At 69.1% G+C, this 47423-nt stretch carries 29 protein-coding genes, 1 tRNA gene and 4 pseudogenes; 16 read left to right on the top strand and 18 right to left on the bottom strand.

What is annotated here, in order from left to right:
- Window positions 1–332 precede the first annotated feature (332 nt).
- Window positions 333–1094, top strand: coding sequence for a ScbR family autoregulator-binding transcription factor (locus ACFVYN_RS23545; RefSeq protein ID WP_390001529.1), 762 nt, complete (start codon window positions 333–335; stop codon window positions 1092–1094).
- 287 nt (window positions 1095–1381) lie between these two features.
- Here ACFVYN_RS23545 and ACFVYN_RS23540 read toward each other — a convergent pair whose 3' ends face one another.
- Together ACFVYN_RS23540 and ACFVYN_RS23535 are read right to left on the bottom strand one after the other, a co-directional pair.
- Window positions 1382–2095 (bottom strand): response regulator transcription factor, encoded by a 714-nt coding sequence (locus ACFVYN_RS23540; protein WP_390001527.1) that lies wholly within the window; start codon window positions 2093–2095, stop codon window positions 1382–1384.
- A 63-nt stretch (window positions 2096–2158) separates the two neighbouring features.
- Window positions 2159–2851: an antibiotic biosynthesis monooxygenase family protein gene (locus tag ACFVYN_RS23535; protein WP_390001525.1), complete on the bottom strand. Its 693-nt coding sequence runs from the start codon at window positions 2849–2851 to the stop codon at window positions 2159–2161.
- 231 nt (window positions 2852–3082) lie between these two features.
- On the opposite strand from ACFVYN_RS23535, the gene ACFVYN_RS23530 reads away from it, so the two are divergent.
- Genes ACFVYN_RS23530 through ACFVYN_RS23520 form a run of 3 tightly spaced genes read left to right on the top strand, consistent with a single transcriptional unit; the run spans window position 3083 to window position 5398 of the window.
- Window positions 3083–3526, top strand: a complete 444-nt coding sequence (locus ACFVYN_RS23530) for a nuclear transport factor 2 family protein (RefSeq protein WP_390001523.1) — start codon at window positions 3083–3085, stop codon at window positions 3524–3526.
- Complete coding sequence (locus ACFVYN_RS23525) at window positions 3523–4833, top strand: cation:proton antiporter (protein WP_390001521.1); 1311 nt, start codon at window positions 3523–3525, stop codon at window positions 4831–4833. The genes ACFVYN_RS23530 and ACFVYN_RS23525 overlap by 4 nt, the downstream gene beginning before the upstream one ends.
- A 13-nt stretch (window positions 4834–4846) precedes the next feature.
- Window positions 4847–5398, top strand: a complete 552-nt coding sequence (locus ACFVYN_RS23520) for a flavin reductase family protein (protein ID WP_390001519.1) — start codon at window positions 4847–4849, stop codon at window positions 5396–5398.
- A gap of 19 nt (window positions 5399–5417) precedes the next feature.
- Here the strand turns inward: ACFVYN_RS23520 and ACFVYN_RS23515 are convergent, their stop codons facing one another.
- The gene (locus ACFVYN_RS23515; RefSeq protein WP_390001517.1) at window positions 5418–5840 is read right to left on the bottom strand and encodes a winged helix-turn-helix transcriptional regulator; all 423 of its coding nucleotides are present in this window, start codon (window positions 5838–5840) and stop codon (window positions 5418–5420) included.
- Between the two features lie 189 nt (window positions 5841–6029).
- Here ACFVYN_RS23515 and ACFVYN_RS23510 point away from each other — a divergent pair, with 189 nt between their 5' ends.
- The 5 genes from ACFVYN_RS23510 to ACFVYN_RS23490 all read left to right on the top strand — a co-directional run bounded on the left by ACFVYN_RS23510 (window position 6030) and on the right by ACFVYN_RS23490 (window position 13148).
- Window positions 6030–7523 (top strand): MFS transporter, encoded by a 1494-nt coding sequence (locus tag ACFVYN_RS23510; RefSeq protein WP_390001515.1) that lies wholly within the window; start codon window positions 6030–6032, stop codon window positions 7521–7523.
- A gap of 16 nt (window positions 7524–7539) precedes the next feature.
- Window positions 7540–7935, top strand: a complete 396-nt coding sequence (locus ACFVYN_RS23505) for a pyridoxamine 5'-phosphate oxidase family protein (protein ID WP_390001513.1) — start codon at window positions 7540–7542, stop codon at window positions 7933–7935.
- Between the two features lie 189 nt (window positions 7936–8124).
- Complete coding sequence (locus tag ACFVYN_RS23500) at window positions 8125–9597, top strand: FAD-dependent monooxygenase (RefSeq protein ID WP_390001512.1); 1473 nt, start codon at window positions 8125–8127, stop codon at window positions 9595–9597.
- 173 nt (window positions 9598–9770) lie between these two features.
- Complete coding sequence (locus ACFVYN_RS23495; RefSeq protein WP_390001510.1) at window positions 9771–11498, top strand: NAD(P)/FAD-dependent oxidoreductase; 1728 nt, start codon at window positions 9771–9773, stop codon at window positions 11496–11498.
- Window positions 11499–11627: 129 nt separating this feature from the next.
- A complete protein-coding gene (locus tag ACFVYN_RS23490; RefSeq protein ID WP_390001509.1) occupies window positions 11628–13148 on the top strand; it encodes an FAD-binding oxidoreductase in 1521 nt (506 codons plus the stop codon).
- 178 nt (window positions 13149–13326) lie between these two features.
- Here ACFVYN_RS23490 and ACFVYN_RS23485 read toward each other — a convergent pair whose 3' ends face one another.
- Complete coding sequence (locus ACFVYN_RS23485; protein WP_390001507.1) at window positions 13327–13935, bottom strand: TIGR03086 family metal-binding protein; 609 nt, start codon at window positions 13933–13935, stop codon at window positions 13327–13329.
- Window positions 13936–14000: 65 nt separating this feature from the next.
- Here ACFVYN_RS23485 and ACFVYN_RS23480 point away from each other — a divergent pair, with 65 nt between their 5' ends.
- The 3 genes from ACFVYN_RS23480 to ACFVYN_RS23470 all read left to right on the top strand — a co-directional run bounded on the left by ACFVYN_RS23480 (window position 14001) and on the right by ACFVYN_RS23470 (window position 16559).
- The gene (locus ACFVYN_RS23480; RefSeq protein ID WP_390001505.1) at window positions 14001–14966 is read left to right on the top strand and encodes a helix-turn-helix transcriptional regulator; all 966 of its coding nucleotides are present in this window, start codon (window positions 14001–14003) and stop codon (window positions 14964–14966) included.
- A 101-nt stretch (window positions 14967–15067) separates the two neighbouring features.
- Entirely contained in the window at window positions 15068–15913 is an 846-nt protein-coding gene (locus ACFVYN_RS23475) for an SDR family oxidoreductase (protein ID WP_390001504.1), read from the top strand.
- Window positions 15914–16271: 358 nt separating this feature from the next.
- Window positions 16272–16559 (top strand): hypothetical protein, encoded by a 288-nt coding sequence (locus tag ACFVYN_RS23470; protein ID WP_390001502.1) that lies wholly within the window; start codon window positions 16272–16274, stop codon window positions 16557–16559.
- A gap of 110 nt (window positions 16560–16669) precedes the next feature.
- Here ACFVYN_RS23470 and ACFVYN_RS23465 read toward each other — a convergent pair.
- Window positions 16670–16828: pseudogene (locus ACFVYN_RS23465) on the bottom strand (type II toxin-antitoxin system PemK/MazF family toxin); the annotation flags it as partial.
- 885 nt (window positions 16829–17713) lie between these two features.
- On the opposite strand from ACFVYN_RS23465, the gene ACFVYN_RS23460 reads away from it, so the two are divergent.
- Window positions 17714–18265 carry a Uma2 family endonuclease gene (locus tag ACFVYN_RS23460; protein WP_390001500.1) on the top strand — a complete coding sequence of 184 codons (552 nt, stop codon included), beginning with the start codon at window positions 17714–17716 and terminating at the stop codon, window positions 18263–18265.
- A 445-nt stretch (window positions 18266–18710) separates the two neighbouring features.
- Here ACFVYN_RS23460 and ACFVYN_RS23455 read toward each other — a convergent pair.
- The 6 genes and pseudogenes from ACFVYN_RS23455 to ACFVYN_RS23430 form a co-directional block, all read right to left on the bottom strand.
- A pseudogene (locus ACFVYN_RS23455) lies at window positions 18711–19256 on the bottom strand (hypothetical protein); the annotation flags it as partial.
- A 55-nt stretch (window positions 19257–19311) separates the two neighbouring features.
- The gene (locus ACFVYN_RS23450) at window positions 19312–19554 is read right to left on the bottom strand and encodes a hypothetical protein (RefSeq protein ID WP_390001498.1); all 243 of its coding nucleotides are present in this window, start codon (window positions 19552–19554) and stop codon (window positions 19312–19314) included.
- The gene (locus ACFVYN_RS23445) at window positions 19551–20060 is read right to left on the bottom strand and encodes a hypothetical protein (protein WP_390001496.1); all 510 of its coding nucleotides are present in this window, start codon (window positions 20058–20060) and stop codon (window positions 19551–19553) included. The genes ACFVYN_RS23450 and ACFVYN_RS23445 overlap by 4 nt, the downstream gene beginning before the upstream one ends.
- Before the next feature lie 34 nt (window positions 20061–20094).
- Window positions 20095–20340 carry a hypothetical protein gene (locus ACFVYN_RS23440; RefSeq protein ID WP_390001494.1) on the bottom strand — a complete coding sequence of 82 codons (246 nt, stop codon included), beginning with the start codon at window positions 20338–20340 and terminating at the stop codon, window positions 20095–20097.
- A gap of 68 nt (window positions 20341–20408) precedes the next feature.
- Window positions 20409–26798: an RHS repeat-associated core domain-containing protein gene (locus tag ACFVYN_RS23435; protein ID WP_390001492.1), complete on the bottom strand. Its 6390-nt coding sequence runs from the start codon at window positions 26796–26798 to the stop codon at window positions 20409–20411.
- 102 nt (window positions 26799–26900) lie between these two features.
- Entirely contained in the window at window positions 26901–29777 is a 2877-nt protein-coding gene (locus ACFVYN_RS23430; RefSeq protein ID WP_390001490.1) for a LamG-like jellyroll fold domain-containing protein, read from the bottom strand.
- 157 nt (window positions 29778–29934) lie between these two features.
- Here ACFVYN_RS23430 and ACFVYN_RS23425 point away from each other — a divergent pair, with 157 nt between their 5' ends.
- Together ACFVYN_RS23425 and ACFVYN_RS23420 are read left to right on the top strand one after the other, a co-directional pair.
- Window positions 29935–30135, top strand: a complete 201-nt coding sequence (locus tag ACFVYN_RS23425; RefSeq protein ID WP_390001488.1) for a hypothetical protein — start codon at window positions 29935–29937, stop codon at window positions 30133–30135.
- Between the two features lie 851 nt (window positions 30136–30986).
- Window positions 30987–31276: pseudogene (locus ACFVYN_RS23420) on the top strand (transposase); the annotation flags it as partial.
- Window positions 31277–31395: 119 nt separating this feature from the next.
- Here ACFVYN_RS23420 and ACFVYN_RS23415 read toward each other — a convergent pair.
- Genes ACFVYN_RS23415 through ACFVYN_RS23405 form a run of 3 tightly spaced genes read right to left on the bottom strand, consistent with a single transcriptional unit; the run spans window position 31396 to window position 39369 of the window.
- Complete coding sequence (locus tag ACFVYN_RS23415; RefSeq protein ID WP_390001486.1) at window positions 31396–31851, bottom strand: hypothetical protein; 456 nt, start codon at window positions 31849–31851, stop codon at window positions 31396–31398.
- A 34-nt stretch (window positions 31852–31885) separates the two neighbouring features.
- Window positions 31886–32335, bottom strand: a complete 450-nt coding sequence (locus ACFVYN_RS23410) for a hypothetical protein (RefSeq protein ID WP_390001484.1) — start codon at window positions 32333–32335, stop codon at window positions 31886–31888.
- A gap of 56 nt (window positions 32336–32391) precedes the next feature.
- Window positions 32392–39369, bottom strand: coding sequence for a ricin-type beta-trefoil lectin domain protein (locus tag ACFVYN_RS23405; RefSeq protein ID WP_390001539.1), 6978 nt, complete (start codon window positions 39367–39369; stop codon window positions 32392–32394).
- 351 nt (window positions 39370–39720) lie between these two features.
- On the opposite strand from ACFVYN_RS23405, the gene ACFVYN_RS23400 reads away from it, so the two are divergent.
- Window positions 39721–43212 (top strand): DNRLRE domain-containing protein, encoded by a 3492-nt coding sequence (locus tag ACFVYN_RS23400; protein ID WP_390001483.1) that lies wholly within the window; start codon window positions 39721–39723, stop codon window positions 43210–43212.
- 741 nt (window positions 43213–43953) lie between these two features.
- Here ACFVYN_RS23400 and ACFVYN_RS23395 read toward each other — a convergent pair.
- The 4 genes and pseudogenes from ACFVYN_RS23395 to ACFVYN_RS23380 all read right to left on the bottom strand — a co-directional run.
- Window positions 43954–44030, bottom strand: a tRNA-Thr gene (locus ACFVYN_RS23395).
- Between the two features lie 118 nt (window positions 44031–44148).
- On the bottom strand, window positions 44149–45732 hold the full coding sequence (locus ACFVYN_RS23390; protein WP_390001481.1) for an alpha/beta hydrolase: 1584 nt from the start codon (window positions 45730–45732) through the stop codon (window positions 44149–44151).
- Window positions 45733–45878: 146 nt separating this feature from the next.
- The gene (locus tag ACFVYN_RS23385) at window positions 45879–47084 is read right to left on the bottom strand and encodes a DNA polymerase III subunit delta' (protein ID WP_390001479.1); all 1206 of its coding nucleotides are present in this window, start codon (window positions 47082–47084) and stop codon (window positions 45879–45881) included.
- 93 nt (window positions 47085–47177) lie between these two features.
- Window positions 47178–47423, bottom strand: a pseudogene (locus tag ACFVYN_RS23380) (dTMP kinase); the annotation flags it as partial.

The following is a 47423-nucleotide window of genomic DNA, read 5'->3' as shown; positions in this document are numbered from 1 at the left end:
CGCGGCCGTCCGTCGTCAGAACCGGGGCGCCGGTATGGTTCGTGGACGGTACGGTGGGGTGATCGGAAGGTATCGCTGCGGAATCCCCCGCAAACAGACCCGTCAGTCGGGCAGGGTGGGCCGCGGTGGTGCAGTCGGATCTACCCTGGGCCGGGTCCAGAACGGGACTGGCCTCTACAAACCGGTTCACTACGGATATCGCGCCATCAGACATGGATTGCCCCCTGAGTCGCTGCATGCGGGGATCGCTTCCCGCTCGACAAAAGACTGGCAGTCCGGTTCTCTTTGCGCGGGCACCTGACGAAGCTCTGACATAGAAACAGGCACTTGGCATGACACGTCAAGCACGGGCAACCCAGACCCGCACGTCGATCCTGCTGGCGGCGGCCGAGGTGTTCGACGCACGGGGCTACAGCACCGCCACGATCACGGAGATCATCGCGCGGGCCGGCGTCACCAAGGGGGCGCTCTACTTCCACTTCTCCTCCAAGGAGGATCTGGCCCTCGGGGTGATAGCGGCGCAGCTGGAGCTGGGGCCGTTGCCTCCGCAGCGGACGGGGCTCCAGGAAATCGTCGACCAGGGGCTGCTGTTCGCCCACCAGTTGCAGCACGACCCGCTGACCCGGGCCAGCGTCGGTCTCGCCATGGACCAGTGGAGCGAGAGCGCCGAGGGCGGCAACCCGTTCCACGGCAGACCGTTCCAGTCCTGGGTGGACCGGCTGACCCAGGTGCTCGTCGAGGCGCGTGATCGCGGGGAGTTGCTGCCGCACGTCGATCCGGCCGAGACGGCGGAGTTGCTCTCCGGGTCCTTCACCGGCATCCAGTGGACGTCTCAGATCCTGTGCCGACGCCAGGACCTGATGCGCCGGGTGATCTCGATGTTCCGCCACCTGCTGCCGAGCATCGCGATGCCGCAGATCCTCCCGACGCTGGAGCTGACCCCCGACCGGGCCGCGTCCCTCCTTGCGTCACGTGCCGCGGCACTGGAGGCGGAAGACGCACCGACCGACGAGGAGGGCGACGGCACGTCGTTGTCCGACGCCGCGTCGGACACCCGCACGGCGGGGAGGGCCGACGCCGCGACCGTCCGGTAAGAGGGAGAGGGGGTGCTGCCCAGGAGGGGAAGGGCAGCACACCCCCTGACCGACCCGCGCACACGGCACCGGGTGACCTGGCGTAGGGGTCGCGTGTACGCCACGGCACCTGAGAACCGGCACCCCGTCCTCCACCGACCGGGCTCACACCGACACGGCACGGGGCCGGCCGAACGTCCCGGGCGCACAGGTACCGAGCGCGGGGCCGAGGGTGGGGGTCGGGTACGGGTGCGGGCCGCATCGGCTTGGCGCCCGCCCGTCCTTCAGCCCGTCAGCCCGTCAGCCCGTCAACCCGTCAGCCCGTCAACAGGTTCCGCGTCCGCGCCCCCCGGTGGGGACATGGCACGGTACGTGTCCTCCAGGCGGTAGCCGACGCCTCGGACCGTGGTGATCCAGCCCTCGCCCAGCTTGCCGCGCAGGGCGCTGACGTGTGTGTCCACCGTGCGGGTGGAGATGGCCCAGTCGTCCGCCCAGACCGCCGCGATCAGGTCCCGGCGTGAGATCACCGTCTCGGGTGCCGAGGCCAGCAGCAGCAGGATGTCGAACTCCTTGCGGGTCAGCTCCAGGGACTGCTCGCCGAGCCACGCCTGACGCGTGCCGGGGTCCAGCCGCAGCGCCCCGCAGGACACACCGACCGGACCACCACCCGTGGCGACGCGCCGCGCCACCGCGTTCATCCGGGCGATCAGCTCCCGGAACCCGTACGGCTTGACCAGACAGTCGTCCGCACCCGACCGCAGACTGAGCACCCGGTCCAGCTCGGTGTCCCGGCTGGTGAAGGTGATCAGCGGTGTGTTGCCCCGGGCCCGGATCTCGGCGCACACCTGAAGACCGTCGAGGTCCGGCAACTCCAGGTCGAGCAGGACGACTTCGGCCTGCTCCCAGGTCTGGAGGCCCGCCCGCCCGGTACGGACCCGCCGGACCTGATGGCCGTTGCGCACCAGCCGGCAGACCAGCGGTTCGGCGGTCCCGTCATCCGGATCGATCACAAGTACGCGCATGTGCACTCCACACCGGACCGTGCCCCGCCGGCTTCACGCACCCGGGGCGAGCGGCCCGGGTCGTCACTCGCCCGCCAGCCGGGTGTGCACCACGCGGTAGGTGTTGGAGTCCCGCCAGATGGCCAGCGCGTCCACCCGGGCGTCGATCTTCTGCCGCTCCGCCGACCGCTCACCGCTCGGCTGCTCGAGGAACGCGTCGTAGGCCTCCTTGCTGTCCCACTGCGAGTAGACGACGACCCACTTGCCCTCGATGCCGCGCCCGCGCAGCCCGCGCAGCACCGTGTGGCTGCGGTATCCCGGGACCTTCTGGAGCCAGTCCTGGGACGCGCCGAGGGTCTCGACCAGGTCGTCCTGGTGCTTCTCGGTGACGCCGTACAGGTCGATGACCGTGTAGTCGTCGCGCTCCGGCCCGATCTCGGTCTCCCCGGCACCCGGCTTCTGCTGGGTGAAGACGACCTCGTTCTGCAGCAGCCGGATCGCCGTGGTGATCTCACCGAACAGCGGCAGTGTGCGGTGCTTGAACTCCTCGCCGGCGTAGCGGGCCTCCAGGTCCTCGGTGGAGCGCCACTGGATGAAGTTGGCGGTGCCGAACTTGGTCTGCCCGCTGTGCACGGTGCTGGACTTCCAGCCCTCGTAGGCCGCGGAGTCGACGATCTCGCGCATCGCGGCGAGCAGGCTGTCCTGCCTCTCGGCGGAGTCGGTGGAGAACAGGTTGAGGACGGTCAGGTTCTTACCGTCGGCTGCGATCTTCGGCATTCTCTCTTCTCTTCCGGTAGGTCGGTTGATGAAAGAAGCAGAACTCAAAATTGCTTGGTCGGCGCTTCCCGATCAGCATGACAAGTCCTCAAGTCGAGTTGAAGGCCGTAGTGTTCAGGACTGCGCGCGGATTGTCAGATCCTTGCTGCCGGCGTCAGATCTTCGGCAGCTACGTCAGGTCTTCGACAAGTGCCCTTGGGTACTCATAGGCCCGCGCGCGATGCTCGGGCAATGAATTCCGCGACGACAGCAGCCGAGATCAGCACTCTGCTGGACCGATATCTCATAGGTCTCGACGAAGAGAAACTCGACGACGCGTGGGCGCTCACGCTGTTCAGCGACGACGCCCGCGTCGAGTTCCCGATGGCCCGGCACGAGGGCATCGAGGGACTCGCCGACTGGCACCGGCAGGCACTGGAGTCCTTCGCGCGCACCCAGCACCTCAACTCCCCGGCGGTCGTGGAGCTCAGCGGTGACGAGCGAGCGCTGCTGCGCGCCAACCTGGTCTCCACCCATGTGCACCACCCGGACACGCCCGGCGACCCGCTGTTCGTCGCCGGCACCCTCGTGCACGGAGAGGCCCGGCACACCGAGCGGGGCTGGCGTCTGACGGAGCTGTCGTTCCGGCTGGTGTGGTCGACGGGCAGCCCGCCCCGGCCGGGCGGCGCCGGATGACCGCGCTGGCGGCGGGGATCAACGAGCGGCAGATCGCGACCATGCTGCTCGACATCGGTGTGGTCCTTCTGGCCGGTACCGCGCTCGGGGCCCTCGCTCTCAAGCTGGGCCAGCCCAAGGTGATCGGCGAGATCGCCGCCGGCATCGTCCTCGGGCCGAGCCTGCTCGGCCTGTTCCCCGGCGATCTGACGGAACGTCTGTTCCCGTTCGACGTACGCCCGTTGCTGTCGGCGGTGTCCCAGGTCGGCCTGGTCCTGTTCATGTTCGTGGTCGGCTGGGAGTTCGAACGGCGGCTCATCCGGCCGTACGCGCGTCTGGCGGCGAGCGTCTCGCTGTCGTCCATCGTGCTGGCCTTCGCACTGGGCGTCGGCGCGGCGGTCGTCCTGTATCCGCACCACGACACGGTGGCCGGGCACCACATCTCCTTCAGCGCGTTCGCCACCTTCATGGGCACCGCGATGTCCGTGACGGCGTTCCCCGTGCTGGCGCGGATCCTGGCCGACAACCGGCTGATGGACACCCGGATCGGCGCCCTGTCGCTGGCCAGCGCCGCGATCGACGACGTCCTGGCCTGGTGTCTGCTGGCCTATGTGTCGGCGCTGGTCACCTCGGACGGCGACTACGCGGGCCTCGCCCGGATCGGGGCGCTCAGCGTCGGCTATGTGGCGCTGATGTTCCTGGTGGTACGGCCGCTCGTGGCCCGGCTGGTGTGGCGGTGGGCCGCCATGGAGCGCTGGAGCGGGTTGCTCGCGGTGCTGTGCGCCGGGGTGTTCGCCTCGTCGTATCTGACCTCGTGGATCGGCATCCACCAGATCTTCGGCGCGTTCCTGTTCGGCTTCGTCATGCCTCGCGAGCCGCGGCGGGTGCTCGCGGCACGCCTGCGCCGGCCGCTGGACGACGTCAGCGTCGTACTGCTGCCGGTGTTCTTCATCGTCACCGGTCTCGGCGTGGACCTCGGCGCCCTGACCGCGACCGACTACCTGGCGCTGTTCCTGGTCATCGGCGTGGCCTGCGCGGGCAAGCTGCTGGGGGCGATCGTCCCGGCCCGGCTGTCCGGTCTGTCCTGGCGCGAGGCCAAGGACCTGGGCGTCCTGATGAACACCCGTGGCCTGACCGAACTCATCATCCTCAACGCCGCCGTGAGCCTCGGAGTGCTCGACGGACGGATGTTCACCATGCTGGTGATCATGGCCCTCGTGACGACGGCGATGGCGGCCCCGCTGCTGTCCCGGCGCGAGCACCTCACGGCCGGCGAGACCCAGAAGGTTCGTACGACCGCCGCGGACGCGACCGCTCCGCACACCTGACGAGGGGGCTCATGTGATACCCGTCCAGTCGTTGTCCCAGCACGGCCGACCGCTGCCGCAACCGCCGGTCGACGCCCGTGCGTTGCGCACGGTGTGCGGCAACTTCGCCACCGGCGTCACCGTCATCACCACCGGCGGCCCCGAGGACGGTGCCGCCACCACGGTGAACTCCTTCACGTCCGTCTCGCTGGATCCGCCGCTGGTGCTGTTCTGTCTGCACCGGCAGTCCCGGCTGCGCCCGGTCCTGCAGAAGGCCCGTGGCTTCGTGGTGAACTTCCTGACGCGCGATCAGGAGGGGCTGGCCTGGAGGTTCGCGGGCCGCGAGTCGGCGCGGCTGGCGGAGGTCCCGCACCACCGCTCCGCGCGCGGACTGCCCGTCCTCACCGAGGCCCTGGCCTTCCTGGAGTGCCGCGTCGCCGAGGAGTACGACGGCGGCGACCACGCCATCCTGGTCGGCGAGGTCACCGCCCTGGGCGCCTCCGGTGCGCAGGCCGACCCGCTGGTCTTCTACCAGGGCGCCATGCGTGTCCTCGACCGCGACGTCCCGGCGCCCGCCCGTGGGTAGGGGCGGCGCCGGCCGTACGTCAGCGCAGGACCGCCGTCTGATCGCCGGCCTCGTCGAACTCCCGCCTGGCCCGCTCGACCTTGCGGAGGTTCTCCGTGGACCAGTCGGCGAGGTGGGCGAAGATCGGCGCCAGGCTGCGGCCGAGCTCACTGATCTCGTACTCGACCCGGGGCGGCACCTCGGGATGGTACGTGCGCACCACCAGGCCGTCGCGCTCCATCTGGCGCAGCCGCTGGGTGAGCACCTTCGGCGTGATGGTGCCGATGGTGCGCTGAAGTGCGACGAAACGCTGCCGGCCGAACTCGTGCAGCGTCCACAGGATCGGCGTCGTCCAGCGGCTGAAGACGATGTCGACCACCGGGGAGACCGGGCACGCCAGCTCCGAGTCGGTCTGCCCGCCAGGTGTGGTGGTGGTGCTCATGGCGCCGGTGCTGCCGCCCATTCGGATCCTCCTGGGGAGTCACTTTCCTCTAGGTACCTACTTTACCGAGGATGCTAGCTTTCCGGAAGTCGGTGAGCGGCCCCCCGCTCCCGGTCCCGCGCCGTGTCCTTCCGTCCGGCTGTCCCGTCCCTGCACAAGCCGTACTCCCCGTCCCTACGGAACCCTTCCGTCACATCCCTTAGGAGCGACATGTCGACCCAAGAGTCGATGCGCCTTTCCCGCAACGCCGCCGAATCGCAGCCGCCGCGCCGCCCGGGACTCATCCTGGCGTTCCTGTGCCTGGCCGGCTTCATGACCTTCCTCGATGTGTCGATCGTCAACGTGGCACTGCCGACCATCGAGGACGAACTGCACATCTCCCAGACCTCGTTGCAGTACATCGTCACCACGTACGGCATGCTCCTCGGCGGTTTCCTGCTGCTGACCGGCCGGCTCGCCGACGCCTTCGGCCGCCGCCGGATGCTCCAGACCGGCCTGATCCTGTTCGCCCTCTCCTCCCTGCTCGCCGGGCTCGGGCAGAGCGCGGCCATGCTGATCGTGGCGCGCGGCGCCCAGGGCCTGGGGGCCGCGTTCATCGCGACCGCCGCGCTGTCCCTGCTCGCCAACAACTTCGAGGAGGGCGCCGAGCGCAACAAGGCCCTCGGTGCCTGGGGCGCGCTCAGCGGTATCGCCGCCGTCGCCGGTGTCACCCTGGGCGGTCTGCTCACCGACGGGCCCGGCTGGCGCTGGATCTTCTTCATCAACGTGCCGATCGGCCTGGTCTGCGCCCTGATCGCCCCGAAGGTCATCGCCGAGAGCCGTGCGGCCGAGCGCAGCAGCTCCTTCGACGTCGCCGGCGCCGTGACGCTGACCGCCGGTCTCGTGCTGCTGATCTTCAGCCTCGGTCAGGCCGTCGACGACTCCGCCGTCCCGATGGGCCGTCTCTACGGCGGTTTCGCCCTCTCCGCGGTCCTGCTCATCACGTTCGTGCTGATCGAGAGCCGCGCCAAGGCTCCGCTGATCCCGCTCGGCGTGTTCAAGCGCAAGTCGCTGCGGGCCTCCAACGTCGTCGCCCTGCTGCTGCTCGGCACCTGCGTCACGCTGTTCTTCTTCGCCAGCCTCTTCATGCAGCAGGTCCTCGACTGGTCGGCTCTGAGGACCGGTCTGGCCTACGTCCCGCTCGCCGTGATCGTCGCGGTCGGTGCGGGCATCGCCTCCCAGCTGGTGACCAAGGTCGCCCCCAAGCCGGTGCTGATGGTCGGCCTGACGCTGACCAGCGTGGGCATGTTCCTGCTCTGGCGGGCCCCCTCCGACGCCTCCTACGTCGTGGACCTGCTGCCCGCCTTCCTGATCTCCGGCCTCGGTCTCGGCCTGTCGTTCGTGCCGGTGCAGGTCGCCGCGTTCACCGGCACCGAGGAGGACGAGTCCGGTCTGTCCGCCGGTCTGATCAACACCGCACAGGAGGTCGGCGGCGCCCTGGGCCTGGCCGTGGCCGCCACCTACGCCTTCCGTCGGGTCGATGCGCTGACGAAGTGGGCGGACGGGGTGCCCGCACGGGTGACCGAGGCGCGCACCGAGGTCTTCCACGACGCCTTCCTGGCGGGGGCCTGCTTCGCCGCGGCCGGCCTGCTGCTCACGCTGATCCTGCTGCCCTTCACCAGGGCATCGGACCAGCCTGCCGCCGCCGCTCCCACCCAGGCCTGAGACCGGAAGGCCCGCCATGCCGACGTCACCGCAACTGTCCGCCGCGGCCGAGGACTTCCTCGCCGAGAACCAGCTGTGCGCCTTCACCACCCTCCGCCCCGACGGCTCGCCTCATGTGACGCCCGTGCGTTTCACCTGGGACGGCGAGGTGGGTCTGGCGCGGGTCATGACCGCGGTGACCCGGCGCAAGGCGAGGAACGTGCTGGCCGCACCCGGCGGCCGGGTCTCCCTCTGCCAGACGGCGGGGCCCCGCTGGCTCACCCTGGAGGGCACGGCAACCGTCCAGGACGACCCGTTACGCGTCCAGGAGGGGATCCGGCGGTACGCGAAGCGGTACTGGTCGCCGCCGCCGGAGCCGCCGGGCCTGGTCGTGATCGAGATCCGGGTCGACAAGGTGATGGGCCTGATGTGATTCCGGGCCGCTGATCCCCGTCCGAACCGAGCAGAGGGTGCCGGAAGTCTTCCGGCACCCTCGCTTGTTTCCACCGCCTGACCCGGCTGCAGAATCTCTGACGCAACTTGTCAGAGACCTGTACTTGCGGCCGTTCAGCTTCCCGCACTCCCCCGGAATACTGGTGATAAATCCACTGGGAGAGGAAACATGGACCGTTTTCATGCTGACGTGATTGTCGCCGGGGCCGGCCCGTCCGGACTGATGCTCGCCGGCGAACTCCGCCTGGCCGGGCTGTCGGTGGTCGTACTCGACCGCCTGACGGAGCCCATGCAGCAGTCCCGGGCACTCGGATTTTCCGCCCGCACGATCGAGGAGTTCGGCCAGCGCGCGCTTCTCGACAAATTCGGTGAACTGGAGACGATACCCTTCGGGCATTTCGGTGGACTGCCCATCGATTACCGCATCATCGAGGGCGGCAATTTCGGTGTCCGGGGTGTTCCGCAGTCGCGGACCGAGGCCATTCTCCACGCGTGGGCGACCGGTCTCGGCGCCGAGGTCCGCCGCGGGCACGAGGTCGTCGGCATGGTCCAGGACGACGCGGGGGTCACGGTGGAGGTCTCCTCCGCCACCGGCGTCGAGACACTGCGCGCCCCCTACCTGGTCGGCTGTGACGGCGCCCGGTCCACCGTGCGCCGGCTGGCCGGCATCGACTTCCCCGGCACCAGCGCCACCATCGAGATGCTGATGACCGACGTCGCCACCAACGAGCTGCGCATCCGTCCGACCGGCGAGGTCGGCGAGTCCGGCATGGTCGTGGTGCTCCCGCTCGGCCCGCAGGCCACCCGCGTCGTCGTCTTCGAACGCGGCGCCGGTGTCCGCCCCACCCAGGAGCCGCCCACCTTCCCCGAGGTCGCCGCCGCCTTCCAGCGCGTCACCGGCGAGGACATCACCGGCTACAAGCCGCTGTGGACCAGCTACTTCACCGATGCCAGCCGCCAGGCCGCCGAGTACCGCAAGGGCCGGGTCCTGCTCGCGGGCGATGCCGCCCACATCCATCTGCCCATCGGCGCCCAGGGCATCAGCGCCGGCGTCGGCGACGTGGTCAACCTCGGCTGGAAGCTGGCCGCCGAGCTCAAGGGGTACGCGCCGGAGGGGCTGCTGGACACCTATCACTCCGAGCGGCACCCCGTCGGCGCCCGCATCGTCGCCAACACCCTCGTGCAGCGCTCCCTGTACCTCGGCGGCCCCGAGATGCAGCCGCTGCGTGAACTCTTCGGCGAGCTGGCGGGCATCGAGGAGGTCCGCCGGCACCTGGTGGGCCTGGTCACCGGCCTGGACATCACCTACGACATGGGCGAGGGCGGCCACCCGCTGCTCGGCCGCCGGCTGCCCGACCAGGAGTTGCTGGTCGGGGACGAGAAGACGAGCACGTACGAACTCCTCAGCCGGGCCCGTCCGTTGCTGCTGAACCTGCGCGGCGGCCAGGCCCTCACCGCGGCTGCCGCCGGCTGGTCCGACCGCGTCGACGTCGTCGCCGCCTCCCGGCCCGACCCCGACGCCCCGGCCGCCGACCTGCTGGTCCGCCCCGACGGCTACATCGCCTGGATCGGCACGGACGGCTCCGCGGGCGGGCTGACCGAGGCCCTTGAGCGCTGGTTCGGCGCCCCCGCGGACAGCTGAGCGCTCGCAGGACGCGGACAGTGCCGCGACCGGCCGTCGATCGTCCGCGGGTTCACCGTGGCCGGCCGCGCCTGCGCGGCGGAGCCGCATATCGAAACAGCCCCGCGCCCCTTCGGGGCGCCTCGGCGCCGACGTGACGCGCCGACCGTTCGTCTCAGAAGAGGAGTTCCGAGTTGACCGGCAAGGCCGAGACAGAGATGCCCACCAAGGCCGACACACAGAAGAGGGCGCCGGAGGCCGGCGACTGGACCGAGTGCGACGTCATCATCCTGGGTGCCGGGATCGGCGGCTCGATCACCGGCGCGATCCTGGCCCGGCAGGGCGCGAAGGTGGTGCTCGTCGACGCCGGCCAGCACCCGCGGTTCGCGGTCGGTGAGTCGCAGAACCCGCAGCTCGTGGAATGGCTGCACATCCTCGCCGTGCGCTACGACGTCCCCGAGATCAAGCACCTGCTCGACATCAAGGCGGTCACCAAGCACATCGGCGCCCACCACGGCAGGAAGCAGAGCTTCGGTTTCGTACGGCACGTCCCGGACCGGGAGCCGGACCCGCGCGAGGCGACGATGTTCGTCATCCCGAAGATGCTGACCGAGGCGTCGCACATGTTCCGCCAGGACACCGACACCTACTACTTCAACGTCGCCGCCAAGTACGGCTGCACCCTGCGCCAGAACTGGCGCGCCACCGACCTCGACTTCGACGACGACGGCGTCACCGTCACGGGCCAGAACGGCGAGGTCTTCCGCGCCAAGTACCTCATCGACGCCAGCGGTTTCCGCTCGCCGCTCGCCCAGAAGTTCGACCTGCGGGAGAAGCCCTCGCGGATCAAGCACCACGCGCGCTCGATGTTCACGCACTACGTCGGCATCAAGCCGTACGACGACGTGTGCAACTACCCCGAGGCGCTGCGGCCGCCGGCCGAGTCGCCGTTCCACGGCGGCACCCTGCACCACCTGATCGAGCGCGGCTGGTTCTGGATCATCCCGTTCGACAACTACAAGGACTCCCGCAACCCCGTCTGCAGCGTCGGCCTCACCTTCGACGAACGGCTGTATCCGCAGCCCAAGGACCTGACCCCGGACGAGGAGTTCAACAAGTACCTCGACATGTACCCGGCCGTGAAGCGCCAGTTCGAGGGTGCGCGGCGGGTGCGCGAGTGGGTGTCGACGCCGGACCGTATCCAGTACTCGTCCAAGCAGACGGTCGGCGACCGCTGGTGCCTGATGTCACACGCGGCCGGCTTCGTCGACCCGCTGTACTCGCGCGGCCTGTCCAACACCTTCGAGGTCGTGGACGCGCTGTGCTACCGCGTCCTGGACGCACTGCGCGACGACGACTTCTCCGCCGAGCGCTTCGAGTACGTCGAGCGCCTGGAGCAGGGGCTGCTCACGTACAACGACATGATCGTCGACAGCTCCTACATCGCGTTCTCCCACTTCCGGCTCTGGAACGCCGTGTTCCGGGTCTGGGCCTGCTTCACCACACCCGCCACCATGCGGCAGGTCCAGGCCCGCCAGGAGTTCATGCTGGACGGGAACGACCGGCACTTCCGGGAGATGGAGAACTCCCCCTACCCGGGCCTGTGGTGGCCGGACAGCCACGCCTTCAAGCACCTGCTCGACGTCACGCACGAGACCTGTGTGCGCTACGAGCAGGGCGAGATCGACGGCGACAAGGCGGCAGACATCGTCTTCCAGGCCATCAACGACTGCGAGTCGGTCAACACGCCCTTCGGCTGGAAGGACGGCGAGGACCACCGCTTCTACCGGGCCACCACCCCCACGATGATCAAGTTCATGTGGTGGGCGAGCACCAACGGCCCCAAGGAGATGCGCGACCTGGGCCGCTCGATGCTCAAGGGCGTCGTCAAGTCCGCCGCCCGCGGCCGCAAGGTCTCCTGACCGCCGCCGCACCCGCGACCGGCCCGCACGGGGCGCGCTGCCACCGCCGTCCGTCGTCCCCGTGCGGGCGCACGCACCGACCTCTCTCCCGCTTCTCTCCACCCATCCGCTTCCACTCAGGGACACCGTGTGATCAGTCGTAGAACCCTGCTCGGCGCCGGTTCCGCCGCCGCCGGCCTCGCCCTCGTATCCGCAGGCCCCGTCGCCGCCGAAGGCTCGGGAACGCCGTGGAGCCAGCTCGCGGCCAAGCTCTCGGGCAGGCTCGTGCTGCCCACCGACCCGTACTACACCGTCGCCCGCCAGGTGGAGCTGGGCCAGTTCGACACCGTGAACCCGCAGGCGGTCGCCTACTGCACGAGCGCAGCGGACGTCTCGGCCTGTGTGCGCTTCTCCCAGGACTACGGCCTCCGTACGGCGGTCCGCAGCGGCGGTCACAACTACGGCGGCTGGTCCACCACTCCGGGCCTGATCATCGACGTGTCCCGGCTCAACGCCGTCACGGTCCAGAGCGCCTCGTCGGTGGAGATCGGCCCGGGAGCCCAGAACGTCAACATCCTCAACGCGCTGGCCCCGCACCACCTGGTGGTCAGCGAGGGCGGCTGTCCGACCGTGTGCGCCGGCGGCTTCCTCCAGGGCGGCGGCTTCGGCTTCCTGACCCGGTCCACGGGCATGGCCTGCGACGCGGTGACCTCCGCCGAGGTGGTGCTCGCCGACGGCCGCGTGGTGACCACCTCGGAGAAGCAGTACCCGGACCTGTTCTGGGCGCTGCGCGGCGGCGGTGGCGGCAACTTCGGCATCGTCACCAAGTTCACGGTCACCCCGCACAGCGGCGACCAGATGGCCATCAGCAACCTGGTCTTCCCCTACGACCGTATGGCCGACGTCCTCGACGGCGTGGCCCGGTGGCTGGTGGACGCCCCGCACACCATCGGCGGCGGCGCCTACGTGGTGCAGCCCGACGCCGCACCCGGCTCGGTGCCCCAGGCCAACGTCTTCCTCGCCTCCCGCGGCACACCGGCCGAACTCGCCGGTGAGGCGGCCCGGTTGCTCGCCCTGACCGGCGCTCCCCTGCAGCGTCAGGACGGGGTCATGACGTACCAGCAGCTCATGATGATGATCTTCGGCTGCGCCACCCTCACCGAGGCGCAGTGCCAGCGGTCCGAGAAGACCCCCGGGGGCACGCTGTCCCGCCCGGCCTACGGCCTGGAGCGCACCCGTATGGGCAGCGCGCCCTACGCGGCGAGCGGCTGGGCCGACGTGATGACGGCGTTCGACGCCGACCGCAGGGCGGGACAGGCGCGTTACCTGGACTTCCACTTCTTCGGAGGCGCGGCCAACGACGTCTCGCGCACCGCGACCGCGTACGTCCACCGCGACTCGCTCTTCTCGGTCAACTACCGGGTCCTGATCAACGACCCGGCCCAGGTGACCGGCGAGGCCAAGGCGGTGGCGAACGCCTGGGCGGACAACGGCTTCGCCACGATCGACCCGCTGTCGAACGGCGAGACCTACCAGAACTGGATGGACCCGTCCCTGAAGGACTGGAAGGCGTCGTACTACGCGGAGAACTACGCGCGGCTGTCCTGGATCAAGGCCAAGTACGACCCGTACCGCTTCTTCCGCTTCCCGCAGTCCATAGGCGCCGTCTGACGGCTGCCGTCCGACGATGCCGCACCGACCGCCCGCCCGGTCCCGGGCGCCGCTCCCCCAGGTATCCCCGGGGAGCGGGCGGGCACCCACGCGCGAGGCCGCCGGACAACGGGGTCCGGCGGCCTCGCGGGGCGACCGTCCTGCGGGCTCGGCCATGACGAGCTCAGGAGGTACGGAGTCAGGGCGTACGGCCGTACCAGCCGACCAGGCGGTCGATGGCCGGGGCGTCCTCCGGGACGTCCACGACGGGGCCGAACGGCACCTGGCCGCCGCGCGGTTCGCGGGGCACGGCACGGTGCATCGCGGCCAGCGGCCCGGCCAGGACGGCCTCGTCCCACTCGGGGCTTTGGCCGGTCGCCTTGGCCAGGTCCCAGGTGTGCAGCACGAACTCGTTGGTGTAGATGCCCGCGGCGACGACGCCGGGGACGGGCCCCCAGGGCAGGCCGATCTCCCGGCCCAGGACCGCGGGGTCCGTCCAGACGGACTTCAGCTCCTTCGTCCCGGCGGCCCAGGCCTCGGACCAGGCGCCGTCGGCGACGTCCTCGGCGAAGTGCGGAACGCTGAAGAACTGCCCGCCGGCGCCGATCACGGCGACCCTGCGGAGCACGGAGACAAGGTGGTTGGAGAGTTGGCGCACCGAGTAGTCCGGACACGGCGTGGTGCTGTCGTACTGATCGGGGCGCACCGCGCCGAGCACGTCACCGGCGAGGTCGACAGCCTTCAGCAGTCCGTTGCGGGGATCGGCGAGGGCCGGCGCGCCTGCGGGCGGGTTCACGGGATTCGTCATGCCGCCGAGTCTTCCCGGCAAACAGGACATCCTCCGGCCACTTTCCAAGAAAGGCTGAACTACTGATGCGAGCTGACCGGTTGGTGGCGGCTCTGCTCTTCCTCCAGGCGCGCGGCCGGGTGACCGCCGCGGAGCTCGCCGCGGAGCTGGAGATCTCCGAGCGCACCGCACGACGCGACCTGGAGGCCCTGAGCACATCCGGCGTCCCCGTGTACGCGCAGCGGGGCCGGGGCGGCGGCTGGCGGCTGGTGGGCGGAGCGCGCACGGACCTGACGGGGCTCACCTCACCGGAGGTGCAGGTCCTGTTCCTGGCCGCGGGCTCCTCGGGGGCCTCCCCCGAACTGCGCTCCGCGCTGAGGAAGTTACTGCGCGCGGTGCCGGAGCCGCTGCGGCCGCACGCGGAGGCGGCGTCCCGGGCGCGGATCGTCGACGAACTGGACTGGTCGCGCACCGCCGTGACCGCGAGCGACCCGCACCGCATGGTGCTGGAGCGCGCGGTACTGGACGGCGTACGGGTCCGGCTCGGCTACGCCCGCCCCGGTGACGAGCCGCACGAGCGCACCGTGGACCCGCTCGGGCTGGTCCTCAAGGCGGGGCACTGGTACATGGTGGCCGGCACCGCGGACGGACTGCGCTCCTTCCGGCTGGGCCGTGTGACCTCGGCCGAGCCGACGGACGAGCCGGTACGGCGGCCGCCCGACTTCGATCTCGCGGCCGCCTGGCGCTCGTTGGCCACCCGGCTGGAGGACCGCCTGCTCGCCGCGACGGTGACGGCCCGGGCGGATCAGAACGCCCTGCCCGTACTGCAGCGGCTGTTCGGCGGGCGGCTGAGCATCGGCCGGCTGCTGGCCGACGGCAGACGGGAGATCGAGGCAGCGGGGCCCTCGGTGGAGGTGGTGGCCGCGCAACTGGCGGGTCTGGGGCCCCGGGTCGAGGTGGTGGGCCCGCCCCAGGCCCGTGAATACCTGGCCCGCCTCGGCCGCGAGCTCATGGCGCGCTACGGCGTGCTCCACGAGGCGGCGGCACCATAGCCACTTTCCTCTAGGTACCTACTATGCGGAGGATGCTAACGTCGCAGACAGAGCCCGACCCGCACCAACTCGACCGCATTGTCACCCCTTTGGGAGTTCTCATGATCGTTGTCACCGGAGCATCCGGAAACGTCGGCCGTCCCCTCGTCGAGGCGCTCGCCGCGGCGGGCGAGAAGGTCACGGCCGTGTCCCGCAGTCCTCTCTCCCACGACCTGCCGGAGGGAGCGCGGCATGTCCGCGCCGACCTCGCCGATCCCGCCACGCTGGGCCCCGCCCTGGACGGAGCGGACGCCCTGTTCATTTTGCTGGCCGGCGAACTGCTCGGCGGCGGCGCGCCCGCCGTCGAGGTCCTGGCCGCGGCCAGGGAAGCCGGCGTACGGCGCGTGGTGCTGCTCTCCTCGCAGATCAACGGCACCCGCCCGGACGCCCTCTCGCACGGCCGGCTGCGGGAGTTCGAGGAGGCCGTACGCACCTCGGGCCTGGACTGGACGATCCTGCGCCCGGGCGGCTTCGCCTCCAACGCCTACGCCTGGATCGAGAGCGTCCGCACGCAGCGCGCGGTGATCGCCCCGTTCGCCGACGTGGCGCTGCCGGTCGTGGACCCGGCGGACATCTCGGAGGTCGCCGGCGTGGTGCTGCGCGACGAGGGCCACACCGGACAGACGTACGAGCTGACCGGCCCGGCCGCGGTCACCCCGCGCGAGCAGGCGACGGCACTGTCCGAGGCGCTCGGCGAGCCGGTGGGCTTCGTGGAGCTGACCCGGGAGCAGGCACGCGAGCACATGGCACAGTTCATGCCCGAGCCGGTGATCGACGGCACCCTCGACATCCTCGGCGAACCGCTCCCCGACGAGCAGCGCGTCAGCCCCGACATCGAGCGGATCCTCGGCCGCCCGGCAGGCTCCTTCGCGGGATGGGCGAAGCGCAACGCGCCCGCTTTCAAGTGAGGCGATGCCCTGGGTGACGCGGGCGCTTCGAGTGGCGCCGGTGTCGCGGGTGACGCTGGTGCGCGGCACCGGCGTGACGCCGGTGTCCTGGCTGAGGCGGCGCCCTGAGTGACACCGACGCCTTGGGGTCACGCCGGTGTCCTGAGTGACGCGGCACCCTGCACCGACACCGGTGGCTTGAGCGGCGCCGGTGCCCACAAGCGACGTCGGCGTCCTCAGGTGACGCGGATGTCCCCGACCGGCCCCGGCGCCTTGAGCAGCTCCGCGCCGTGGCCCCCCAGCACCGCCCCGGACCCGGAAAATCCCCCGTACGGGTCCGGGGCGGGCCGTCCGCACAAGCGACGCAGGGAGACCCTCCATGGAATCCGCAGCCACCGACGCCGCGACCGCCACCGCGGCACTGCTCCGCCTCACCCGCGAGGCACCCCCCGCCGACCCCGGGCAACTGGCGGACTGGCTGGACGCGACGGCCGCGCAGCTCGGCGCGACCCTCACTCACCTGACGGCCCTGTGCGCCACACTCCGCGACGCCACACCGCTCAGCTTCCACCACCCCCAACTGTCCCGGTGCGCCGACCACTTGACCGAGGCGACGACAACGTGGAACCGACTCCAGCAGGACCGCACCTGCCTCGGAGTCCTGTGAGCTCGGGCAGTCCCGAATCCCAAGGCGGGGGCGCCGAGGAGGCAGCCGGCAGCGTCGATCATCTGGACGAGACCGACCACGCCGTCGCGGGCGTCCGTTTCCTTCTCCGCCTACCCGAGTCCACCGAGACGGAGGGCGTTCCTCATCTCGCTGAGCTTCGCGGAGGACAGGGCGCCCGCCCGCCCGATCAGGTCGTCCCGGGACACGGTGGTCAGCCACGTGCAAGGGGCAAGGCCCGGACGCGGGAACGCGAACCGAAGCACGCCTTGCGAGACCGTCCTCGAAGCGGCGGGCGGCTACCAGATCGCGAACGATATGCAGGCCGGCGACGAGCCATCCCTCATCGGCTATTCCGGTCCCCCCTACGACGGCAAGCACCAGGAGTTCTGCCAGGAGCTGGTGGAGCCCTCCGTTCCGCCTAGGAACATGTGGGGGAGTGCCCCAACATGAAACCGGGATCGAGCGGGGGCCCTGGCTGCTGAACTTCGAGCAGACCACCGGTGCCGGTTACATCGGCGGCCTCAACAGCATCAACGACGGGGCCAACTCATGGCGTCCCCCCGCTTCGACGACCCCAACATGCGGCAGTTCCACCTGTTGATGGAGCAGATCGGCGAGGCCCGCCCCGACTAGCCTGGACGCAAAGCCGACGGAGGGAGTGGCAGACCTGATGGAACCCGTGGAGCCGGATCACGTTCCCCTGCCCGCGTCATTTCCCATCGTGCCTGCGACAAATCCCGACGGCGGCTGGGGTGCGCGGCGGACTCCGCTGCCCGCGCCGCCGCTCGGTCTCGACCCCGCGCAGTGCGACGGGGAGCCCGACCCCCTCGCCTGCGCACGTTCATGCTGTCGACGCTGTCGCCGGATGCCCGTCGAGCCCTGCGCGAAAGGCTCACCCCCGAGGAACGAGCCCGCCTTGCAGCGGAGACGGCGGGCCCTGAAGGAGAGCGCCTCCGCATGGTCCGCGCGGGGCTGCGGCTCCTCCTCGGGCAGATGTTGGACACCGACCCGGGGGCCGTCGTCCTCGAGCCCGCGTCACGGCGTCCGCTCGTGCGGACCGGTTCCCCCCTGTGGTGCGCGCACGCCACGGAAGTCCACCCGTGGGACGGCTCTGTCCGCCGTATCATGACGGCACACGGGAAGGAGCACCGTCCATGAGTGTCGACGCGATCACGCACACCGAGTTCCCCGCGGGATACGTGGTGTTCTTCGGCGTCGACGGAAAGATCATCATGACCCCGCAGAGCGAAGAGCACTCCAGCACGATCAGGTCGATGCAGATCGACTCTCTCGCCCTCGGCCGTCACGCGAAGGTCACCTCGGACGTCCACATCGACTTCCCCGCCGACGAGAACTCCGCCCCCGACCTGGCCATCCTGCGCGAGGACGCGCGCAAGGAGGGCAAGCGCTACAGCTTCGAGGACGTCCTGTTGATCTCGGAGGTCGTCTCCACGTCCTCGGCACGCAAGGATTACGACGACTGCACCGCGAAGTACGGCCGGTACGGCATCCCCGTCTACCTCGTCGTGGATCCCTACGCCCGGGAAGTCGTCCTGCACACCGAGCCCACCTCCAGCGGCTACAGCACCGCCCACACCCGCGCATACGGCACAGGCAAGCTACCCATCCCCCTGGCCGACGGCCGCACCTTCACCCTCGACCTCGACGAACTCCCCCTGCCGGACCCGGAGCCCGACACTCACTGAGTCTGAGAAAACGCACCCCGAAGCAGGAGGCCCGGCAACCGATCGGCGAGGGCACGATCATCGAAACCGCGACTGAACAGCTCCACGCATTGGGGTGCCCGGGGTTTGGTGATCGCTCCCGGGGTTTCTCTGTCCTTCCGACCCCATTCTGGGCCCCAGGAAGGCCCGGCGGCGGGCTGGGCCCCGTCGGGCGGGACTCCAGTTCTGGACCCGGCGACAAAAGGGCGTCCAGCGCACCGACTTTGCGACGCGAAGACTCTCTTCTCACATCCCCCGCACCGTTCATCCGGTGCGGGGCAAGCTCGGCACCATCACCGACGTGGTCCGCTCCGTCGTCGCCCCCGCCGCCCTCATCGCCGACCAAGCCGAGACCGCGGTCGTCGAGGTCCCGAACCCGGCCGGCCTGGACGAGGTCGACGAGATCCTCCACGTCGCGCCGCCGACCAGGCCCGCCGCACTGACGCGGCGAGCGCGCCGCGAAGAAGGTTCTCGACAAGCGCCGGGTGCCCTCCTCGCCCTGCGTCCACGCCTCGGTCAGTCGGCGCAGGTAGTCGTAGGTGAAGCACTGGTTGTCGCTGCCGGTGCGAGAAACGTCGTTCAGGGAGAGGACGTTGCCGGCCTGGTCGTAGCGGAAGGTGACGTACTGGTCGACTCCGGGCTGTTCCTCACGGTCGACGCGGGGGGTCGCCAGGCGCTGGGTGCCGTACTCGTAGGTGTTGGTGACCTGCGTCTTCTTGCCGCCGCTGGTCACGCCGAAGCCGTACACCAGCAGTTTGCCGGTCTGGCTGTAGGTGGCCGAGGAGGTCATGCCCTGGCCGAACACCGAGATCGGCCGCAGGGTCTGGTCCTCGTAGGTGTAGCTGACCGAGCCGCCCGGCAGGGAGCCGGCTGCGGAGTAGCTGAGCGAGGCGACCAGGCCGGAGGGCTTGTAGGCGGTGCCGGACTGGTAGGTGCCGGCCAGCGCGCCCTCGTCCGCCGGGATCACGGTCGCCGGAGTCAGCCTTCCTCGTCTTCGAGGTTCCAGCCGCGGGCAACCACGCGTTCCTTCAGCCGCTCCACCTGCCGACCGACGGCTTCCGAACGGACAGGGCCGCTGCCGTCCGGTTGCACACCATGTGCTGGTCGAGGCTGAAGGCGGCCTCCATCACCTCGCCGAGGTTCCTCTCCGACAGCAGGTCCGAGAGGATCACCAGCAGCGACGCGTAGTCCTCGTCGTCCTCCCTGAGGCCGGCCGGGAACGACGCGTGCAACTGCTCGACGACCTCGGCGAGGTGAGGTGGCGGGTTCACGACCGCCAATCCCAGTCCGGTTCGGCTTCCATGCGGTCTACGAACTCGGAGAACTCGATGAGCTCTCCGTAGTTCGTGTCCACCACCCCCGTCCGGTCGCGGATGAGCCTGCCGAGGAGGGCCTTCGCCGACTCGACGTTCTCGTACTCCACGAGGACCGCGTACGGATCCGGCGCCACGCGAGTGACCTCTTCGAGTTCCTCCGGCTCGAAGTCCTCGATCACGCGCCCGGAGAGCACGAAACCGTAGGAGTGCGCACCGAGTTCGAGCAGGTCGAAGAACGGGTCCGGACGGTCCGTCAGTCCGAGTGCCCGGAGATCCGCGAGCAACCGCTCACGCTCCGAGCCCGGCACCAGCAAGACGAGGGCGGGCTTCACATGGACCTCGGCTCGGGCATCAGGGCCGCCGGGCCAGGCCCAGGCGAGCCGCGTCGTCGTACCGTCGGCACAGTTCCGACGGACGAGCGCCTCAACCGTGATCCCCGCTTCGGTGAAGGCGAGGGGCACGGCGAGGCGGTACTCGTTCGGCTCCCCTTTCCACTTACTCGAGGCGCACGATGTCCTCCGGTAGCGCGTAACGGAAGCCGCCGGTCAGAACGTCATGCTCGAAAACCAGGACGTACTCCCGGTCCTCGTCGTGTCCACACACGTCGCACGGCTCCTGATACCCGATCACCTCCACACGCTCCTGATTCGGGAGCCCCTTGTCGTTGCCTCCCCACCTCATGCGGTCGCCGATGTGGTACGTGTCCAGTTCGGCGTTTCCGAAGTGGAACTGGAGCGTCATGGGCGCCTCGTTGCCGCACCGCGGGCACGGGTGCAGCCGCGGTACGACGGCCAAGTTGTACAGACCCACTAATACCTCTCGTTCGGATAGCCGAGGCGTTCGATCTTTTTGTAGAACTGCGAGTCGTTGGTCATCAGAGGTATCCCGTCCTGCATGGCCGAGTCGAGGACCTCCGCGTCGCCGGGTTTGATCTTCATGGGGTTCTTCTTGGTCCCGAAGGCGGCCACCGTGTCCTGGATGTTCTTCACGCCTTCCGAGGTGTGAGCCGGTCCGATGCGACCGCCCCGCTCGCCCAGCCACTGCATCACCTCCGCGTGCGGGATCGACTTGATCTCCGAGAGGGTCATGGGTGAGATCACCGGAGCCCGCCCAGCCAGGGCGGTGTCGACCCTGGCCTTGTCGCCTTGCTTCAGCGCGCTGATGACGACGTTGGTGTCCACTGCCACCTCGGCCTTCTTCGCCTTCTTCGTGCTGGTGCCGGTGTCCGCCTTCGTGGCGTCGCCCGAGTCGGACTTCTTCTCGGCGCCGTCGTTCTTCTTGCCTCCGGATTCTCCCTTCTTCGTGTCGGGAGCGTCCTTGGCCTTGGCGGGAGGTGCCGGCTCGGGCTTCGGCTTCGGCTTCGGTGTTGCGGGCGGGGTGACATTGTCGACGCTCTTGACGGCGTCCGCGGCCTTGTCCGCGGCCTTGACCGTGTCGGTCGCGGTGTCGACGGCGTCCACGGCCTTGTTGACGTACCGGGCTCCCTTGGCCGCCGTCGCGCCGTAGCCGGCGATCGGGATGGCCGAGGCATAGGACAGACCCGCGTCGATGTAGTTGCCCTCGGCCGTGTACCAGACGCCGTTGAGCAGGTCGGCGGGCTCACCCAAGCCGGGCACCAGGCCGGCGACGTCGAGCGCGCCGTGGCCGATCGGGCTGAGCCAGGACTCGCCCCACCACAGACCGGTCGGGTCGGGGAAGGACAGTGGGTTGTTGCGACCGTACGCGTAGGCGTTCAGGTGTTGCGGGTCGGACACGTCCACCAACGGGTCCACGGACACGAAACGGCCACCGGCCGGGTCGTACTCGCGGGCGCCGAGGTGGATCAGGCCCGTCGTCGCGTCCGCGGTGCCGCCGACGAAGGACTTGTCACCGGGCCACGCACCCGCCGCCGGCTTGGTGCCGCGCACCTCGCCGAAGGGGAGGGTGCGGCGCTGGACCATCGCCGAGTCGCAGGCTCTGACGGCCAGTTCGGCCGTACCATTCTGACCGCCCACCAGCCAGGTCACACCGGCTGCCGTGCGTACCGCGACGCGCTGGCCCCCGTGGGAGTAGTAGCGAGTTCCCGTCAGCGTGTTCTTCGCGGTGTCGAGCCGGATCTCCTGAGCACCCAGGTAGAGGGTGACGGCTCCCTTCTCCTTGCGGAGCAGCCGGTCGCCGTTCGCGTCGTAGACGAAGGACGTCCGGTCGCCCTCGGCGAGCGTGCCGTTGACGTAGGGCGTGACAGCCGTGAGGCGGTCTTCCTCGTCCCAGTCCAGCTTCTGGTCGACGCCGGGCGCGAAGGCGGTCGCCTGCTTGGTCCGACGCGTGGTGTTGCCCACCTCGTCGTACTCGTAGGACTGGGTGGCCTTGTCCTGCGTACCGGAGGCGACGGTCTCGGCCGACTTCAGGGCGTGGGCGTGTGCCGAGCCCGTGCCGCTCGGGGTGTACGACGTGGTCTGCGTGCCGGCCGCCGCTCCCGTCGTGCCCGTCACGTGGCGGGTCTCGCCCGTACGGTTACCCGCCACGTCGTACGCGTACGAGTGCCAGTACGGTGCCGGGCCACCGACGGTCGCCTCGGCGGCTCTCGCTGCGCAGGTGGTCGCGGTCTGGGTCCACCCCTCGGTCAGCCGGCGCAGGTAGTCGTACGTGAAGCACTGGACGTCCGACGCCTTGCCCTCCGGCGCGTCCGCGATCTTCTTGATGTTGCCCGCGGCGTCGTACCCGTAGGTGATGTCCGAGTCCGGGGTGGCGACGATCTCACGGTCGATACGGGCGCGCTCGAGGCGACGGGTGCCCTCTTCGTACGTGTTGGTCAGCCAGGTGTACTTGTCGGAGCTGGCCGTACCGAGCGTGAGCTGGAGGACCTCGCCGTAGTTGGAGTAGCGGGTTTCGCGCGCGTAGTCGGTCGTGCCGCCCAGGGTGAAGGACGGCAGGCCGGTGGCCGTGTAGCCCGTGGTGACGGTCTCCGCCGGGAGATCACCCGCGGCCGGCAGGTCGACATCGGCGACCGAGCCGTCCGGCTTGTAGGACGCGGTCGTGCTGTAGGTACCGGCCAGCTTGTCCTCGACGGCAGGGATCGTCACCGAGGTCTTCGTCGGCCGGCCCGCCACGTCGTACGAGTCGACCGACGAGGTGTAGCCGTTTCCGTTCACCCACTTGGTGGCGGAGGTCAGCCGTCCCTTGCCGTTGGGGACGGTCGCGCTGTCGTACTCCCAGGTCGTCAACTTGGTGTCGCCGCTGTAGAGAGAGCGCTGACGACCCAGCTTGTCGTAGTTGTACGAGAGGGTGATGCCACGGTCGTTCTTGACCGTCTTGAGCTGGTCCAGGTCGTTGTACGTCATCCGCGACGTGCCGGAGTCCGGGTCCTTGACCACGGTCTGGCGGCCGCGGACGTCGTACTCGTACGACCAGACGTTGCCCGCCTCGTCCTTCACCTCGCTCGGGCGGCCGGCCCGGTCGTAGGAATAGCTCGTGGTGTCCGCGTCTCCAGTGGGCGAGGAAGCCTTGAACTGCAGGAACTTGGTGGTATTGCCGTGGGCGTCGGTGTAGGTCGCGGTCGCCGTCTCACCGGTCGGCGGGTCGACCGTGGTGTGGTCGCCGTGGTACGTGACCTTCGTACGGGAGTTCTCGGCCCCCGCCACTCGCAGGATCGCGTCCGTGGGCCGCCCCGCCCCGTCGTACACCGTCTCCGTCTCCCGAGGCGTCCCCTCGGACGCGTCCGCCACGTTCACGAAGGTCGTGCCGACGGCGGCGGAGTTGTAGAACGGGCCGATCTCGTTGACGGCGAGGCCGCGGGAGTCGTACTCGGTGGTGGTGACGACACGGCCGGAGTTGGCGGCAGGGGTCTGGGTCTGGCGCTGGCGCAGCAGGCCGTCCTGGAGCTGGTGGCTGACCGCGACGGAGCCGTTCGGGAGGAGCGACTTGGTGGTGGTGACGACGGGCAGGTTGTTGCGGACCAGGTAGCCGTACTCCAGGCTCGGGGTGTCCGAGGCCTTGGCACGGCCCGGCAGCCACACCTTCAGCAGGCGGCCCAGCGCGTCGCAGTCCAGGTCGGTGCGCTGCTTGTTGGCGTCGACCGTGGCGGTGACCAGGCCCCAGCGCGGGTCGACCGTGGAGGTGGTCGAGTTGCCCGCGGGGTCGGTGACCTTCATGCCGGTCACCGGGCCGCCCGTGGTGGGCGTGTACGTCGTCTTCGTCGCGTTGCCCTGCTGGTCGGCGGACTCGACGACCCGGCCGTGGGTGTCGTACTTCGCGGTCGACGTCGTCACGTACTGCGGGGTGCCATCCTCCGCGTACCCCTTGACCTTCTCGCTGCGGACCACGTCGCCCTTGGTGGGCGTGGTGCCGTAGGTGTCGGGGTCGTCGTACCAGGTGCGGACGTCCGAAATCGCCTCGCCCTTGTAGCCGCTCGGTGGGCCGTCGTCGCAGTTGACCGGGACGACCGTGACACGCTTCAGGAGCGTGAGCAGGTTCGCGCCGGTGTTGCGAACGTAGGCGTTCGTTGTGCACGTGTCGTCGTCAGGGTCGGACAGGTCACCCGAGTCCGACGAGCGCTCCAGCATGCCGTACGAGTCGTAGAAGTGCTCGATGGCGGCGCGGCGGACCTTGCCGTCGTCGAGCGCCGTGCGGGTCTTCGTCGACTTCACCGCCGCGTACGTCGCCTCGTCGCTGCCCTCGGTGGCCGTGGCGGCCGACTTCCAGGGCGTGCTGACGGTGGCGCTGACCTCGGCGGAGCCGTTGTAGGTGCGCTGTTCCAGCTGGAAGCCCTGGTGGCGGGCGTCGTCGCGGACCTTGGTGCCGTCGGAGGCGGTGACCGTGACGGACTTGGTGCCGCCGGACTCCTTCTCGCGGTCGCCGTCCATGCCCTGGAGGTAGGTGGTCTCGCTGCGCAGCTGCTTGCTGTTCTCGTCACCCGTCTTCACGGTGACCGAGCGGAAGCCGCGCCACTGATTCCAGGTCTTCTTCTTGGTCTTGACGAGCTCGCTGTCGTCGAAGGCCCAGGCGGCGCCCGCGTAGTCGTAGGAGGTGACCTTGTTCGGGCCGGTGACGGTGACCTCGTCCTCGATCACCGTGTCGACGACGAACTTGTGGAACCAGTCCTCCTTCTCCCCGACCGTGCCCTCCTTCGACCAGAAGGACGGCATGCAGCGCTTGGTGTTGGTCTCGGGGGTGGGGAGGTTCGACGGGGTGCACTCGGTGGGCTTGTAGTTGACCGAGATCGTGCCGCCGGTCTCCGACTGGATGGCCCGGATGCGCCACTTGTACATGGGCAGCCGGTCGTCGGCGCCGGTGTCGACGCGGTTGGCGTTCTGCCGCTCGTAGAAGGTGACCTTCGGGAGCTTGTTCGCGCCGTCCTTGCCGGAGTGGGTGATGGACTCCAGCCACATGGACGGGGAGTGGGTGGTGTCGGCGCTCTGGTACTTGTGCGCCAGCTCCCACTCGTCGACGTCCGTGTACGTCTTGCCGTCGGCCCCGAGGACCTGCGTGGTGACCTTCGTCAGGCGCTTGCGGGAGAAGAAGGTCGGGGACCACTGGTCCTTGCACTCGGTGTCGGAGGTGCAGATCTGCTCGAACGGCACGTCCGGCCAGCGGGTGGCGGTGGACTCCTTCAGGTCGCCGGGCTCACAGTCGGCGGCGGCGCCCTTGCAGCGCTCGGCGGTGTCGAATACGACCTGCGCAGGAGCGGCGGTGGAGTTCTCCTTGCCCTCCTGCTCGCCGTACTCGACGCGCTTGAACCAGCCGCCGCGGTCGTAGGAGACGACCTTGTCTCCGCGGATGGTGTCGTATTTGTTGGTCTCGGTGCCGTAGTAGTACGTCATCGAGTTGCCGTGGACGTCGACGACGTAGTCGAGGTTCCAGCGCCAGGACTGCTGGCAGCGGGACTCCTTGAACGTGTCCTTGTGGCAGGGCTCGTCCTTGTCGTCGCCGAAGACCGGAACCTCCCAGGAGGAGCCGGTGAACTCGGTGTCGGCGGCCTCGCGTTTGCCCTTGCCGAAGTAGTAGCGGGTGCCGTCGGTCGTGGTGACCAGCCAGTACTCGCCGTTGTCGTCGGCGTTGAAGCCGCCGGTCTTCCGCTCGATCGTGGTGCCGTCGTCCTGCTTCAGACGCCACTCGTCCTTGGCCTTCTTGACCAGCTCACCGGCCCGGCCGCCGAAGTGCATGGTGGCGTTGTCGGAGTGCCAGCACAGGTCGTACTTCTGCGACCCGGCCTCGTCGTGGCCGTCGTCGGTGCAGGAGCGGTACGCGCGCTCGATGTACCCGGCGCTGAGGTCGAAGCCCTCGCCGACCCAGGACGTCTGGTTGTTGCTGGAGGCCGTACGGCCGTCCGTGGACGCCGAGTTGTAGGCCAGGCCCAGCTGCGGGGAGGGACCCGCGATCGCGGGCGGGACCCTCAGCGGGTACTGCCAGGTGAACGCGCCGGTCTGGGCCGCCACCTGCCAGGACGCCGAAGGGGCGAGGGAGGTCGCGGTGTAGGAGCCGGAGCCGCCGGAGGGGGCGGCGGAGACCGCGAGGAGCGGGGCCCGCGCGCCGACAGCGGCGGGCACGTCTGCGGTGAGCTTCTGGGCGCGGACGTCGTTGTCCGTGGCGAGCGGCGTTACCGTCTGGCAGGCTGCCGCCTTCGGCGTGGTCAGCGCGCAGGCGGGCAGCTGGACCAGTCGCAGCCGCTGCGCCCAGTCGCCGCCGTAGGCCTGGGCGAAGGAACCATAGTCGACCTCAACCGAGACCTTCGCGGGCGCGGCGGCCGTCGTCAGGGGGGTTCGCGCGTCCGCGTTGGTGACCTTCAGCAGCAGGCCGTCGATGCCGGCCTTGCGCGCGGCTTCGTGGCCCAGGACGTCGACCGTGGCCCGGGCGGGAGTGGCCGCGCGGACCGACCGGGCCTGGGCGGCAGCGATCCGTACCGGGAGGCCGCCCGCCTTGATGCTCCGCGGGGCCCTGCCGCCGTCCAGGACGACGGTGGCGCTGCCCGGCTTCGGCCAGGACGCTTGCGGGGCCCGCGAACTTCCGTACCCCGCAAGGTGCTTGAGCGGGGTGACCTGGCCGCCCTCCTCCACCACGGGGGTGGAGGGCACGTCCTGGGTCTTGGGGCGCCGCTGCTCCCGGGCGTCGTCGTCGCCGAGCGCGGGGGCCGCCTGGAGCAGGGTCAGGGTCAGGGCCGCGGACACCGCCGCGGCCAGGTGTTTCGCCCACTTATGGGCGTGATGTCTCCGTGCCGAGCGCATGCGCGCTCCCCTCCCGTGTGATGTGGGGTGCCCGGGCGCCGGTCGACCGCCGTGCGCCCGGGTGAAGCTGCTCTGGTCACGAGCCGCCGGTTGCTGGAAGCCCTAGTCGTTCGCCAGCCGGTAGATCTCGGTGCCGGAGAGCAGGCCGGGTACCAGCCGTACGTCATCGATGTCGCCGGCGAAGTAGTCGTGCCACGCGCCGTCGTACTGGGCGCGGCCGATGTTCAGACCCTTGGTGGCGTTCCAGACACCGGTGACGGAGGTGCTGCCCTGTTCCTCTCCGTCGACGTAGAGGGTGAACTTCCGTGCCGCCGGGTCGTAGGTGCCGGCCAGGTGAGTCCACTTTCCGACGGTCGCGGGCCGCTCGCTGGGCGCCATGGCGCGGACGATGTCGGAGCCGTCCTTGTCGGCGATGTGGCGGCCGAAGATCCAGCGCTTGTAGGCCGTCGAGTAGTAGAGGTTGAGGCCGTTGCCGCTGGTGCCGACCTGGCTGATCACCGAGATGTTCTCGCTCAGCGAGGTCGGCCGCACCCAGGCCGAGACGGTGAACGCCTGCCCGGTGTGGACGGCGGAGGCGGCGGTGGCGTAGTCGCTGCTGCCATTGAAGCGCAGGGCCTTGTCGGCTGCCTCGGTGGCGGAGTGGTTGCCCACGACCCAGTCGGCGCCCTTGACCGTGAGGTCGCGGTCGTGGCCGGAGGTGTCGGGGGCCGTGGCGTCAGAGGTCTGGTCGAGGCCGTAGACGGCGGCGGCGCAGGAGTCGGCGAGGGCGTCGGCGCAGGCGCGGTCGGCGGTGAAGATGTACTTCTCCAACGGACCGCGGTTGCCCGCCTGGTCGACACTGCGGACGTAGAGCACGTTCGGTCCGAAGCTGGACGTCGGCACCTCGATGGTGGCGTCGCCGCCGAGGCTCGCGGGCGTGGCCTTGCGGCCGGGGGTGTCGCTGCCGAGGTCCCACTCGTAGTACTCGACGTCGTTCTTGAAGACGGAGTCGGAGTTGCCGTTCGCGGAGAGGGTGAAGTGCCGCTTGGCGCCGACGGGCAGGTCCGCCTCGCCGTCCGCCGGCTTCACCAGCGGCTTGGTGTCGGGCCGTTCGGTGTCCACCACGAACTCGCACCAGTCGGACCAGTCGGAGTAGCCGGAATCCTTCAGCTTGCCGGTGGAGCCGTCGTAGAGCTGGGCGTGCCACTTGTAGCCGTGGCCGTGGGCGAGTTCCCTGACGGGGATGTTCTCCTCGAAGACGCCTTCGTTCTGCGGGCCGTCCTTGCCCTCGTAGACCTTGGGCTTGCCATCGATCTGGTCCCAGACACGGAAGGTGGCGGTGAGGTTCTGGCCGGTGCCGTCGCTGTAGGAGTCGGCGTCGGTGCCGTTGACCGCCATGGTCGGGGTGTCGTCACGGATCCACGGCCGCTTGGTGTTGGCCGTGGTGCAGGTCTTCTCCTCCGGGTTGGTCAGCCGCTCGTTGTACGGCTTGCCCGGGGTGGTGTTGTAGGTGACGACCAGCTTGGCGTTGTCGCCCCGGAACCGCTTCCAGGAGTTGGCGTCGTCCTCGTCGGCGGCCCGCAGCGAGAAGGCGATCGGGTCCTCGGCCCTGGCCTTCTTGCGGACGGTGGCGGTGAGGTTCTCGTTGCTCTCGTCCGCGCTGTCCTGGAAGTCGACCCAGCTCGCCGGGGCATCCGGGCTGCAGCTGTCGCCGCGGCCGTAGGCCACCGTGCGGTCGACCATCAGGTCGCCGTCCTTGGGCTTGTTGTTCCAGTTGGTGGCGGAGTCCACACCGCCCTCGGCCACCGCGTGCAGGTTGACGGTGCTCTTCTGGCAGGAGAAGGAGAAGGTCTCGTAGACCTCGAAGACCGCCTTGGAGATGGTGCGGTTCTTCCAGCCGGAGGTGCCGAACTGGAAGTACATGCGGTTCGTGTACGGCGACGAGCTGCACACGTAGTAGGTGCCGCCGATGGACTCGTACGAGCAGCGCCCGACGCCCTCGTCCTTCTTGAACCTGTGGAACTCGGTGCTCGGGTGGGCACTGGAGACGTACAGCCACTCGCTCTTGGACATGCCGACCTCCGGGTCGAGGTAGACCGGGAAGTCGGTGTCGGAAGCGGTCAGCACGGAAGCGTCGGGCTCGACGGTGACGGCCGACGCGGTCACGTCCAAACCCATGTCGGCGACCTTCGCCGCCGCGTCGGGCCCGTTCTCGACGGGGGCGCCGGAGCCGGAGGCCGGCACGGCATCCGCCGGGACCTCCTCGGCGGCGGTGGCGGAGTCCCACATCTTGGGCGCCTGACCGCCGAAGAGCCGCTCCCCGGAGGCGTCCACCGCCTGCAGCCCGCCGGTCGGGCCGGTGGTCAGGTCGAGGCCCTCGGACCGTACGGGCAGCCGCAGTCGAGCCAGTTCAGGGTTGCCGGCGGCTTCCGGGGTCTTCACCTTCAGGACGTACGAGTACCCGGTCACGGTGGCGCTGGACAACAGGTCGACCCCGGGCAGCACCTCGCGGTACTCGGCGGTGTCGCCGTCCAGGACCGGCTCGGGCAGCGGCTTGGGCCAGCGCAGCGTGAAGGACTTGCCGTCGTCGCCCAGGGTGATCAGGTCGGTCGAACCGCCCCCCGCGAAGGCCAGGTCGACGACGGCGGCCTTCGGGCCCACCGTGCCGTCCGCCCGCCGCTCCAGCGTGGCGTCGGCCTTCTCCCAGCTGCCATCGGCGCGTTGCACCCGCTGCGGCTGGACACTGGTCTCGCTGGTGAAACTGCCGTCCGGATTGGCGAAGACGAGCTCGTCCTCGGTTCGCCGCTGAACGATCTCCACCGGTTCGCCGGTCTCGGCGGCCAACTCGAACGCGGCCGCCTCGGCCGAGAGCTGCCGTGTGCTGCCGGCCGCGTCGGCCGGACTGGTGACGGCGGGCAACGAGCCCAGGACGACGGCGCCGCCGAGCAGCACGCCGAGCGTCCGGGCAGCACGAAGCCGCCGGAACCAAGGGTTGGTCATGCCCTTGTCTCCCCCCGGGCTCTCCCCAGAGCCCGCTATGAAATTGATGTGGCCATGCTGTGAAGCAGTGACAGGGGAAACGTATGGGACTCCCTTTGCCAATTCAAGGGCATATCAAGAATGAGCCGCCCGATAGGCCGCTTTTGTGCTACTTCTCATGCCTTATAAAGGATCCTCAGCGCGGGAGGAAGCGCGCGGCACGTACAGCGGATCCGCCCGCTTCGGCCGGATCGGAGAGCGGACACGCCGGCAGGACGGAACTCACGTCGGCCTCGCGCTGACTGTCCACAACCCATCGGCGTCAAGCTGGGGCCAGCCATGCCGCCGGAAGACACCGTCGCCCGGAGCCGGACGCTGAATCCCAGCCTCCAACAGGAGCGGCCACGCGAGCCGGAGGACGCTGTCCCTCATACGACGGCATCGCTGCCGGATAGCCGAATGCGTCCGAAACTGAAGTTGTCAGGACCAGACAGTCCCGCTGCTTCCCACCGCCGCATCGAAGACGCTCTCATTTTCGCTCCGTGGATCCAGGGGCAACGACAGGCCGCTGATGGAGTGTCACGCACGCCTGTCCACCGGTCGTCCACCGAACCTCATTGCGTTGGCCCGACCCGCCCCTCCCAGACAAGCAAAAGCCCAGCTCAGAGACTCAAGCCCGCAACATGGTCACGGAAATACAACCCCGGACCTACGCATTACGATGCGCGGACGACAGGTACCCAATCGGCCAGGATTCCAAGGTCACCGGAAACAAAAAACCCCAGGTCACGGCGAGTGAGTCCCAGGGTTTTTCGGAGCCGCCTTCGGGGTTCGAACCCGAGACCTACGCATTACGAGACCATGAGTGATCGTGTTGCGTAGTGCCTCGTCGTGCTGTCCGGTGACGTTTTTCCTGATCAGAGCACGTGCGACAGGTTGACCCGTGTCACCCCGTGATGCGCTGTCCAAAGGCGTCTGTCCACCGGCTGTCCACCGGCGGAGTCCTCACGGCCCGCCAGTGAGACTGCCGCCCGGCGATCAGCGCTGCTGTCGAGCGGTCGGGAGGGCCGAGCGGAAATCACTGTGAGACCCCCACAAGCGCCCTCTCTGGTGGGTTCGGACAGCGCGGATGACGTGCACGTACGGTTCTGAGGGGGCCGGGGTCCAGCAATGGACTCCGGCTACCCGACAGGAGTAGCGGGTCCCGTCCTGCGTCCGTGTTGAGGGCAGATGCCGCGAGTGGTTACCCAGGCCGGTCTGTCCTGCTGATCGAGAGAGTCCGCAAGTCCGACTTGGACACCGCGATATCAGCGTCGCTGGCACCATGGCGCGAACCCCGGTCCGTGCACGATCCGGGCAAGGTCCTGCTGGATGTGGCCCTGGCCGTCGCGCTCGGCGGCGACTGTCTGGCTGACGTCGGCATGGTGCGGACCGAGCCAGGTCTGTTCGGCCCGGTGGCCTCCGATCCGGCGGTGTCCCGGCTGATCGACATGCCGGCATGGGACAGGAATCGGGCGCTGACCGAACGGCGCAGGGTCTGTTCTCGCCGCACGGCTTGCAGGAACGGCGGATGCAGGCTCCCCCCGGTCTCGCCGACCGAGATGGTGAGGGTGCCGAGGAGATCGAAGTTGCGCCAGAACTACGACGACTTGCAGCTTGCTTTGGTGGCCAGCAAAGCGACGAAGCCACGCTTGGCTCGCTGGGCGGAATAGTCTCGAACTCGGAGGGTCCAGCCGTCCTTGACGAGGGTTACCCGCCGCATTCCCTTCAGCAGGGTGCGGCGCTCTCCACCCCAGCCGTCGCCGCGAAGGCTGGCGACAGTGGCGTCCACGGGGTCGGGCCCATGCTGGGACAACGGCTGCAGCAGGTAGCCGATGACGCAGCCCTGCTCGTCCTTGGTGGGCTCGTCCAACAAGGACAGGCCGCCCGAACGGAAGGCGGCCGTCAGTTCCTGCTCGATGTCGCGTGCCTTCGCGGCCGGGATCGCGGTCGTGGACGCAGCCTTGGACGTGGATTCACCCGAGGACACCGGCGTCGTGCCGCAGCCGGCGAGCAGGGCCAGCAGTGCGCCGGTGACGCTCGCGACGGCCGCCACCCTTACCGACCGTGGTTCGGGGCGGCGGTGGTTCTCATCCCTGGACAAGTTTCGCAATGCCTTCACCTGCCTGATCGGCCGCGGTGTAGAGATCACGGACCTTCTCCAGGTAGCGGCCGAGGATTTCCAGGTAACCGGCCGGGATATCGCCGTGGCGAAACGTCCTCGCGATCTCGTCCGTGTGGTCGGCGACGGACCGTTCGACGTCGATGGCGACCAGGAAACGGGCTGCGACCGTCACCTCGTCCGGCGGGAGGTAGAAGCAGGCGGTGCCGAGGTCGTCGTCACCGAGGAGGTCACCCATGGTGATGGGAAGTTCGCTGATCTCCTCAGGCCCCTGAGCCAGCAGGATCTGCTCCAGGACCTCCCACTCGCGGCCGAGAAAGCACTCGCTCTCCACACCGCTGCGTTCACCCGAGAATCCGGCTACGACATGCCGGAATCCCTTGTCCGCATCCGCAGCAGAAATCCTTCGAAGCGTCATATCCATTGCCAGTCACTCCGATCCACAGACCTCAAGAGCCTCATTGTACCGTCACCTCACGGGATGACAGGGAGCGGCATCGGGAAGCCGCCTCCAACCGGGCTCTTGGGCATCCACGGATTGTTGGACCAGTCATGGTTCGTGATGTTCTCATGCCACCAGTTCTGCGTTTTCTCCCACAATGAATCCTCGTTTTCCTGCTCCTGCTCCTGGACTTGCGGCCCGGGCAAGGTGATCCGTTTGATCTCTTTGGTCTTATAGGCGATCACACCCTTGCTGCGAGTGGACGGATACGACTGGACCCATTCATTTTTCTTGAAGTTGTTGATGCCCTCTTGGGGCGGTATGTCGAATCCGACCTTGGCCTTCAAATACCCCATACCCATGCCGTTGAGCTGCTTCTGCAGGTATTTGACCTTGTCCGTCACTTCCTTTCCGCCCTTGCGTTCCGCTTCTCCGCCGCCGTGCTTCACATCCCAGACGTAAACGCTGTCGTCGGTCCAGTACAGAAGGTCGGCCCAGCCGTCTTCCTTTCCGGGATGGTCACTCGACCCACCTTTGATCCAGTTCTCGGAATCACGGATCTTCGCGGTCTGCTGCAGATCGACCGTCACGACGCCGCCGCCATGCGGCTGGACCATCACCAGCCATGACTTGGCCATCAGAATCGTGGTGTCGTGAGCCAGGGTGTACTTCTCACGGACCTTCTTGAAAGCCTCGGCCCGCGCCTTGCGCTTTCGCTCTTCGTCCTCTCGCTTCTTCCGTGCCTGTTCCTGCTCGTACTGCATCCGGTCCGGGTCGTACAGCCCGGTCGGGTCACTCTGCGTCGTGGGGTTGTTGTGGCTGTAGGCGTAGCCATTGATCTGGAGCGGATCGGCCGCGTCGATGACCGGGTCGGCTGACAGGAAGCGCCCGGTGGACGGGTCGTACTCGCGCGCGCCCAGGTGGGTGAGGGCGGTAGTGGTGTCGTCGATGCCGCTACCGAGATACGAACGGCTGTTTGGCCAGCTTGTCGGCTTGGTTCCGCGGACCTCTCCGTAGGGCTTGAAGGAGCGACGCGTGTAAGGCTGCCCGCTGGTCTCGTCCACCGACAGGGTGGCTGTGCCGAGGGGATCGCTCAGCAGAACGCTGAGCTTGTGCCCCGTAGTGCTGCCGTACTTGGTGGAGCGGACCACCGACGGCGCGCCCTTGTGCGTGTACGTGCGGGTGGCCTGTACGGCGTTGCCCTTGGCGTCCGCGGAGACTTCGGTCTCGCCGAGGTAGAGCACGCTGCCGGCCGCGGAGTGCTGGAGGATCCGGTTGCCCTCGGCGTCGTAGACGTACGACGTGTGGTCGGCGGGGATCCACTGCTGAGCAGCGCTGCCGTTGCAGGTGTACAGCTGCAGGTCGGTGCCGTCGGCGTCATTGGAACTGGGTACGTCGATGCATTTGCCGGAGGCCGGGTTGTAAAGGCTCTTGTCCGAGGTGCGAACGGTGAACTTCTGGGCGGCGCTGCCATCACAGGTGGCAAGCAGGATCTTGGTGCCGTTGGCCGTACCGTTGGCGCTGGCACATTTGCCCATCACACGCAGGGTGTCACCGGTCGGTTTCCACTGCTGTGCGACGGTGTTGTTGCACGAGTAGAGCTGGATTGCGCTGCCGTCGGCGGTGGAGCTGCTGGTGTCGTCCATGCACTTGCCGGACAAGCCGACGACCGCGCCCGCGCCGTCACCGAACCCCGTGACGTCCGTGACCTTGTTCTCGGAGTTCCAGACGAGGCTCTGGCTGCCACCGGTCAAGGACCGGGTCTTGGTGTTGCCCGTCGCGTCATTGACGTAGGTGAGGTCGGCGCCGGTCGCCGGGTCGGTCTTGGTGAGGGTGTGTGGCTGGGTCAGCTTCGGAGCGCTCGTGCCGTTGCCGCTCACCAGGGTGCCGTAGGAGTACGTACTGGTCTCGTCCAGCGCGGAGTCGGCCGGGTTGTGCTCGGTCAGCGAGGCGCGGTTGCCGATGGTGTCGAAGGTGAACGACTGCCAGTAGGCGGTGGTGCCGGTCGCGACGGTGCCGGAGGCCGGGGCCGCGCCCGCCAGCGACGCGGAGATGTCGACGCTGCTGCCGGCGGAGTCGGTCGCGGCGGCCTCGGCGATCGGACCGGTGGAGGACTGGCCGTCCTCGCGGTAACCCCAGACCGTGCCCGAGGCGGACTTGCAGCCCGTGCCGGCGGTGCCGACGGAGGTGCTGGAGGTCCAGGCGTGGACCAGTTCACCGAGGTTGTCATAGGTGAAGCACTGGTTGTCCCAGGCGGAGGTCGTTCCGTCGGTGAGCTTGCGCGCTGTGGAGGTGACGTTTCCGGCGCGGTCGTACGAGTAGTAACTGTCCGCCAGGCGATGGGAGTTCGCCGTCTCCCGGTCCCACACCGAGCGCTGCAGGCGCCCGGTGTGTTCGTCGATGAAGTTGCTGGTCCACACCCGGTAGGGCTGCGGGCCGCTGACGGTCCGGAGGGGTTCGCCGTACGGGGAGTAGGTGACGTCGCTGGTGTACCAGCTGAGGCCGGAGGTCGACACGGGGAGGCCGTCGGTGTCGTAGCGGGTGACGACCTTCTCCTGGGCCAGTCCGCCGACCGCGGGCAGCGTGACGCTCAGTGGCTTGCCGCCGGGAGTGTAGGTGTAGCTGTACTTGTAGGTGCCGGAGAGGCCCGTCGTGTTCGCGTTCGCCGGGATGACGATCTCGCGTCCCGTGGGCCGGTACTCGGTGTCGTAACCGGTGACGCGGGTGATGTAGTCGCCGGTGGCGTCGTGGCGTATGGAGGAAGCCGGCTGACCCAGGGCGCCGGCCGGGTCGTAGGTGAACTCCTTGACCGGGGCTGCGTCGGGAGAACCCTCGCGGGAGGCGGTGACCCGCCCGATCTCGTCATAGGAGGTGTAGACGGTCTTCAGCGAGGAGTCGGTGACACTGACCGTGCGGTCCAGGTCGTCGTAGCCGAAGGACGAGGCGCCGGTGTCCGGGTCGGTGGAATCGGTCAGACGGCCGCGAGCGTCGTAGGTGGACGTCCACAGGTTGCCGGCCGCGTCCTTGACCGTGGTGCGGTTGCCGCGGGCGTCGTAGCTGTACTCGGTGTTGCGCCAGTGGCTCAGCCCCACATTGGTGTAGTGCTGAATGAGGTTGACCCGGCCGAGCGCGTCGGTCCACGACTTGACCGCGGGTGTGGCGCCGCCGGCCGGACGCCTGAGCGTCCAGTTGTCACCGTAGGTGGTGCTGTCCGAGTACACGGCCTTGCCGCTATGGACCGTGGTCGTCCTGACGGGGCGCTCCAGGCCGTCGTAGGTGGTCCATTTGAGACTGGGAACCGTGGAGTCGCTCGCCCGCTTGAACTGCGCGGCAACCGGATCGCCCTTGGCTAGGTAGCTTCCGGTCTGTTCGCGGACCAGGCCATGGTCGTCGTAGCGGGTGTCGGTGATGACCCGGCCGGGGCCGTGCGCGTCGCTCTGGGTCTGGATCGGACGCATCAGGCCGTCGTAGATGGTGACCTGCTTGGCGTACTCGCCGTTGTCCTTCAGGCTTTTGACGGTCACCGCCGTCGGCTTGGTCACCGTGGCCGTGGCGGTCGCCATCTGGTAGCTGATCACCACGTCGGGGGTCTGGTCGCCGGATGAACGCGCGGCGGTCCAGCCCTTCACCAGACGGCCCAGGGCGTCGTACTCATTGCGGACGACCCGGCCGTTGGGATCGGTGACGGTGAGAGTCAGGCCGCGCCCCGGATCAATGGTGCTGACCGAGGTGTGGCCCTTCGCGTTGATGGTCGTGATGGCGGTGACCGGTCCTCCGTCGTCACCGGGGGTGTACTGGGTCTCGGTGGTCTTCTTGAGCGCGTCCGTCACCTTCCGGACCCGGCCGAGCGGGTCGTAGGTGGTGCCGGTGACCACCGAATAGGAGGTGCCGGCGCCATTGGTCGACGCGGAACTGGTGGCAAGACCCCTGGTCGGGGCCGCGCCCCACGCGCCGTCGTCGTAGCTGACCCGGGTGGCCTCGATCAGCTGGGTCGCCGGATCCGCCTTGTCGTAGTCCGCACACGACGTCGCGGTCTTGCGGACCTGCTTGGGCAACCCGATGAGGTGGGCCGACTCGTTGGCGACGTAGTCGGTCTTGGCACAGGTGAAGTCGCTGAGGGTTTCACCGCCGCTGCTGTTCGGTTTGACGACCTCGGTCTGCACCTGGACCGGCAAGCCGTAGTCGGAGTCGACCTCCGTCTCCGTACGCACCGCCTGCCAACCGGAGCCGACCGTCTGGATGTCGTCGGTGCGCTTGATGCCCGCGCGCTGGGCCGCCAGTGGGGACAGGCCGCCGTCCCGGTCACGGGAGGCCGTCTGCTTCGACCAGGGGAAGTTCAGGGTGCGCTTGAGGACGCGGCCGCCCGTGCCGTCGTAGGAGATCGCCTCGGCGACCATGCCCGCGTACTGGGGCGCGTCGTCGGCGACGAGGGTGACCTCGCCCTTGTAGTCCTTGACCGCGCCGCCCGCGCCCCGGAAGTAGCGCTTGACGGAGAACGACTGGGTCTGGGGTACACCGACGCCGGCGCTGTTCTTCGCACCCTTGACCGTGGTGACCTCCTGGTAGCCGCGCCAGACGCTGTAGGTGCGCAGGGAGGGCTTGGAGAACTCGTCGTCGTCCTTGCCCCAGGCGGCCCCGGAGTAGGTGTACTTGCTGGTGATGCGATCCGATGAGCCAGTGATCCTGTCGGTCTCGGTGACCGAGTGCACGACGTACTTGTCGAACCAGGCCAGAGCCGGCTTCTCCAGGTCGCCGTCCGGGGACCAGCGCACCGGATAGCAGGTGCCCTGGTTGCTCTCCGGCGCCACGGAGGGCTCGGTCCTGCAACCGCCCTTGTAGACGACCTCGATATCGCCGCCGTTCTCCGTGGACACCGTGCCGATCCGCGGGCGGGTGAAGCCGGGACGCGGATCGCCCTTGTAACGGGGGACGAGGTTGGGCAGCTGCTGGTCCTTCAGGTAACTGCCGAGCGGATCGCCCTTGTCCACGACGTAGGGGCCGAAGCTGACACCGGACGTCGTCAGCGTGGTGCCGGTGCTGTCACCGGGCGCGTAGCCGGTGCGGGTGATGGAGTTCAGCCAGAGCCCGGGTGAGGTGTTGTACCAGTCGCGGGGGAAGGACTGATGAAGGGTGTACGTGTCCACCTTGGCGAGCCCGGTGACGCCGGGGCGGGCGCCATAGGTGGTCACGGATGCCAGCCGCATCCGCGTCCAGAACGATGGGAAGGCCGGACACAGTTTGGAACCGGACTTGCAGTTGAGGTTGCCCGGGCTGTCCCACCAGGGGCGGTACGAGGCGGGATTCTTGGTGTCGTCGAACTTCTCGGCGGCGCAGGAGCCGTCGGTCTCCAGGCAGCGCTGCCCGGTGTCGAGGACGACCTTCGCGGAAGGCTTGGTGAGGTCCTTGGTACGCAGCCCGTACTCGATGCTGGTCGGGTACCCGCCGCGGACGTACGGCACGGGGTTCTTGAACTTCTTGTTGGCCGCGTAGTAGTTGGTCTCCCGCTGCCAGTTGACGACCATCGCGTTGCCGTGGACGTCAACGACCTTGTCCAGACCCCATTGCCAGGCCTGGGTGCAGCGGGAGTCGGCGAAGGTGTCCTTGTGGCAGGGCTCCTCGGGATGGTTGCCGTAGACCGGGACGGTGAAGACGGAGCCGGTGTCGGCATGACCGCCCCCGACCTTGTTCAGGCCGTAGAAGTACTGGGTGCCGTCATTGGTGGTGACGATCCAGTACTCGCCGTTCTCGTCACCGTTGTCCGCGCCGGTCCGGTGCTCGACCCTGGTGCCGTCGTCCTGCTCCGGCCGGTAGGTGTCGGAGCTGCCCACGCGCACCAGTTCGGTGGTCTTGCCACCGAGCGTCATCACGGCGTTGTACGAGACCCAGCACAGGTCCGAGGTCTTGTACTTCTTCTCCTTGTTGTTGGCCGCCCCGGCACCGATGTCCTCGCGGTCGTCCTTGCAGGTGCGGTAACGGCGCTCGATGTGGCCCGGGTCGTAGTCCCAGCCCTCTCCGATCCAGGAGGCCTGCGGAGATGTGGTCGCCGTCTTGCCGTCCACTGCCTGCGAGTTGTAGTCGAACGAGATGTCGGGCTTGGGACCCGCCGGGGTGGGCGGCACCTGCAGGGGGTACGACCAGGTGAAGGCGCCCGACGAACCACCGGCGCTCCACTTGCCGTCACCGGCCAGCGGCGTCGCCTTGAACGTGCCGCCCGGCCCCGAACCCGAATCCACCGCACCGACCACCGCCTTGTCCCCGGTGGCCGCCGCCGGACGGACGTACGACGCCTGGAGGATCCCCGAAGACGCCGAGGCGCTGGTCGTCGAGGCGGAGGAGACCGTTCCGTCGGCGGCGGTGTCGACGGTGGCGGTGACGGTCCTGGAGTCGGGGTCGTTGACAGTCTCCAGCTCTGTGTAGGCCTGGCACTCCTCCAGGTCGGGGGTGGTGAGGTAGCAGTCGGGGAACTGCACGAACTGCAGACGGGAGGCCCAGTCTGCGCCGTAGAGGTTCTCGTACGTCTTGTAGCTGAGCTGGACGGAGATGGGCACCGCCCCGGTGGCGGGCGCGGTCACGGTGACCACCGCGCCGTCGACGCCGTCGGACTCGGCCGCCGTGCGGGGGGACACGGCCACTTGCCAAGTGCCGGTCGGCGCGGGGGCGTCCGGTGCCTGGCCGAGCTTGACGGGGAGGGCGCCGGCGGGCGTGTAGTCCGCCGGGGTCACCGTGGTGGTGCCGCCCAGGGCGGCCGTCTGAGTGGAGCCGCCGAAGGAGATGGCGGCGGTGCCGGACACGGCCGGGGTGGTGGTGCCGGCCGGGGCCTCGTGCTGAGCTTCGGGGCTGTCGACCGCGATGCTGTCGAGCTTGGCGTCGCGGGTCGAGCCACCGACCAGTGGCTCGACGGGCAGCTGCTCCAACGTGACGTCCTCGCGGGGCACTTCGGCGCTGCCGGGATCCGGGGGCGCCGCCATGGCGTCGGTCGGCAGCAGCCCCATCGCCAGCGCGAGGCCCATGGCCGGGAGCAGAGCGGAACGGCGGCCGCGCGAGCGGCGCACGGACGTGAAGACAGGCACAGCGAAACCCCCCGAACGGCATGAAGCGGCCGGATGGGCAGACAGAGCTGCGCAGGTGAAGCCGCGTCAAGAACGGCCTGATTTTGTGGGGGAGTTGTGGGGAAAGCCAGAGTTCCCTGTGGCTGTGTGGTGATCATCACGCCGCGTAACGGTCATGCCCGTTCATAGCCGGGCCCAATGACACCCCAACAGACCGCAATGAGTCGGCCACCGAAAGCGGGCGCGTGACGGCCGCTGCTCCTTCGGACATGATCTGGTCCCGTTGTCCGATGGGGGAAAGGGAACGCGCGCATGACGACCACAGGGCCGAGCAGATGGCGCCGCATGTCCGGTCGCCGGATCACCGCGGCGGCCGTCGTGGCCGCCGTAGCGGCCTCCGGTCTGACGTACGCCGGGCTGAACGGCGGCGGCGACGGAGGCCGGCCGCACCCCGGGGCGCCGGCCCGGCACAGCGCACCGCTGAGCGAGGCCGACGCGGCGGCGAAGGCAGCGCGGACCGGAATGCCGGTCGAGGTCACCGGACTGCGCACGGCGTACGAGACCACCTGGGCGCGGCCGGACGGGTTGCTGCAGCGCCGGGTCCACTCCACGCCGATCCGGGCCAAGGGCGGCGGGAAGTGGCGAGCGATCGACACAACCCTCACCCACACCGCGGACGGCTGGTCTCCCAGGGCGACCAATGTGCGGATGACCTTCTCGGCGGGTACGCGAGCCGGCACCCGGTCAGGCGACGAGCGGGCCGATCGCGGCGCGGGCGCACGCCGGATGCCGCTGCTCACGCAGGTGGACGCCACGACTTCCAACGCGCTGGTGACACTCAGCACCGGTGGCCACGACATCGTCCTGACCTGGCCCGGCGTCATACCGACGCCCGTCATCGACGGCTCCCGCGCGCTCTACCCCGAGATCCTGCCGGGAGCGGACCTGGTGCTGACGGCGGACGACGGCGGCTTCGCGCAGTTGCTGGTGGTCAAGACCCGTCAGGCTGCCGCTGATCCCCGCGTGGCGCAACTCTCGTACGGCCTGTCCTCTCCCGATCTGAGCTTCTCGCTGGACCCGACGACCGGCATCGTCAGCGCCGACGACACGGACGGCGAGGAGGTGGCGGTCTCCTCCACCCCGCTGATGTGGGACAACTCCGGCACCCCGGCTCTCACCGACGGCCAGGCAGGCAGCGGTGCCTCGCCGACCGCGTCCGAGAGCCTGTCCTCGGACGTCACCGGTGCGCCGGACGACTCGGAGTCGCCGACGGACGCCTCGCCCGAGCCCAGCGACAGCGTCAACGACGGCGACGAGGCGGACACCGACAACGAGACTCTGTCCGACGCGACCGACGAGGCCCCCGACCCGTCGGCCACCGAGAGCGAGGCGGCCGAGCCCTCCGTACCGGCCGAGGCGTCCCCGGACCCCACCCACAGTGGCGCGGCGGCGACACTCGATCTGCCGTCCCTTGCGGGGCCGCAGCCCGACTCGCGCGGCACGGTCGTCGAGACGGACCTGACCGGCCCGACCTGGACCCTGACGCCGGACCAGGACTTCCTCACCGACCCGGACACCGTCTACCCGGTCTTCATCGACCCGTCGGTGAGCAAGCACACCAATGACTGGACGACGGCGTACAGCCGCTACCCCAAGGCGAACTTCTACAACGGGCGGAACTTCAACAAGGGAACGCATGAGGCGCGCGTCGGCTTCGAGTCCGACACCTGGGGCACCGGCCGCTCGTTCTTCAGTATCGACTGGAACCCGGACCTGAAGGGCGCGTCCGTCATCAGCGCCAAGCTGCACGCGCTGGAGACCTACTCCTGGTCGTGCAGCGCCCGCACGATGAACGTGTATCTGACCGGGCCGATCAGCAACAAGACGAACTGGAACAACGCCCCGAAGATGACGGCCGGCAACAAGCTCGCGAGCAAGAGCTTCGCACACGGCTACAAGTCCGGGACCTGCCCGGACGACTACGAGGCCTTCGACGTCAAGTCCGCCGCGCAAAAAGCTGTGGCGGGCGGCTGGGACACGCTGACCATCGGCATGCGCGCCGGGGACGAGAACTCCGCGTACAGCTGGAAGAAGTTCCAGGCCGACGGCGGCAACGACCCGTACGTCGAACTGGTCTACAACCGCCCGCCCGCCGCGCCCTCGCACCTGGACCTCGACCCCGACCTGTCCTGCGACACCAGCTCCCCGTACATCAACGTCGGCGCCTCCTCGATCACCTTCTGGGCGAACTCCAGCGACAAGGACTCCAACCTGGCCTCCGTGCGCTTCGAGTTGTGGCCGACGGGCGGCAGCGGCAACCTGCTCGGCGCCAAGGGCAAGGTGTCGGTGGGCAGCCAAACCGCCTCCGCCCGGGTGCACACCGACCCGTTCTCCACCAGCGGGCTCAAGAACGGCGTCAAGTACTCCTGGCGGGCGAAATCCGTCGACAAGCGGGGCAGTTCCTCCGCGTACACGCCCAAGAAGACCCCGTGCCGCTTCGTCTTCGACAGCGCACGGCCCACTCCGCCCGTCGTCACCTCGACGCAGTTCCCCGACGCGGACGCGAAGGACAACGGCTTCGGGAACGACGGCGAGGACTCCACGTGGAGCACCATCAAGTTCGGCACGGCGGGCTCCTTCACCTTCAAGGCCTCGCAGACCGACGTCGTGAAGTACGAGTACGGCTTCAACGCGCCCACCTACACCGGTTCCTCCACCAGGACGAACGGCGCGGCTACCTCCACCCTGACCACCTGGTCCAGCGCCAAGCCTCCCCTCGCGGGGCCCAACGTGCTGTACGTACGGGCCGTTGACGACGCGGGAAACGTGTCCGACCCGCGGAAATACTTCTTCTACGTCACCCCGCGCGATGACGCCGACGCACCCGGCGACTTCACCGGCGACAACCTCCCCGACCTGATGGTCGTGGACGCGAACGGCAACCTGCGGATGTACCCGGAGCGCGCCACGACCGACCTGTCCAAGGGCACCGGCACGCTCGGATACTCCATGTCCGGCGCCTACCGCGAGAACCCCGCCAAGGACCCCAACGGCGGGGACGACGACGTGCCCCTGTACGTGGCACCGCCCTCGGGCTACTGGAAGAACACCCTGATCGCACACCTCGGCGACGTCTACGGCGGCGACGGTCTGCAGGACCTGATCGCGGTGCGCGAAGGCAAGCTGTGGGTGTACTCGGGCGACGGCTACGGCGCGGTCGACATCGGCAAACGCCACGAGATCCTGCTGCCGGCCGGTGCACCGGCCCCCTCCACGATCACTCAGATCGTCTCGGCCGGCGACGCCACGGGCGACGGCAAGCCCGACTTCTTCCTCACGGCCGGCGACGCGCTGTGGGCGCTGACCGGATACAACGGCGCCACCGTGGACGAGGCCCGGCGACTGTCCGCGTCAGCCTGGACCGACCGTGACCTCGTCACCGCCCAGGACATCTCCGGCGACGGCGTCACCGACTTCGTCTACCGCTCGGACGCCAGCGGACGCCTGCTGCTGCGCAAGGGCATCAAGGACAGCACAAGCGGCGGAGTCGACCTCGACTCACTGGCCTCGGGGGCCGCCTCCTCAGCTGGCGCGGACACCGAGTACGGCGCCTCCGGCTGGGGCAGTTCCAACATCCGGCTGCTCTTCGGCACCCCGGACGCCAACGGGGACGACATCCCCGATATCTGGACCCTGAAGGTGGACGGCACGGTCCGCTTCTACGCCGGCAGCCGCACAGCCCTGAGCGGCTCGGGCACGGAGATCATCAACGGCGGCTGGCAGAACAAGCTGACCATCGGCTGAATCGGGTCGGGGACTGGCACGGTAGCGACGGACACGGCAACTGTCGCTCCGTTTCCAGTCCCCACCGCTTCAAGTGTGCATGCGGTTTCCCCGTACACAGCGTCCGACATCGTTCACCGGCCGGTCGTGTCCCTCGTCGTGACCATGGAGCCCTATTGCGGCAGGTTCCAGTAGCCGCGTCGACCACACCACGGTTACTGAGCCCAGAGGACGCTCCACTCGGTTGAGCGAAGATCATGGATCGCCGCCGTGCAACTGACGGAGGGAATCGCGTGCAGCACCGCGCAGACCGGCGACCTTGATGTCGAGCGAGGGGCTGCCCCGTGTCGACGGAGATCATGGCGACTTGCCCCAACTCGGATCGCGCGGCCCGTCGACCGCACTTTCGATCCCCGACTGCACATGAGAACTGTCGGGACCGGACAGCTCCAGCGACGCCGATCGACCAAGAAAAGACCGGACCACTTCATCGGTCGCTGGTCGGCAGCGAAAACTCCCTGATGGACTGTCACACACGGCTGTCCACCGGCTGTCCACCGAGAGCCCTGGCACGAGCCTGATCCATCCCTCCCTGGCAGAGAAAAGGCCAGGTCAGACGCTTAAAGCTGAATCTTCGTCACAGAAGTGACACCTGCGACCTACGCATTACGATGCGTAGACCGCAGGGGCCCGATTAGCCCGAATTCCAAGGTCGCTCAAAACAAGAAACCCCAGGTCAGAGGCCCGACCTGGGGTTCACCATGGAGCCGCCTTCGGGATTCGAACCCGAGACCTACGCATTACGAGTGCGTTGCTCTGGCCATCTGAGCTAAGGCGGCGCGCCGTCCGCACCATGGTGCGATCAGCAACGTCGGCAAGTCTACACAGTTTCGGAGGGTGCTCCGAACCAGCCCCGGCGTGCGCTGTCCGGAGCTGTTCGTCGGTCCGGGGAGGGGGTCAGGAGCACCGTTTCCCGTCCACCGGCGGGGTCCCGCGAAGCAGGTACGCGTTGATCGCCGAGTCGATGCAGGCGCTGCCACGGCCGTAGGCGGTGTGGCCGTCTCCCTCGTAGGTGAGCAGGCGGGCCGAGGTGAGCTGGGCGGCCAGGGCGCGGGCCCAGCGGTAGGGAGTGGCCGGGTCGCGGGTGGTGCCGACCACGACGATCGGGCGGGCGCCGCGCGCCTCGATGCGGTGGGGCTCACCCGTGGGTCGCACCGGCCAGTACGCACAGCTGAGGGAGGCCCAGGCGAGGCCCGCGCCGAAGACGGGGGACGCCTTCTCGAAGGCCGGGACGGCCTTCTCCACTTCCTCGGGGCGGGCGTAGGCGGGCGGAAGGTCGAGGCAGTTCACCGCCGCGTTGGCGGACATCAGGTTGCTGTAGCGGCCGCCGGCGTCCCGCTCGTAGTAGCTGTCGGCGAGGACCAGCAGCCCCGCGCCGTCGTTCTCCTTCATGGCCGAGCCGAGCGCCTCCCGCAGTTGCGCCCAGGAGCTCTCGTCGTACATCGCCGCGATCACACCGGTCGTGGCGAGGGCCTCGCCGAGGGTGCGGCGGTCCGCGTCGCCGGTGGGGATCGGGTGCGCGTCGAGCTTCCTGAAGAAGGCCCTGAGCTTGCGGCCGACCTCCGCGCTCGGTGTGCCCTTCGCTCCGAGCGGGCAGTCCGGCTGCTGCACACAGTCCTTCGCGAACGACTGGAACGCCGTCTCGAAGCCCGCCGTCTGGTCGAGGTTCACCCGGCGCGCGGACAGCGAGGGGTCCAGCGCGCCGTCCAGCACCAGCCGCCCCGAGCGGCCGGGAAACAGTCCCGCGTACGTCGCCCCGAGGAACGTCCCGTACGACGCCCCCACGTAGTTCAGCTTCGCGTCGCCCAGTGCCGCCCGCACGATGTCCATGTCGCGAGCCGTCTCGACCGTCGACACATGCCGCAGCAGCTTCGCCGAGTGCGCGCCGCACTCCTGCGCGAACTTCTTGTAGGCGTCGACGAGTTCGGCCGTCTCGCGCGCGTTGTCGGGGGTGACGTCCGTCTGGGTGTACGTGTCCATGTCCCGCCCGTCGAGACATTCCACGGGTTCACTGCGGCCGACTCCGCGCGGGTCCACCGCGACCATGTCGTACCGGGCCCGCACCTCGGCCGGGTAGCCGATCCCGGCGTACGCCTGGACGTAGCCGACCGCCGAGCCGCCCGGTCCGCCCGGGTTCACGAACAGCGACCCGAGGCGCTTACCCGGCCCGGTGGCCTTCTTGCGGACGACGGCCAGCCGGACGTCCCCGCCGGCCGGCCTGTCGTAGTCGAGCGGCGCCCTCAGCGTCGCGCACTCGAAACCTGGGACCCCGCAGCCGTGCCAGCGCGCCTTCTGCCGGTAGTACGGCGACAGCGCGGCCGGTGTCGCCTGCGGCAACGCACCCAGGGCCACGTCGGCGGCCGAGGTGGCCGAGGCGGCCGAACTCGTCGAGGCGCCCGTGGAGCAGGCGGAGACGAGCAGCGCCGCGGACAGAAGGGCGCCGACGGTGCGGAGGGAGCGGGAGCTGCGCCTGGTGTGCATCAGGCGAGCGTAACTCTGTGCAGTTTACTGATTGCCATCCGTGTAAACAAAGCCTCGTACGAGTGACGTGGTCAACCCGCACGTGGTCAACCCACACGTGGGCAACCCGCACATGGTCACCCCGCACATGGTCACCCCGCACATGGTCAACCCGCTCTGAGCGCCATCGTCATGGCCTCCACCGCCAGCAGCGGGGCCACATTGCGGTCGAGGGCGTCGCGGCAGGCGCCGATCGCCTCGATACGGCGGAGCGTGGTCTCCGGGGTGCTGCCGCGGGCGAGTCGCTCCAGGGCGTCCTCGGCGTCCGCGTTGGCGATCGCGACCCGGGAGCCGAGCTGGAGGGCGAGGACGTCGCGGTAGAACGCGGTGAGGTCGGTCAGGGCCAGGTCGAGGCTGTCGCGCTGGGTACGGGTGCGGCGGCGCTTCTGCCGGTCCTCCAGGTCCTTCATCACCCCCGCGGTGCCGCGGGGCATGCGGCCGCCCTGGGAGGCACCCATCGCCGCCTTCATGTCCTCGGTCTCCTTGCCGTCCGTCTCCTCGGCGAGCTGCTTGGCGTCGTCGGCCGCCGCGTCGACGAGTTCCTGCGCCGCCCTGAGACAGCCGCCGATGTCCTCGACGCGCAGGGGCAGCTTCAGCACGGCGGCACGGCGCTCGCGCGCGGCCGGGTCGGTGGCCAGGCGGCGGGCCCGGTCGACGTGACCCTGGGTGGCACGGGCGGCGGCCATCGCGGCGGCCGGCTCGACGCCCTCCCGGCGCACGAGCATGTCGGCGACGGCCTCCACGGAGGGGGTGCTCAGGTTCAGATGGCGGCAGCGTGAGCGGATCGTCGGCAGGACGTCCTCGATGGACGGCGCGCACAGCATCCAGACCGTGCGCGGGGCGGGCTCCTCCACGGCCTTGAGGACCGCGTTGGCCGACTTCTCGTTCAGCCGCTCGGCGTCCTCGACGAGGATGATCTGCCAGCGGCCGGTCGCCGGTGAGGTGAAGGACTTCCTGACGGTGTCCCGCATGTCGTCGGCGAGGATCTGGGTGCCGACGGCGGCCACGGAAGTGACATCGGCGTGGGTGCCGATGAGTGCCGTATGACACCCGTCGCAGAACCCGCAGCCGGGGACTCCTCCGAGGGCCCGGTCCGGACTGACGCACTGCAGTGCGGCGGCGAAGGCCCTCGCCGCCTGGTTCCGGCCCGCCCCCGGGGGGCCCGTGAACAGCCAGGCATGGGTCATCTTCGACGCCTCGGGCGGCGGGGCGCCGGTGACGACGGCGGTGACCAGCGCATCGGCGTCCCGAGCGGCGGCCGCGAGCTGCTCGCTCACCCTCTCCTGGCCGACCAGGTCGTCCCATACGGTCATGGGTCACGCCGCCCTTTCGTCATGTTTCGCGCCGGCTGTCCATTGCTCCAGGGCTCCATTGTGCGGGCGAGCACTGACAATCGGCGTGGGCTCTCAGCGCCTGCGACGGCGGTCGTCCCCGTGCTCCTCGTCATGGGGCCCGAGCAACTCGTCGGCCAGCGTGGGCAGATCGTCCAGCGGAGTCTCCTCGGCCCAGTCCGACCGGGCCCTGCGCCGCGGTGTCCCCTCCGCGTCGACCTGCGGCAGCTCCCGCGTCCGCTCCTCGTCCCGGAAGTACCCCGGCGGCACCCGGTCCGACGGCCCATCCGCCGGCACAGGAGGCAGCACGGCCGTCTCGTC

Source organism: Streptomyces sp. NPDC058307 (assembly GCF_042880295.1).
Lineage (GTDB): Bacteria > Actinomycetota > Actinomycetes > Streptomycetales > Streptomycetaceae > Streptomyces.
The sequence above is the reverse complement of the archived record's forward strand: the minus strand, read 5'-3'. Positions and strand labels throughout refer to the sequence as shown.

Coding starts and splice junctions, on each gene's coding strand:
- ACFVYN_RS23470 (WP_390001502.1), top strand. CDS start 16,272: ATGGAATCCGCAGCCACCGACGCCGCGACCGCCACCGCGGCACTGCTC.
- ACFVYN_RS23485 (WP_390001507.1), bottom strand. CDS start 13,935: ATGACGAATCCCGTGAACCCGCCCGCAGGCGCGCCGGCCCTCGCCGAT.
- ACFVYN_RS23525 (WP_390001521.1), top strand. CDS start 3,523: ATGACCGCGCTGGCGGCGGGGATCAACGAGCGGCAGATCGCGACCATG.
- ACFVYN_RS23430 (WP_390001490.1), bottom strand. CDS start 29,777: ATGACCAACCCTTGGTTCCGGCGGCTTCGTGCTGCCCGGACGCTCGGC.
- ACFVYN_RS23530 (WP_390001523.1), top strand. CDS start 3,083: ATGAATTCCGCGACGACAGCAGCCGAGATCAGCACTCTGCTGGACCGA.
- ACFVYN_RS23390 (WP_390001481.1), bottom strand. CDS start 45,732: ATGCACACCAGGCGCAGCTCCCGCTCCCTCCGCACCGTCGGCGCCCTT.
- ACFVYN_RS23505 (WP_390001513.1), top strand. CDS start 7,540: ATGCCGACGTCACCGCAACTGTCCGCCGCGGCCGAGGACTTCCTCGCC.
- ACFVYN_RS23480 (WP_390001505.1), top strand. CDS start 14,001: ATGCGAGCTGACCGGTTGGTGGCGGCTCTGCTCTTCCTCCAGGCGCGC.
- ACFVYN_RS23385 (WP_390001479.1), bottom strand. CDS start 47,084: ATGACCGTATGGGACGACCTGGTCGGCCAGGAGAGGGTGAGCGAGCAG.
- ACFVYN_RS23545 (WP_390001529.1), top strand. CDS start 333: ATGACACGTCAAGCACGGGCAACCCAGACCCGCACGTCGATCCTGCTG.
- ACFVYN_RS23405 (WP_390001539.1), bottom strand. CDS start 39,369: ATGGGCCTCGCGCTGGCGATGGGGCTGCTGCCGACCGACGCCATGGCG.
- ACFVYN_RS23540 (WP_390001527.1), bottom strand. CDS start 2,095: ATGCGCGTACTTGTGATCGATCCGGATGACGGGACCGCCGAACCGCTG.
- ACFVYN_RS23435 (WP_390001492.1), bottom strand. CDS start 26,798: ATGCGCTCGGCACGGAGACATCACGCCCATAAGTGGGCGAAACACCTG.
- ACFVYN_RS23535 (WP_390001525.1), bottom strand. CDS start 2,851: ATGCCGAAGATCGCAGCCGACGGTAAGAACCTGACCGTCCTCAACCTG.
- ACFVYN_RS23425 (WP_390001488.1), top strand. CDS start 29,935: ATGCCTTATAAAGGATCCTCAGCGCGGGAGGAAGCGCGCGGCACGTAC.
- ACFVYN_RS23510 (WP_390001515.1), top strand. CDS start 6,030: ATGTCGACCCAAGAGTCGATGCGCCTTTCCCGCAACGCCGCCGAATCG.
- ACFVYN_RS23475 (WP_390001504.1), top strand. CDS start 15,068: ATGATCGTTGTCACCGGAGCATCCGGAAACGTCGGCCGTCCCCTCGTC.
- ACFVYN_RS23440 (WP_390001494.1), bottom strand. CDS start 20,340: ATGACGCTCCAGTTCCACTTCGGAAACGCCGAACTGGACACGTACCAC.
- ACFVYN_RS23460 (WP_390001500.1), top strand. CDS start 17,714: ATGAGTGTCGACGCGATCACGCACACCGAGTTCCCCGCGGGATACGTG.
- ACFVYN_RS23500 (WP_390001512.1), top strand. CDS start 8,125: ATGGACCGTTTTCATGCTGACGTGATTGTCGCCGGGGCCGGCCCGTCC.
- ACFVYN_RS23400 (WP_390001483.1), top strand. CDS start 39,721: ATGACGACCACAGGGCCGAGCAGATGGCGCCGCATGTCCGGTCGCCGG.
- ACFVYN_RS23515 (WP_390001517.1), bottom strand. CDS start 5,840: ATGGGCGGCAGCACCGGCGCCATGAGCACCACCACCACACCTGGCGGG.
- ACFVYN_RS23410 (WP_390001484.1), bottom strand. CDS start 32,335: ATGACGCTTCGAAGGATTTCTGCTGCGGATGCGGACAAGGGATTCCGG.